Origin of the sequence: Pseudomonas sp. FSL R10-1350, assembly GCF_009600525.1 — a bacterium.
Taxonomy (GTDB): Bacteria; Pseudomonadota; Gammaproteobacteria; order Pseudomonadales; family Pseudomonadaceae; genus Aquipseudomonas; species Aquipseudomonas helleri.
In genome coordinates this window covers 1-57,671 of record NZ_WIVR01000001.1, presented here as the reverse complement: position 1 = coordinate 57,671, position 57,671 = coordinate 1, and the positions used below count along the sequence as shown (strand labels likewise).

The following is a 57,671-nucleotide window of genomic DNA, read 5'->3' as shown; positions in this document are numbered from 1 at the left end:
GCTCTCGGGGCATTTGCTGGCGACGGTGGTGGTTGCGGCCGGGGTTGGCGGGTTGGTGGCGAGTCACCCGATGATCTTGCGGGCCATGACCATTGCCGGTTCCGGGTATTTGCTCTGGTTGGGCATCAGCATGATTCGTCACCCCTCGACGCCCGAGTCAGGCAGCGTGCAAGTGGCCGATTCCGGGTTGCGCTGGGCCTGGAAGGGGCTGTGTGTCAGCGGCTTGAACCCCAAGGTGTTTCTGCTGTTTTTAGCGTTGTTGCCGCAGTTCACCGACCCGCTGTCCGTGTGGCCGATACCCGCGCAAATTGTCGCCTTGGGCGCACTGCACGCGTTCAGCTGTGGCGTGGTGTACCTGATGGTCGGTTTCGGCGCCAAGGCCGTATTGCAGACCCGCCCCAGCGCGGCGCAAAACGTCAGCCGCGTGTCGGGCGCGATCATGATCGTGATTGCCGTGGTGTTGCTGGCTGAGCAAGTGCTGCATTAAAAGCGTCTAAGCTCCTTCAACAACCTTAGGGAGGGACGCAACGTGACGACTGACACCACACCGCACGCGGTGGTTGAATTCTGGAAGCAGGCTGGCCCCACGCATTGGTTTGCCAAGGACGAGGCCTTCGACAAGCGCTTTCGTGAGACCTTCTACACCGCGCACTTTCAGGCCGCCAGGCGCGAGCTGGAGCATTGGGCCACACAGCCAGAAGGCGCGCTGGCGTTGCTGCTGTTGCTGGACCAATACCCGCGCAATGCCTTCCGTGGCACCGCGCACATGTTCGCCACCGACCCGCTGGCGCGTTTTTACGCCCGCAAGGTGATTGAGGCGCAGCTGGATCAACAGATCGAAACGGCGTTGCGCGGGTTTTGTTACTTGCCGTTTGAGCATTCCGAAGACGCCGATGACCAGCGCCTGTCGTTGGAACTGCATGAAAAACTCAACCCCCAAGACATCCGTTGGGCCAAGGAACACGCCGATATCATTGAGCGGTTCGGGCGTTTTCCTCATCGTAACGACGTCTTGGGGCGTGTCTCGACCGAAGAGGAACGCGCGTTCCTCGCCGCGGGCGGTTTTGCTGGCTGACGCGATGTGCACGTGTCTCGCGATCTTTTTGAAAGATCAAAAGATCGCGAGGCAAGCTCGCTCCTACAGAGATCAGAGATCAGAAATCAGCTTTGAGCGACATAACAAAATTGCGCGGTTCGCCATAGAAATTGCCGAAGCCTTCGGTGCCGACGGTCACGTAGTAGCGCTTGTCGAACAGGTTGTTGCCGTTCAGTGCCACCGACCAGGTGTCGTCGATGCGATAGCTCACGCGGCCGTTCCACACGGCGTAGCCTGACTGGGTCATGTCATTGCCGCTGATGGGCGAGACGCGGTAGTTGCTGCTCTGGGCATTGACCCCGGCACCCACACTGACGCGGTCCAGCGCGCCGCTCAGGCCGTAGTCGGCCCACACTCGCAGCAAGTGGCGCGGCACGTAAGAGTTATAGGGCACGCCATTTTGCGCGGCGTCGGCGTCCTCCAGCACTTTGGTCTGGGTGTAGGTATAGCCGGCCAGCAGTTGCAGACGATCAATGACTTCGCCGCTCACTTCGGCTTCAAAACCTTGGGCGCGCACTTTGCCGGAGTTCTGCGAGCAACTGCTGTCGGGGCACAGCGGATCATCTTGGGCGGCATCTTTTTGAATCGTACGGAACAGGTTGAAGGCGCTGTTCAGACGTCCGTCAAACCATTCGCCCTTGATGCCCACTTCGTAACTCTGGCCAACCAGTGGCTTGAGCGTGGCGCCGCTCAAGGTTCTGTAGTTGCCTTGCGGGGTGAATATGTCGGTGTAGCTGGCGTAGGCGGTCAGGTTGTCATTGAGGTCGAACAACACAGCGGCAAACGGGGTGACTTGCCCGGTTTCTTTGGCTTGGGTATGCACCGGGGTGCCTTCACCGCGCCAGTACGACACGGAGTCGCTGTTGGAGGAGTACCAGCTCACCCGGCTGCCCACTACGAATGTCAGCGGTTCGGCCAGTTTCAGGCGGGCGATGGAGTAGGCGCCGTACTGCTTGATACGCATGTCCATCGGGCCGCCACGGGAGGCATTGGCCAAGTAGTAGCTGTCGTCGGGCTGCGGCAGGTGGTGGTTGGGGTTGAACGCGTCTTGCCGATCCGGGAGCACCGCCACAGCGAAGAAGTCATCCTTTCGGGAGCGACTGGCATTGGCCCCGACCGTGAGTTCGTGCTGCTGGCCAAAGGCATCGAAGGTGCCGTTAAGGTAGGCGTCAAAACCGTAGTCGACCTGGTCATAGTCATAGGTGCTGCCAATGACCAGCGTGCTCGATTGGGTCGCGCCCACCGGTACCGAGCCGCTGGGGAAGGCGTATTCCATGTCCTGGGTGTTTTTGGAGTAGACCCCGGCAACCTTCACGGCCCAATCGTCATTGAGTTGATGCTTTAAATCGCCAAACCAGGTGGTGCGTTTGCTGCGCTGATGGTTCCACGCCGGATTCAGGCACGTGGAGCGCTTGAGCTTCAGGTCACTGCCATCGGCATAGCGCGGCAAGCCGCCCCAGCAGGGGGTGGCGTCGACGTCTTCATAAGCCAGGCCGATGCCCAGCGTGGTGTCGGGGCTCAGGTCGACATCCAGCGCACCGTAGTAGATTTGGTCTTTGCGCTGCCCGACGTCGTAAAAGTACTGGCGCGTTTGCTCGGTGATCACCGCCCGGCCGCGCACGCTGCCGGTGTCGTTCAGCGGGCCGCCCGTGTCGATCTGCCCGCGGTAGTTGTCCCATGTTCCGGCTGACAGCGACAGTTGGGTGTGCGGGGTGTATTCGCCGCGCTTGCGCACAAAGTTCACCCCGCCCGAGGTGCCGCCCGCGCCTTTCATCATCCCGGCGGCGCCGCGCAGCACTTCTACCCGGTCGTAGATCGCCATGTCGCTGTTGAAGCTGTCGGCCTGCACGTAGCTGCTGCCAATGTCCAACGGCACGCCGTCGTACTGGTATTGGCCGGTCATGCGAAAGCCACGGGAGTAGAAGTACTTGCCGCCCATGGGCGAGTCGTACACGGTGATGCCCGGGGTTTTTTCCATCACCTGCTCGATAGTGTTGAGGTTCTGGTCATCGAGCATTTTGCGGGTCATGACGGTGATGGACTGCGGGGTTTCCTTGAGGCTGTGCGCGCCCTTGCCGATGGTCACGGCACGCGCGCTGTAGGAGCCTGAACCTTCAGTGGTGGCATCCAGGCTGCGCTCGGTAATGCTGGTGACGCCCAGTTGCAATGCCTGCGCATCGTGTGGTGCCGGTTCGACGCTGAAGCTGCCTTGCGCGGTGATGCGCAATTGCAGGCCGCTGCCGCGCAGGGCTACTTCCATGGCGTGCTCTGGCGACATCTGGCCGATCACCGCAGGTGCCTGTTTGCCCTGTACCAGCCCCGGCTCCAGCGAAACGATGTGCCCGCTTTGGCTGGCGATGGCGTTCAACGTCGTGGCCAGCGGACCGGCAGGCACATTGAAATTGACCTCTTGGGCTTGCACCCAGGCAGGGTTGGCCAGGGCGGCAAGGGCTACAGCGGCGTAACGGGTGTGGGGCCACGGGTTGAGCACAGCATTCTCCTGATCGTGTGGAAGTCTCAGGAGATAGGTGGGCTGAGAATTAAAAACCGGACACGGATGCGAGCAATTATCAAAAATATTTTTGCGCCGTGGCTCAGGCCGGCCGGATCAGCGTCAGCCACGGGCTGTAGCGGTCCACGCGAATAGGCAGGGTTTCGGCCAACGCGGTGTAGGCCCGGTCGGGGTCATTCAGCGGGTAAACACCTTGTACACGCAGGCCGCGCACTTCAGGGGCGACACGCACCAGCCCGCGGGTGTATGGGCGCAGCGCATCGACCACCTGCGCCAGGGAGTCATCCAGTACGTTCAGCCGACCGTTCAACCATTCGGCGCGGTAATGCTGATCGCCCGCTTGCGGCACGATCTGCCGGGGGTAGAGCAGGGCAGACTGGCCTTCTTGCAGGGCCAGGGTGGTGCCGTTGAACAACCGGGTTTCAACCGCATGCTCAAGGACCACGATGCGGCTGGCCGCTGATTCTTGCGAGACCAGAAAGCGCGTGCCCAAGGCTTGTACCTCGCCCTCGGCGGTGCGCACGCGAAGCGGACGACGCGCATCGGGCGCTACCTGAATCACCAACTCGCCACGGCGTAAAATCACCAGCCGTTGCTGGCTGTTGAAGTGCAGGTCAACCGCGCTGTTGGCATTGAGGCTAAGGCGGCTGCCATCGGCCAGGTTAAAGTCATCGCGCTCACCCACCCCGGTCGACAAATCGGCCAGCAACGACTCACCCAACGGGCTGCTGGCGCCCAGCCATAACCCACCGCCGAGCAGGCCCAAACCGGTCAGCGTGCGCAAAGCGTCCCGCCGTGTGGTGCTCGGTTGCAGCAGCACTAACCGTGCTTCACCCGCCTGGCCGGGCAGTCGCCGGTCCAGCGCGCGAACGGTATTGAACGAGCCACCGAGGCGCTTTTGCAGGGTGTCCCACGCATGCTCATGCGCCGGGTCTGCGGCCAGCCATGCGTTGAAACGCTCCAGCAAGGCGGCGTCTGGCGTGTCAGCGCGCAGCTTCACCATCCAGTCAATGCTCTGTTCGCTGACCGGGTCCAGGCGTAACTCGCTCATAGCGCTGCCTCGCACAGATAACACTGGCGCAATGCCTGTTTCATGTAGCGGCTGACGGTGCGTTCCGACAGGCCGAGTTTTCGCGCAATCGCCACATAACTCAGGCCGTCCAGCTGGCTGTACAAAAAGGTGGCTTTGACCACCAGGGGCAAACCATCGATGGCCCGGTCGATGGCCACCAGCGCCTCAATCAACTGCAACTGTTCCTCGGGGGAGGGCACCACGGTTTCCGGGAGCAAGGCCAGGCGTTCCAGATAGGCACTTTCCAATTTGCCGCGCCGGTGCCGATCGAAAATCAAACGTCGCGCAATCGTCGATAAATAAGCCCGCGGCTGCTCGATGCTGTCCGGGTCGACCCGTGCGGCGAGCATTTGGCAAAACGTGTCGGCTGCCGTGTCCTCGGCATCCGCAGGGTTACGCACGCGCCGACGAATATGCTGCAGCAACCAACGGTGGTGATCGCTGAAAAAAAAGCCCAGCTTGCGAGTCGAGAGAGGTTGCACCGGTCGATTTCCAGAAGGTGAGTGCGAATCGTTCTCAAGTCTAGCGGCGATATGATGGCAACTGCAATCACCGCCGAGCGAAACACATGATCTGGGTCTCGTGACGGGTTTTAGGCCTGGGCTATAGTTGCGCCTGCCTGAACACCTCGACCTGATGTGGAGTCACCTATGACGTACCGAGCCTTGCTGACCTTGCTTGTGACCCTGAATGCCGGACTGTTCAGCCTGGGGGCTGCGGCGGCGGGCGATGCAGAGGCGGGTGGCAAGTTATTCACCAAGACCTGCGGCGGGTGCCACAGCATCGGGGAAAACGCCCGCAGCGGTTTTGGGCCGCATTTAAATGGTGTGATCGGGCGCCAGGCCGGGAGTTTGCCGGGTTACCAGTTTTCGGAAGCGATGAAAAATTCAGGCGTGGTCTGGACCCCCGAGACACTCGCGGCGTACATCTAAGCCCCGAAAAAAGTGGTGAAGGGCACGCGCATGATTTTCTGGGGCATCAGCGATCCGGAGAAGATCGCCAACCTGCTGGCCTATATCGAAACCTTCAAAGACCAGTAATCACAGGATGTCTTGCAAATAATCCTTGAGGGTCAGCAGCGGCGCGTTCAGTTGCTCCAGGCTGTGCGCCTGTTGGACCCCAAGCGCCAGCTTCTGCAATTCGCGACCCATGGGCGAGTCCGCACCACCTATGGCGTCCATGGCCAGGTCGATGCATTCATCGATTTTGGCCTTGATTGCTTCTAGGTCGCCCTTGCGCACCAGAAAGGCAAAGACGTCGCGCTGATAGTCACCCATGACCATGTCGTCGCGCAGAATCGGGCTCTGGCCCTCAGCTTCGTAGGCGAGCTTGAGCGAGAAAAGGGCGACGGTCTCCAGCGGGCGTTCCATGGGGCGGGGTCCTTGATCAGCGTTTGAGTGTTCCAGGGCGGCGACGATCATAAGAGAACCCGGCCTGTTTTTCCAATGGGGCCAGTAGAGGCAGGGTTTTACTAAACGTGAAGTGTCGGGAAGTTGTGGCTAAATGTTATATCGCCGTTGATGGGGCGTTTTTTATAAGTAGTTGATTGATACGCAACTTATTAGTCAGGTTGCCATCGCTGGAAGCGTTGGTTTCGCAAAGTCAATAAGTAACGATAAGTTCTGAAATACTTCCGGTTTGCTAACAGTTCGTAAATATAGCAATTCTCTCTGCCGACCTGTTTTCTAAACGCAACACTACCCAAGAGAGATATAAACCTATGTTTAAGAAAATCGGAGTTACAACTCTTTTGTTTCTGACGTTGTCTGGGCAGGCTTTTGCCGCTGACAAGGCAATCACTTCGACTCAGGCAACCTCTCTGGCGCAAAGTGCAGTGAGTATTGGTTTGAAACAGGGCTATAACGTGGCGGTAACGGTAGTCGATGCCAACGGCGTTATTTTGGCCACCGTGCGTGCTGACCAAGCGTTACCGCACACCCCAAAGACCTCCTTTAAAAAAGCTTTTACCGCTTTCGCTGCTAAAGAGAACACAAGTGATCTTATCGCCACTATTCATAAAGGTGATCCAGCTTATATGAATAAGTTTGTACTTTCGACGCTAAGTAATGGCCAGGACAATATTATTTTTCTGCGCGGCGGTGTATTGATTAAACATAACGACGCCATCGTGGGGGCTATTGGTGTAGGCGGGGCGCCTGGAGGTCAGTTGGATGACAATATTGCGTTTGAAGCCTTAAAAGACTTCAGCCTGTAACGCCTGTTAAGGCAGACACTGCATTGCGGTGTCTGCCATCAGCAACGGACTGCCTGAGGCTAAAACGTGTACTTGGTCGTCAACATCACGTTACGCGGCGGGCCATAAGAGCCGCTGCGGAAGTTCTCGTCCAGCGAGCTGATGTACTTTTTGTCGAACACGTTGTTGAGGGTGGCCGTGGCCGACCACTGTGGTGTGAGTTGATAGCGCGCCATCAGGTTGGCAACGGCGTAGTCGCTTTGCTTGACCTTGGCCGGGGTGGTGAGTTGCCAGCTGTCCACGGTCATATGGATTGCACTTTGCCAGTTGACCCCGCCGCCGATGGTCACGCGGTCCAGTTCGCCGGGCAGGCGGTAGGTGGTCCAGACCTTCAGCATGTCGGCCGGGATGATGGTTTTGACGCGCTCGTTATCAGCGTCTTTGACAACGCTGTGGCTATAGCTGGCGTTGAGATTCCAGTCGGGCAGCAGTTCACCGCTGACTTCCATATCAATGCCACGGGTTTTGGTCTTTTTCGCGACATACGCAGTCAGGTTGTCGTTGCCGATCACCAGCCCGTCGGCGATGGCGTCGTTGTCCAGGTCAACTTCGAACAGCGCAATGGCGGTGTTCAAGCGGCCGTCATAGTAATCACTCTTGAGACCGATTTCGTAGTTGTCGCCTTTACGCGGGTCCAGCAAGTTGCCGCTGGTGTTGCGGTAGGGTTGCGGCTTGAAGATGCTGGTGTAGCTGGCGTAGACCGAGTGGTTGGGGGTCAGGTCATAGACCACTCCGGCGTACGGCGTGACCTTGCCGTTGACCCGCAAGGTGTCATCGGTGTTGAAGCGTTGCATGTTCGCGACGTTGTAATGCAGAAAGGCATCGTAGCGATAGTTGCTCACGCGTGTGCCAAGGATGACAGAGAGGTCATCGGTGGGTTTGAGCCGGGTGGCCAGGTACACACCGTTCTGCCATTGGTTGATGTTGTCGTCTTCGCGGTTGAAGTTGTAAGAGGCGTTGGGCGCGTAGTTATCCCAGTTGTAAATATTCACCGGCTTGCCGCTGACGCCATTGTCGCTGGTGCCGTTGGCCAGCAGGTTGCCGAAGCCGTTACGGCGGTTTTCGTAGCTCTGATAGTTAAACCCCACCACCAGTTCGTGCTCGCGCCCCAGCCATTGGTAAGGGCCGGACAGCATCACATCCAGACCTTTTTGCTCTTGGGTATTGTCGCCCTTGGTCGCGGTGTAACTCAGGCCGCTGCCGGTCTGCGGGTTGAGAAAGCCCGTGGTGGTGCCGACGATGATCGAGTCGTACTCGCGGGTGCCGTACAGGGAGTTGGCAGAGACCTTCAGCGTCCAGTCATGGGCCAGTTTTTGCTCGATCGAGGCGAAGGCATTCACCGACTCCTGGCGGTTGGTGCTGTCGCGGCTGGCCGGGTTTTCGCTGCGCGACAGGTGCAGTTGGTTGCCCTTGTTGTCCACCATCGGCAGGCCGGTGGTAGAGAAACCGCGCGGGTCGTTGTAAAGGTATTCGGCCCCGACGGTCAGCAGCGTGCTGTCACTCAGGTCGGCTTCTGCCACGCCGTAGAGGATGGTTTTTTCCTGCTGCAGGTAATCGGTAAAGCTGTTGGCTTGCTGATAGGCCGCGACGGCGCGCCCGCGTACATTACCGGTCGGCGTCAGCGGGCCGGACACGTCCACTTCGGTGCGGTACAGGTCCCATGAACCGAGGCCGGCACTGACGTAACCCTGGAACGTCGAGGTAGGCTTTTTGCGCACCATATTGATGGTGCCGGAAGGGTCGCCAGTACCGGAGAGCAAACCGGACGCACCGCGCAGCACTTCGATGTGGTCATAAATCGCCATGTCCGACAGCGCTTGCGGTAATGCCTGGCTGAACGCGAACGAGGTGGTCGGCATGCCGTCATATTGATAGTTATCAATCGCCAACCCGCGTGAGAACACATACAGGCGATCACTGCCGGGGCTTTGCACGTTGATACCGGGCGTTTGCTCCAGCACCGAGCCGATGCTGCTGAGGTTTTGGTCGTCGATGCGCTGGCGGGTCATGACGCTGACAGACTGGGGCGTCTCTTTAAGGCTCAGGTTGAGCTTGGTGGCCGTAGTCGTGGAGCCGGTGGTGTAGGAACCGGTATTTTCGCTGACTTCACCCAGCGCTTGGCCGGTGATCGACGTGGCCCCCAGTTGCAACGAGCCATCTTTTGCAGCGGGCACCAGCACGTACGCCCCATTGGCCTGGCGCTGAGCCTGCAAGCCACTGCCTGCCAGCAAGCGCGCAAGGCCTTCATCAACACCATAGGTGCCGTTAAGGCCCGACGTGGTCATGCCTTGGGTTTGTTCGGCGTTAAACGACAGCGTCACATTCGCCGCCGTTGCAAACAGGCTCAGGGCGGTGCCCAGTGAGCCGGCATTGATCTGGTAGGCGTGGGTCTGGGTGTGTGCCGATATGTGGGGGGCGGCCAGGGCTGCGGCCGCAGAGGCACCGAGCGCCACCGCCAGGCGAATGGCCTGCGCGAGCGGCTTGGCGGCGCTAAGGGTAAATCGTGACATACGGGGTTCCTTCCGTTGGCAGGGGCAGAGGCGCAGCTGTGATCGCTGCTTTCTGTACATGGCCGAACGAAAATTGAAATCGGCAACCCTTAGTGGGAATTATTCGCAAAAAAATTTAAGCCGCTTCGACAGTGGCCCAATAACGCGTGATGAAACGCACCGTGACCGGCAGTGACTGGCTGAGGTTTTCAAGAATGGTGTCGGTGTTATCAATCCGAAACGCGCCACTGAGGCGCAAGTGCGCAATGCCGGGATCGCAACGCAATACGCCAGTACGGTAGCGGCTCAGTTCAGTGATGAAATCACCCAAACGCCAATCGATGACCGTCAGCATTCCCTGGCTCCAGGCACCAGCACCTGCCGGGGCCGCCGTGATGGCGCCGACCTCATTGGGTTCCAGGTGAGCCTGTTGGCCCGCATCCAGGCGCTGCACCCGTGACGGGTGATTCAAGGGCCGCAGCTCAACCGCCTGTTCCAATACGCACACCTCGGTAAAGCTTTGCTCGCAGCGCACGACAAAGCGCGTGCCCAAGGCGCGCACACTGCCCTGGGGCGACTCGACGATAAAGGGTCGAGTGTCGCTGGCGGTTTGCACCAGGATTTCGCCCCGGTGCAGGCGGATCAGGCGCGTTTGTTCACTGAAAACGATGTCCAGCGCGCTGTCGGTATTGATGTCTATCTGGCTTTCATCGCTTAAGCGCAGGTGCCGACGCTGCCCGGTGGCGGTGCGCTGATCGGCCAGCATTGCCCGGTAGGGCACGTGCTCCGTGGCCAGCCAGCCACTGCTGCCTGCGGCCAGCAACAAGCCCAGGGTTTTGAGCACCGCGCGGCGACGCGCCTTTACCCCGGCCAACGTCGTCAGTGTGACCTCTGCCGGCAACCCGGCCCATTGGCTTTGCAGTTTCTCCACGCGCGCCCAGGCCCGTGCATGCTGCGGGCTGGCCTGCAACCAGGCGGCCCATGCCTGTTGGTCCGCCTCATTGGGCGCGCTGCTGCTGAGCCGCACATACCAGGTGGCGGCGGCTTCGAGGGTGTGAAGATCGAGAGGCGGTGCCATCAGTCTTCCGTTAACAGCAAGCAGTGTGTCATGGCGCGGATCACGTGCTTTTTGACCGTGGTCACCGACACCCCCAAGCGTTTGCCGGTGGCCACATAACTCAGGCCTTCCAGTTGAACGCTGAGGAAAATCTGCCGCGTGCGCTCGCCCAGGCCGTCCAGCATGGAATCAATAGCCACCAGGGTTTCGAGAATCAGCAGGCGTTTTTCGGGCGAAATATCCATCGGCTCAGGGTGCAGGGCCAGCGCTTCGCAGTACGCCTGCTCCAGGGCACGCCGCCGGAACTTGTCGATCATCAGTGCACGGGCAATGGCGCTCAAGTAAGTGCGCGGCTCGCGGATCTGCTCGATATCACGGGACGCCAGCAAGCGTACAAACGTGTCCTGAGCCAAATCGGCTGCATCGCTGGCGTTACCCAGCCGCGCACGCAACCAGCTTTTGAGCCAGCCATTATGTTCGCTGTACAACAGGTGCAGGGCGCAATGGTCAGGAGCGGGCATAAGTGGCCAACCAATATCACTGATTGATAATGAGTCGCATTGTCTAGATCGCGCTGCAATTGTGCAAGATGGTTGAGTGGGAGAGGGCGCTTAGCGTGCGGGGTTACCGATGTGTGGCACAAAAAAACCGGCGCGGTGGCCGGTTTTCTGCGCAGGTAATCTTAAACCGCATCCCCTTCTTGAGCCTGCTGCAGCCCCAGTGTGAGGTCATCAATGACCGCCTTGGCCATCTCGCTGAGATAATGCGAAGCCCAGCGCATGGCTTCGTTGCCATCGTCCATGGCGCCGAGAAACGACAGTGTGTTGACGCAGTTCATCAGCAGAGAGGCGTGCTCCATCGCCTCAACGCCCGAAATACCGGGGTTGACGCTGAACAAGCGTTGATTTTGAGCATTGCACGTGCCGAACGTGGCAGCACCGGTGGTATGGAGCAAAGGAGAAGCAGGGCGTGTCATTGGGCGTAACTCCTATTGTTGAGGAGCTGCCACGGTTCGCCGCGAAACGAATGAGGGTGGCAGCTGTGCGCAGGTTCGCGGACCGGGACAATAGGAACCCGGCAGACCCGAAGGTCTCCCACGCACAGCCGCCATAAGACTAACGGGCACAAAAAAAGCGCCAGCAATCGAAATGGTGGCGCCTGTGCGCCTATTGTTGATCGGACCGCGACGTCCGGTCGCTGAATGGGCAGCGACGGAGGGAGAGTAACCCTCCCGGTTGAAAAGGGCAAACGTGGGGCACGTGCCATTTGCCTCGCGATCTTTTGATCTTGGAGAGCCGCTCGCAGCCTGCGTGCCTCGGCAGCGACTACAGGATGTGGAGGGTGCGAAAAAGCGTAGTGTGTGGTTTACGACTGCTTCGCAGCCGGACGTAGCCTCGCGGTGCTCGTCAACGACTACAGGGGGAGGGGTGCACGCCATTTGTAGGAGCGAGCTTGCTCGCGATCTTTTGATCTTGGAGAGCCGCTCGCAGCCTTCGTGCCTCGGCAGCGATTACAGGTTGTAGAGGGGGCGAAAAACGTAGTGTGTGGATTTGCGACTGCTTCGCAGCCGGACGTAGCCTCGCGGTGCTCGTCAACTGCTACGGGGGAGGGCGCGACGCAGTTTTGGTAGGAGCTGCCGAAGGCTGCGATCTTTTCTACAGGCGAAAAAAAAGACCTTGATAATCAAGGTCTTTCTTTAAGATGGTGCCCGAGGGAGACTCGAGTGTTCTATATAGAACGTGGCCTTTAGCGATATTTATAAGTTTGGGATACAGATAGGGATACACGATTGCGTGGGCTAGGCCGGTACGATGCCAGGATGGTCACTCCAGTCACAAACGCCACAGCTGAGATACGAGTCACCATCCGGAGCGAACTCGATATCGTAATATTTACGAATATCACGAGACTTACACACAGGGCATTGGTCGGTCCTATCCTGCTCTTCGCGTTTGAGAATCTGCATGAAATGACCAACGACTGTCTGGCACGTGTGTATGGCGATAGACGATGCGGTTCTGCTTGCGCTCTTGGTGTGAGTCAACCAGTTCGACAGTTGCCAAGCCTCCTTGGCCAAGTTTTTCAAATGCTGACGCAACTCCTTATTGCTACCGCCACCACAGAGATGATTCATCAGCAGATCGGTCCATGCGATGAAATTGGCATCTTGAGGGCGGTCAACGTCTTGGGGTATATCGCTCAACCTTCTGACGGCGCCCATTAGCGAGACCAACGCTTCGCGCAAAAGCATGCCTACAGCTTGAAAATCCTCAGCTTCAACTGCTGCGTCATGCCGAGCGTCCGCCTGGTCCATACGTCTAAACACTTCATCGAACGGTGTGGGGTCTGAGCAATCGATCCGGTCTGGACGACTACGCAATCGCATCATCAGGCCAATGTGGAAAGAGATGGTGTAGTCGAGTGTCGGGAAATGCTTTTGGGAGTACAGATTCGTGAGATTCGTAATGACCCACCACCGATCCTTATTTGTCGTTACGTCCCAGATTTCGTATGTGTCTCCCAGTACGATTTCCTTTTTGATGCGCTCGACGTGCTGAACAACTTCATCAGGAGCCTGTGTCTCAACATAGTTGGCGATATCTCGCTCCGCATGGAGGTCGCTTTCAACGCTATAACGCGAAAGCTCGTCTGCCGGAACGGGGTGAGAGTGGATGGTGCACTCTCCTTCAATCGGCAAATCCTGTTCATCATTCATCGTGCTTTCCTTTTCAGACATGCGTCTCGACAGCGCTGGATAGTCGAGTATGTCAGAGGACCAAGGCGGCTGAGGCACAAAAATGTGCTGGGGACCCTGAGAGTTTGCCGAGGGTACGGGGTCGGAAACCCGCGGGTTCTTGTTAGTTGGAGGCCCTCCCAGCTTACTGAAATTTCAGTCATTGAAATCGAAAGCATTTGGTTAAAAAAATATCATCGTTACTGCTTCGGTAACGATGGTCTTTTGTGTTGCTGATTCCGCACGCCCTGAGCCATCAACCTGTCAACCAATGTAAAAAGTCAGCCCCTACCAAGATCCCGCGAGTTTTATGCCCCGTGTCTTTCAGATCTGCACAGGGGCCCCGGCGCTTTTTCATGACCTTGTGCATTTGCACTGGTGAACCGTGTGCTCACCCGGTTCACCAGTTCACTAAGCTGGGCACTTGCCCGCTAACAAAGTTCGGCGGGTATCCGACCCCGTGGGGGGCATATTCCCTCAGGGGCCCCCCGCTCTCGCTGGAATATTCATCGCGGTGGGAGCTTTGATGATGGGGGGGGCGGGGGCAGATACCTAAAAAATGTCGTGTTACAGGTGTTACAGGTGTTTCTCGTGTAAAAGGCGCTCTCAAGTCTTTGAATTTGAAGGGTAAACTATGAGTAACACTGGTCGGGAGTAATCCCGATAGTCGGTGTGACAACGCGGATCGGTGTAACATATTGGTCGATAGTAGATAGGAACAAAGCTCAACTTTTGAGGGGGCTTCCGATCAGCGATATGCGCTCACCTCCAACGGCCGTTGTTAAGGTGTGACCGAGCGTCAAACCCTCACCGATGATAGGATGCGTTCCAAAATGGCGGCTCTGACTCCATCGAGCCTTGCTATGCGTATTTCACAAACGATCAAACAAACGGAAAAAACCTTGCCAGCTTCTTTTGAGTGCTTCGCTAGAGCAAACGGGAATGAATAAATTCGTCCAGTGGCGAGGCAAGGGGTATCCGTTCTCCACTGATGCCATCCTTGATAGCTTACTCGCCAACTTCATAAATTCGGGAGAGGCCCAGGAGGTCTCATTCCGAGAGCTCGTGCCATGGATGAAGGTCGGAGAGCGTGCGACGCACTACATTCATAGCTACCCAGCGAAGCTCTTGCCGCACATTGCGCATTTCTTCTTGGCGTCAGATCGGGTCTGCCCCCTAGCAGGTCGGGTGCTTGACCCTTTTTCAGGCACAGGAACAGTTGCGTTAGAGGCAATGCTATCCGGTCGTGAAGCGTTCTATGCTGATGCTAATCCATTAGCGCGTTTGATAACCTCAGCAAAGACGACCCTTGTTAGTGAAAAGGATCTTAACGAGGCGTTCAAACAGTGCCTTTCAGACTTCAAAAAAAGTCGTTCTCGGTCTCATCCTGAAATCGTAAATATCGAGCACTGGTACACTCCTGAAACCATCAAGCATCTTAGTCGACTTAAAGCAGCTATAGGCCATCAACCTAATGGCATAATTAAAGACTTCCTGCTGGTCACTTTTTCATCGATTACAAGAAAAAGCAGTTTGGCTGATCCACGGTTATCCGTCCCAGTAAAAATCAAAGACTATCCAGGTCGTAGGGATCGTAAGTCTACAAGCGTAGTTGATCTTTTCTCGGAACAGTTCGAATCTAACCTAAAACGCATGCGCGAATTGTCCGCCATGGACAGCGGCACGCATAGACCCTGTCTGGCGGGAAAAGATGCGCGCAGATTAGTTGTTGAGTCGGGACAACCCTTAGCTTCTAGCTCTATAGACCTAGTGATAACTTCTCCGCCGTATGCAGGAGCGCAGAAGTACATTAGGGCGACTAGTCTTAACTTAGGCTGGCTAGAATTCGCGAAGCCTTGCGAGCTTCGCGGTCTCGAAGACCAAAATATTGGTAGAGAGCATATACCAAAGCAGAAATACATGAGCTTTTCGAGTACTGGCATAATAGAAGCTGACAAAATCTTAAAAAACGTATACGAAGTAAACCCTCTGCGAGCATCTATCGCCTCCACCTATTTGATCGAGATGCGACAGGCTCTGACAGAAGTATTTAGAGTTTTGAAGCCAGGCGGACAACTTGTTTTGGTGATTGGGAATAATATTGTATGCGGACATGAGTTTATGTCTTCAGACTATTTGCTAGAGATTTGTGAAAGTTTGGGTATGGAACTAAGGCTGAAGCTGATCGACTCGATCAAATCAAGAGGTTTGATGACCAAGCGCAACAAAACCGCCAGCCTTATAACTCGTGAGTGGGTTTTGGTTTTGAGGAAGATTGTTTAATGGAACTAAAAGACATACTGAAGCGTAAAATTGAAGTTCTTTCTCAGCAAGCTTGGGACTCTCGCCTTACTTGGCCCGATGTTGAAGCTTGGCTAGAGAATTTTAATGGCCAGTTCAAAGATGAAAGCAATGAAAAGTTGCACGCGTTACACCTGCTTTCACAAGTTAACTATTTTGGGCTTGACTTGCTTAGGGAGATGCTAAGGTGTGTATACCAGACACTATACCGACACCCGATAACATCTCAAATACGTCGTGCTAATAACGATACTTTAGACTCCGGAATTATCGAGCCTCTTTTTTTTGAAGAGCGCCTCAAGACTCGATTTGTCGGGGTGGGCAATCCTTCAGAAAGCGGACCTCATCTTCTTTACTATTTCAGGCAGATAAATAATTTAGGAAAGGATTTGTTTATTGATAGTGGTGATATTTTCAAATTATCCCGTGACGATCAAGGACAGATTCAAATTTCGCAGCACGATAAAAGTATAAAACGGTATGTATTTATTGATGATTTGCTAGGGTCTGGCTCGCAAATTGAACAATATCTCTCGCACAAGCTTAAAGAGATCCGCCGCTTTCCAGGTGTCGAATGTCACTACTACGCTTTATTTGCTACGACTAAAGGTTTGAAGACGGCAAGAAAATCAGAATACTTTGGGGATAACGTTTCTTGCGTGTTTGAATTGGATGAAACATTTAAATGTTTTTCGCCGAATGCAAGGGCATTTGCTAACCTTCCCAGTGGTCTAGACAAGCAAAGTGCGCAAGATGTCGCTGCTGGATACGGCGCTAAGCTACTCGATAGCGATCATGTTTTAGGCTATAAAAATGGTCAGTTGCTACTCTCATTTTTGCACAACACCCCTGATAATTCTTTGCCAATTATGTGGTTCGATAATCCACTGTCGAACTCTTGGGTGCCGATTTTTAAACGTTTCGATAAAAAATACGGGGTGTGATCATGGAAAACAATACTAATCCATTTGATCTTATTCGGGCTGCTGACTATTCCGACCTCCAGATAAAAGATTTTTGGGTCGATTTTAAAGGGCAAGAACTACAGGCTTTGCTCGAACCAACCTCCATTACATCAATGCATATTCTCGGAGGTAAGGGGAGCGGTAAAACGCACCTGATGCGATATTGCTCCTACCCAGTGCAAAAACTTCGATTTCCCGATCATTCGACAAAAGGTCTCGTAAGCGAAGGCTATATCGGAATTTTCCTCCGTGCTAACACCCTAGATACGGGTAAGTTCTCCGGGAAAGGCCAGGACGGAGAAAAGTGGGGTGCGCTGTTTAATTATTATTTTGAGCTAAGATTGGTTGAGAACTTGATACTTACCTTGATAGATATATCAAGGTTCGATCAAAAATTAATGCTTGAGCTTAACTCCTTGGTCGGCGATGTGTTGCTGCTGCTGGACGAGCAGCCAACCCAAGAACCAGATACCCTAAATGGTCTTTTGGATTTTATAGTTTCGCTTCGGAAAGCTGTCGACCTGAGTGTAAATAACTGTGTATTCACTAGGTCGCTCAATGTGAATATACTGCTAAGTCCTGGATCTTTGCTCTTTGGCGTGCCGGCGCTCGTAACGAAACGAATAAAGATATTCGAGAAGCTTCGATTTATATATTTGGTAGATGAAGTTGAGAACTTAACCGTAGATCAGCAAAAATTTTTGAATACGCTAATTCGTCATTCAATGGATCCTTGCAGCTTTAGGCTTGGTGCTCGATTGTACGGCATCAAAACCCTTGCTAATTACGGTACTGATGAAGAAAACAAAGAAGGTTCAGAGTTTAAAGCGTTGTATTTGGATCAAATTCTGAGGTCTAAAGGAGAGGCGTTTAAAGAGTTTTCAAGGGAGTTGTGTGCCAAGCGTTTAGAGGACGGCGGTTTCGCGAATAAAACGGGTGAACAAAAACTTAAGGGGTTGCTGCAGAGTTTTTTTGAAGCGTATAGTTCAGATAATTACTATCGTAGTCACACTAAAGAATTAGTCGGAATGACCAAGTCGTTCGAACGCCCGTACTTTAAGAAGCTTCGTGATCAGCTTCATTCAAAAGGCACAAATAATGCAGTCGCAACTGCTTCTGACGCTAAAAGAATAATCTCTTTGCTCAGCATCTATGAGCATCCCTTAATTGAGAAAGTTAACATTTTCATGCTTTACCAAGACTGGTATCGCGGAAAAGACCTGATTAATTCAGCGGAATTAATTTCCGAAGAATGCAAAGATTTTCTTGCAGGTGAACCCGGTCGGCACAAAACTTTATATGGGCACTTCGCTATAGATTTGTTGGCTCAGTTATATCGAGATTACAAACAGTCACCGACTCCAATGTATGCTGGGTTCGACTCGTTCGTTAGGATGTCAGCCTGTGTCCCAAGAAATCTGTTGGTAATACTGCAAAATGTTTACAAGTGGGCATCGTTCAATGGTGATCGTCCATTCCGAGAGGGGCCTATTCCAATACTGACTCAAGCCGAAGCCGTAATACAAAGTGCCGGTTTTTTCTTTGACGAAGACGCTAGGCCAGGGGCGGACGTTCCGAACGTTCAGCGTGCAGTAGAGCGTTTGGCTGAATATCTCCGCGAGGTGCGCTTCTCCTCCAAACCAGTTGAGGTATCTCCATTAGCCTTCAGTTTGGATGTGTCTAAGCTGTCAGAAGCCGCCAAATACAATCTCAAACGAGCAGAAAATTGGTCATATATTTTCCGCCATCCTAAAGGCCGTCCCAACGCAAACTCCAAGCGCGTCGATGAAAAATATCAACTCAACCCTATGCTGTCGCCCAAATGGGATCTACCCGTATCAGTTCGCGGAGATGTTCGCTTGCCCCACGGGGTAGCGGAAGCCATATTCGGTACGCTTGACAGCTCAGGCTTTCAAAAGGAATTGAACGAGGCAACCTTAGGTATGAAGGCTCCTAGTTTTGGCAAGTCGAGAGCTCAGTTAAATCGTCCACATATGGAAGAGCTATCCACCAACAGTACTCTTTCATTGAATTTTGGTGACGATGATGCGATTTGATTACTTTTATAAAACTCGCTTACCCATAGACGGAAGCTGGCCGCTTGACGCCCAGTACGATGTATTCATTTCTGCATATAATTTGAGCGATCGAATTGGAGTCGTGTTCGATAAATGTCAAGCGCCGCTAAAACTATGGTTGATCTTTCCACAATACCAGTTTAACGAATCTGAGTACCCCGAAAGCGGAGAGGTGTTCTACTCGTCGCAGATGGAAGAATCTGAGTTTTTAAACGAGTTTTTTCAAAAGTACGCTGAGTCTCTGGCGGGCAAGCGACTGTGCATTGATATAACCGGATTTATGCGGCCGCACTTATTATTTCTGATCAAGTTACTACAATATTATGGTCTTCTGAAATTTGACGCAATTTATTCTGAACCTGTTCGATATCAGAAAAAAGACGATACCAATTTTTCTGCGGGTCCCGTAACGTTAGTTCGATCAATCGCCGGATTTGAAGGTGAGCCAAACAATGAAAGCTCAAACGACATTCTGCTCCTCGGTATTGGCTATGATCACGAACTACTTAAGCAAGTGGCTGAGCATAAAGACTTCGCAAATATAGTTACATTGTGGGGGTTTCCTTCTCTTAGAGCAGATATGTATCAGGAGAGTGTTGTTCGGGCTAGTAAGGCTCCAGAAGCAGCATTTCCGACTGGGAGAGGCAAGCAGCGATATTATGCTCCCGTCAACGATCCATTCTCTACCGCTGAGCGAATCCACGAAGTAGTGCAAGCGGAATCTTTAAAAAAGCCGATCACTAATTTGTATTTGAGCCCTCTTTCCACTAAGGCGCAAGCACTAGGCTTTGTTTTATATTATCTCTATGCAAAAAATAATGCTTCGAGCATAGTATTCCCTTTTGCTAATGGCTATGAACAAGAAACATCTATAGGTACCGCTGAAATATGGAAATATTCGATAGAACTACCAGCTTGGACGATTTAACATGAGTTAGCAGTGACAGTACGCTGTGGTTCCGATGAAAGTCACAGAGGCTGCCATCACTGGTTTTTTTAGAGAAGAGGGCGCTAATATTGGTAGCCCTGAGGGTGTCCGTGTCACTTCGAAAAAGGGCCCCCGTATGGGCCCCTTTTCAGGCGAAGCAGATTTACTTGTTAAGCCATCTTTCGACGACATTGGCTCCGTGTTTCGCTTTCCACTCTTTCAAGCTTTGTGATTCCCACCTTTGGTTGTAAGCGATCCATGAACCCCACATTTTAATGGTGGGGATCTATGGCTATCTTGGAACTTGCGGCGCGCAGTTCCACGGCAGCAAGGCCTCGAAGTCTTCTACGTTCGAGGCTTGTGGCAGGCGCTCAAGTGCGTGGCGCAGCCACGCATAGGGCTCTTGGCCGTTGGCTTTAGCCGTCTCGACCAAACTGTAAAGCTGAGCGCTGGCCATCGCGCCTTTGGGTGTGTCGCTGAACAGCCAGTTCTTACGTCCGATAACGAAGGGCCTGATCGCACGCTCTGCCGCATTGTTGTCGATCGGCAAGTAACCGGCTTCGGTGTAGCGCACCAGCTTGATCCAGTTGCTAGCCAAGTAGCTGATGGCTTTGCCCAGTGCATTATGCGCCGTCACTTGTGGCAGGGTTTTCTCCAGCCATGTTTGCAACTGCGCCAACATCGTCAGGCTGTTTTGCTGTCGGCATTCGTGACGATGTTCATCGCCGACTTCTTTTAAATCTCGCTCGATACCGTACAGCTTGTTAATCAGATTCAGGGCGATATCGGCACGCCCGGTTTTGCCTTTCGGCTGCACCTTTTGCGCCTCGACAAACTTGCGTCGCGCATGAGCCCAACAGCCTAAACGTTCGACACCGGATTGCGCGCCCAAGGCGTTATAACCAGCGTAATCATCGGCCATCAGGTAGCCGCGATAACCTTCGAGCAGGCGCGACGGAACCTCCTGCGCCCGGCTGGTCGAGTAGTCAAAAAGGATCACAGGCTGATTCGGCGGCCCGCCGGTTTGCACCCACATCCAGGATTGGCTGCTCGGTTCTCGATCAGGTTCTTTCAGCACTTGCACACGCGTTTCGTCGCAGTGGGTGACGCGACTTTCCAGCAGTCGATCCCGCATCAAGTTGAGCAAGGGTTGCAGGTGTTCGCCGCACTGGATAACCCAGCGCGCCAAGGTTTGCCGTGGAATATTGACGCCGTGGCGACCGAGTACTTTTTCGAAGCGATGCAGTAGCAGGCCATCGACGTATTTGGTCGTCAGCAACATCGCCAAAACGCTGGGGCTGGCCATACTCTTTTCGATCAGCTGCGCCGGCTTGTCGGCCGTGACCAGCGCGGTTTCACAGCCACGGCAGGCGTAGACCTTGCGCACATGTCTGATCACGCGGATTTGCATCGGCACGATCTCGAGCTGCTCACTGATTTCCTCGCCAATGCTGTGTTTACGGCAACCGCAGGCGCAGGTCAGCTCGTGATCGGGCAGTTCGTGAATGACTTCGATGCGCGGAAGATCGGCGGGCAGAGGCTTGCGTTTGCCCCGTCGCTTGGTCGGAGCGACGACCTCTTCTTCAACCGTTTCGTCGACAGATTCGGCCACGCTTTCAGCTTCGTTGAACAAGGCCATTTGCGGAGTCGTGGGACCGGCGGTCTGCTCTGACTTTCGCCCGAAAAGGCGCTGACGCAACAGCGCGTTTTCCTCTTCAAGATGAACGATCTTGCCCTTATCAGACTCGCGCTCACTCAGCATTTGCTCAAGCAGTTGCTTGAGCAAAACAGGGTCGTCAGGAAGGTCTTTGGGCATGAAAATCATGCCCTGGATTATACCGAATCAGGCGACGAATCGAGGCGTTAAAACTTGATGCGGACGGTTGCGCCACAAATCAAAACCGTCCAATAACCAGTTGAGTTCTTGAACCGTCAGCACGATGGCTTCATCCGAACAATCCGGCGATGTTTTGAAGCGCTCGGACTCCAGCCGCTTTAGCCAAAGGCAGAAGCCGTTGCGCTCCCAATACAAAATCTTCACTCGGTTTCGGGGCTTGTTGAGGAACACGAAAAGCACCGGGTCAAACACCGCGACCTTGATGTCCAGTTCGACCAGGGCGGCAAGGCCGTCGATGGATTTTCGGAAGTCGACGGGTTTGGGGTTCAGATAGACTTTTTCGATTTTTGCGTCGGGACGCATCATGAGGTGCGGGCTCCAGAAAGGAATCGGGAGCACAGCATCGGGGATCAGATGGCGGCTTTGAATGTGGGGTTTATGGATCGCTTACAAAGGATGAGCAGCGCTACAGGCCTTGAAAGTAGTGGAGCGGGTGAAATGAATCGAACCCTCGTTATCAGCTTGGGAAGCTCCGGGGCTGGCTCCCCGGTTTACTCGATGAGAAATTCATACCTCAGCAGTGGCGAAGATAACTTTTTCGGCCAAGAATCGAAGGATAGGAATATATTCTAAGATTACATTTTCCGAAGAGGATAAGGGCAGGAAACATTCTTCTCTGTTATATCTGTCGCTTGAATGAACCAGCGCATTCCGCAGCTGTTTAACTACCTTTGCAGTATTAGTAAGGGCGTGCCCTTTTTCATTCTTGATAAAGGCTTGTTCGCCAAAAATCTTAGTTTTGGTATCGGTGTAAATAGCATAACCTTTAGATTTTTCTAGTCCCCGGATATGCTCAATGAGATCGTCCTCGTCCACGTATTTCTTTAATACGGATTTGAGCATTTCGGTCTCATCAGATGAACTGTCGTTCTTCTTTAGCGTCGCAATGAGTTTGTTGACGTTTTGATAGCTGGCGTTAAACTCGGGAGAGTTAATCATCGATTTTATGCTGGTGTGAAGGATCTCATCTGAAACGCGAAGAAAGTTATACTCCAATATATGGTAGAAGGACAAAAACTGCTGGCTAGGGAAAACGCTACTTCTTGCTACCTTATAAAATTTCACCAAATCGTCATGATATACTGCCGCTGGAATGGTAGTGTCCGGTTCCTCTGGTTTCACTGGCGCCACAGAGCGCATCGAAGGCATTGTTTCTTTCAGTTCCCAGCATTCTCCAAGAGTAAGAGAAAGCTTGAACAAAGATGATTTAATGGCTCCCATGCCTCTGTCTCGAAGCAAGGCTTTATCGATTTTTTTGTTCGCCGCATATTCAGCGGTAACTGGGGAAATTAAAATTTCTTCAAAACGGTAGAGCGTGCTGATAGCGCCCGGCTTTGATTTTCGAGTTTTGGCCCGTCGCAGTAGTCTGCGTTTTACCATCGCAATAGGGTTAGGCTCGATCTTGGATCCCATGTAGGACAGAATGAATTCTGGAGAAGCAGTTGAGATAATAACGGTATTATCTTTGCTGTCGGAATACTCATGGTCTGGTCGAGCAGCGAAAGAAGGGTCAATTCTTACCAGTTCGACTTCGATTGTGGAGTTCGACATTAGCAATCTGCGTTCGCTATCGAATGTGTACTGCTTGGACTTGAAGTATGTATCGATCGACTTAACCCAATCCGAATCAAGCTCGGCACGGAATTTGAAGCCGTCTATAGTTAGCGTGATGTGAACTTCGTCAAGTTCTACGTCAATGCCAGCCTCAATGTATAACTGGGCGAGTTTATCCATACTCATGGCGTTTATCATCCATCAATGATTGCGCTGAACAATGCGTGGCGGGAATGCAGGTTGGCAAGCTGCCGGAAAGCAGCGGTCGCATTCGTAGGTCCCTCAGCCCAATCTAATTTTTTCAGCAAGGCATTACGCCAACTTTACGCCAGGCGAAAAAAAAGTCCTTGATAATCAAGGACTTTCCTCATTGTCTTGGTGCCCCGAGGGAGACTCGAACTCCCACTTCTTGCGAAAACGGATTTTGAATCCGCCGCGTCTACCAATTCCGCCATCAGGGCTCAATGGCGGCGAAGTATAGAGATGACATTTAGGTCGGTCAACAACTTATTGGTCTATTTTTACTAAGTCCGTTAAACTCCCCGGCCCTGCTAGACGAAACCTATCATGCGCGTTGCTGACTTTACTTTCGAGCTCCCTGATTCACTCATCGCACGCCATCCTTTGGCGGAGCGCCGTAACAGTCGCCTGCTGACCCTGGATGGGGAGAGTGGCGCACTGGCACATCGTCAATTCACTGATTTGCTTGAGCATTTGCGCCCAGGCGATTTGATGGTGTTTAACAATACCCGGGTGATTCCAGCCCGCTTGTTCGGCCAAAAGGCGTCGGGTGGCAAGCTGGAAATTCTGGTTGAGCGGGTGCTCGACAGTCATCGGGTGCTGGCGCATGTGCGCTCCAGCAAGTCGCCAAAACCAGGCTCAAAAATCCTCATTGATGGCGGCGGCGAAGCCGAGATGCTGGCCCGCCACGATGCGTTGTTTGAGTTGGGCTTTACCGATGAGGTGTTGCCGCTGCTCGATCGCGTCGGGCATATGCCGTTGCCGCCGTATATCGACCGCCCGGACGAAGGTGCCGACCGCGAGCGTTATCAAACGGTCTACGCTCAGCGCCTGGGTGCTGTGGCGGCGCCGACTGCGGGGCTGCACTTTGATGAGCCGCTGATGCAGGCCATCGCTGCCAAGGGCGTCGAAACGGCGTTTGTCACGCTGCACGTGGGCGCGGGTACGTTCCAGCCGGTGCGCGTTGAGCGCCTTGAAGACCATCACATGCACACTGAATGGCTCGAAGTCGGCCAGGATGTGGTTGACGCCGTGGCGGCGTGCCGTGCGCGTGGCGGGCGGGTGATTGCGGTGGGCACCACCAGTGTGCGCTCGCTGGAAAGCGCGGCGCGTGACGGTGTGCTGAAGCCGTTCAGTGGCGACACTGACATTTTCATCTTCCCGGGCCGCCCGTTTCATGTGGTCGATGCCCTGGTGACGAACTTCCATTTGCCGGAATCCACGCTGTTGATGCTGGTTTCGGCGTTCGCCGGTTATCCCGAAACCATGGCGGCCTATCAGGCTGCGGTTGAGCATGGGTACCGCTTCTTTAGTTACGGTGATGCGATGTTCATCACCCGCAATCCCGCGCCGACGGCTCCAGCCCCGGCCCCAGAGGATCAAGCATGAGCAACTGTCGTATGTCCTTCGAGCTGCTGGCCACTGATGGCAAGGCTCGTCGTGGTCGCCTGACCTTCCCCCGTGGTGTGGTTGAAACCCCGGCTTTCATGCCTGTGGGCACCTACGGCACGGTCAAAGGCATGCTGCCGCGTGACATTGAAGCCATCGGCGCGCAGATGATTCTGGGCAACACCTTCCACCTGTGGCTGCGCCCGGGCACTGAGGTGATCAAAAAGCACGGCGACTTGCACGATTTTATGAAGTGGCAAGGGCCGATCCTGACTGACTCCGGTGGTTTCCAGGTGTTCAGCCTGGGCGCCATGCGCAAGATCAAAGAAGAGGGCGTGACCTTTGCGTCCCCGGTTGACGGCGCCAAGGTGTTCATGGGGCCTGAAGAGTCGATGCAGGTTCAGCGTGATCTGGGCTCTGACGTAGTGATGATTTTCGACGAGTGCACCCCGTACCCGGCCGATGAAGACGTGGCTCGAGTGTCCATGGAGCTGTCGCTGCGTTGGGCGCAGCGCTCGAAAATCGCCCATGGCGATAACACTGCAGCTTTGTTCGGTATCGTTCAAGGCGGCATGCACCAGAACCTGCGTGAGCGTTCGCTCGAAGGCCTGAACAAAATCGGCTTTGACGGCCTGGCCATCGGCGGTCTGTCGGTGGGCGAGCCCAAGCACGAGATGATCAAGGTGCTGGATTACCTGCCCGCGATGATGCCTGCTGACAAACCTCGTTACCTTATGGGGGTTGGCAAGCCAGAAGATCTGGTGGAGGGTGTGCGCCGCGGTGTGGACATGTTCGATTGCGTGATGCCAACCCGCAATGCCCGCAATGGGCATCTGTTTATCGACACGGGTGTTTTGAAGATCCGCAATGCGTTCCATCGCCATGATGATTCGCCGCTGGATCCGACCTGCGATTGCTATACCTGCCAGAACTTCTCCCGCGCTTATCTGCATCATCTGGACAAGTGCGGCGAAATGCTGGGTAGCATGCTCAATACCATCCACAATTTACGGCACTATCAGGTGCTCATGGCTGGTTTGCGCGAGGCTATTCAACAGGGTACATTGGCCACCTTTGTCGATGCCTTCTATGCCAAGCGCGGGCTTCCTGTGCCGCCTTTGGACTAAGTTTCGTACCTCTAAGAACCAACATTGCAACTGGAGTGCTTAATGAGCTTTTTCATCTCTTCCGCTTTCGCGGACGGTGCAGCACCTGCCGCTGCTGCCCCAATGGGCGGCGGCTTTGAATGGATTTTCCTGGTCGGCTTCCTGGTTATCTTTTACCTGATGATCTGGCGTCCACAAGCCAAGCGCGCCAAAGAGCAGAAGGCCCTGTTGGGTAACCTGCAAAAAGGTGATGAGATTGTGACCACTGGCGGTATCGCCGGCAAAATCACTAAAGTTTCCGACGCTTTTGTTGTCATCGAAGTGTCTGACACTGTAGAGCTGAAAATTCAGAAGGGCTCGGTTGCAGCCACGCTGCCTAAAGGCACGCTGAAAGCGATCTAAGTTTCAACTTTTAACAATCGACGGGGCGCGCAAGGCGCCCCGCGTTTTAAGCGGGCGGCGTGATTGATGCTGAACAAATACCCTCTGTGGAAATACATACTGATCCTGGCAGTGCTGGCGATCGGTTTTATTTATTCCGCTCCCAATCTGTACCCGGATGACCCGGCCATTCAGGTGTCGGGTGCGAGCACGGCATTGCAGGTGACTGAAGCTGATCTGGACCGCGCAAGCAAGGCGCTGACCGACGACGGTATCGTTGTCAAAGGCGCTTCCCTGGCCCAGAACGGCAAAACCGGTTTGCTGCGTCTGGCCAAGAAAGACGACCAGTTGCCAGCCAAGGATGTTGTGCGTAAAGCGTTGGGTGACGACTTCGTCGTAGCGCTCAACCTGGCGCAGACAACGCCTCAGTGGCTGCGTAGCCTGGGTGCTCACCCAATGAAATTGGGTCTGGACTTGTCGGGTGGTGTGCACTTCTTGCTGGAAGTGGACATGGACAAAGCCGTTGATGCGCGCATGAAAGTGTACGAAGGCGATGTCAAAAGCCTGCTGCGTAAAGAGAAAGTGCGTTACCGCAGCCTGCCGCAACTCAACGGTGCCATTCAGCTGGGTTTCAGCGATGAAGCAACCCGTGAGCAAGCGCGCGGCCTGATCCGCAAAAACTTCAATGACTTCGACGTAACGGCAGCGGACCTCAATGGCCAGCCGGTTCTGCGTCTGGCGATGACCCCGGCCAAGCTGGCGGAAATCCGTGAATACTCCATCAAGCAAAACCTGACAACCGTCCGTAACCGGGTTAACGAGTTGGGTGTTGCCGAGCCTCTGGTTCAGCGTCAGGGTGCCAACCGCATCGTGGTTGAACTGCCGGGCGTACAAGACACCGCCGAAGCCAAGCGTATTCTGGGCAAGACGGCCAACCTTGAGTTCCGTCTGGCCGCTGAGCCGGGCGCATCGAAAGCCACTTCCGAGACTTTCGAATTCCGCGAGGGCAATCGTCCTGCCGCCCAGATCGAGCGCAGCTTGATCATCACGGGTGACCAGGTGACTGATGCTCAGGCGGGCTTTGACGAGCACGGCCGTCCACAGGTGAACATCAAGCTTGATGGTCATGGTGGCGAACTGATGAGCCGTTCGACGCGCAGCAACGTCGGTCGCAGCATGGCGGTTATCTTCATCGAGCAACGCCCGGTGACGACCTACACCAAGCAAGTGGTTGACGGTGTTGAGAAGGACGTACCGGTTCAGTCGTTCAAAGAAGACAAAAAGATCATCAGCCTGGCGACCATTCAGTCGCCGCTGGGCAGTCAGTTCCGGATCACCGGTCTGAATGGTCAGGGTGAAGCGTCGGAACTTGCACTGCTGCTGCGTGCCGGTGGTCTGGCTGCACCGATGTACTTCGCTGAAGAACGCACCATTGGCCCGAGCCTGGGTGCGGACAACATTGCCAAAGGTGTTGATGCTTCGCTGTGGGGCATGCTGTTTGTGTCGATCTTCATCATCGCTATCTACCGTTTCTTCGGTGTGATCGCGACGGTGGCATTGGCGGGCAACATGGTCTTGCTGCTGGCCCTGATGTCGATTCTGGGTGCAACCCTGACCCTGCCGGGTATTGCCGGTATCGTTCTGACGATGGGTATGGCGGTCGACGCCAACGTACTGATCTTCTCGCGTATTCGGGAAGAACTGGCCACAGGCATGACACCGCAGCGGGCGATCAATGAAGGCTTCAATCGTGCATTCACGGCGATTGTCGACTCCAACCTGACAACCCTGTTGGTCGGCGGGATTCTGTTCGCCATGGGTACCGGGCCGGTTAAAGGCTTTGCGGTCACCATGTCGCTCGGTATCTTCACCTCTATGTTCACGGCCATTATGGTGACCCGAGCATTGGTCAACCTGATCTACGGCGGTCGGGACTTCAAGAAGTTGTGGATTTAAGGGGCTGCCATGTTACGTACTATCAACTTCATGGGCGTGCGCAACGTTGCGTTCGGCGTCACTGTGCTGCTTACCGTGCTGGCGCTGTTCAGCATGTTCCACAAGGGCATGAACTACGGCCTGGACTTCACCGGCGGTACGCTCATCGAGCTGACCTACGAGAAGCCGGCTGATCTGACCAAGGTGCGTGAGGAGCTGGCTACGGCCGGCTTCCATGACGCCGTGGTACAGAGCTTTGGTGCGACAACCGACCTGCTGGTGCGGATGCCCGGCGATGACCCGCTACTGGGCAACAAGGTAGCGGCGGCGCTGGGCGAGGCCGATTCGGCCAACCCTGCGGTCATCAAGCGCGTTGAGTTCGTCGGCCCGCAGGTCGGTGAAGAGCTGCGCGACCAGGGCGGCCTCGGCATGCTGATGGCGCTGGGCGGCATCATGCTGTACCTGGCCTTCCGCTTTCAGTGGAAGTTCGCGGTCGGTGCAATCGTTTCTCTGGTCCACGACGTGATCGTGACCATGGGTGTGCTGTCGTTCTTCCAGATCACCTTCGACCTGACGGTGCTGGCGGCGGTGCTGGCGATTATTGGTTACTCGCTCAACGACACCATCGTGGTATTCGACCGGGTTCGTGAGAACTTCCGGGTACTGCGCAAGGCGACGCTGGTTGAGAACATCAACATTTCGACCACGCAAACCCTGCTGCGTACCGTGGCGACCTCGGTGTCGACCTTGCTGGCCATTGCCGCTCTGTTGATCTTTGGTGGCGACAACCTGTGGGGCTTCTCGATTGCCCTGTTCGTGGGTGTGATGGCGGGTACTTACTCGTCGATCTACATCGCCAACGTAGTGTTGATCTGGCTCAAGCTCAGCGCCGAGGATTTGATTCCTCCAGCGGCGAGCGAGAAGGAAATCGACGACCGTCCATAACGTTCTGTTAATCCCGGTGGTCACCTAAAAGGCGCGAGTATTGAACTCGCGCCTTTTTTTATGCTCCAAGGCTGGGAGTGATGGATGTGGGAATATTCCCACGTGTGATGGTCTGGAGGTTCACGTGAACAAGTCTTTGCTGGTAGGTGCGGTGTTGGGGGCTGTCGGTGTCACTGCCGGTGGCGCTTTTGCCACTTACAGCTTGGTTAAAGGCCCTGAGTCTGCTCAGGTGTTGGCTGTTCAGCCGGTCTCGCAGCAAATTAAAACCCCGCGTGAGGTGTGTAAAGACGTGACTGTCACACGCCGTGCGCCGGTCAAGGATGAGCACCAAATCGTCGGCAGTGTGATTGGTGCGGTGGCGGGTGGCCTGTTGGGTAATCAGGTCGGCGGCGGCAGCGGCAAGAAAATTGCCACTGTGGCGGGTGCCTTGGGCGGTGGTTACGCCGGTAACCGGGTGCAGGAAGGAATGCAGGAGCGTGACACGTACACCACGACGCAGACGCGCTGTAACACCGTCAACGACATCAGTGAAAAGGTGGTCGGTTATGACGTGCGATACACGCTCAATGGCAAGGAAGGCAAAGTGCGTATGGATCACGAGCCGGGCAATGAAATTGCCGTGGATAAGCAGGGCAACTTGATTCTGAATTGATGCGCTGAAAACTGTAAGAGCGAGCTTGCCTCGCGATCTTTTGATCGTTTAACAGATCGCGAGGCAATCGAGCGTCGACCGGCCCCTCCTACAGTTAAAGCAGACCAAAAAAAAGCACCTCGAAAGGTGCTTTTTTTGTGCGCGAGGTTCGCTTAGCGTTTCAGCGAAGCCGGCAGGTGTGGCTGGATTGCAGTCAGCACAGCTTTGAAGCACTTGGTGTTGCCGGCAACGATGTGGCCTTTTTCAAGGAAATCGTGGCTGCCGGTGAAGTCGCTGACGAGGCCGCCAGCTTCCTGGATCAGCAGTGCGCCTGCTGCCATGTCCCACTCGGACAGGCCCGACTCCCAGAACGCGTCAAAACGACCAGCGGCCACGTAGGCCAGGTCCAGGCTGGCAGCGCCTGCGCGGCGGATGCCTGCAGTTTGGCCGACCAGGCTGCGGAACATGCCCAGGTAGTTGTCCAGGTTGTCCATTTGGTTGTCGCGGAACGGGAAGCCGGTACCCAGCAGGGCGCCTTCAAGGCTGGTGCGACCGCTTACGCGCAGACGGCGACCGTTCAGTTGGGCGCCACGACCACGGCTGGCAGTGAATTCTTCTTGGCGAACCGGGTCGAGAACAACGGCGTGCTCAAGGCGGCCACGGTATTTGCAGGCGATGCTGACAGCGAAATGAGGAACGCCGCGCAGGAAGTTGGTGGTGCCATCCAGTGGGTCGATGATCCAGAGGTAGTCTGCACCTTCGCCGCTGCCTGCGTGCAGGCCGGTTTCTTCACCGAGGATGCCGTGCGTCGGGTAAGCCTTGCGCAAGGCGTCGATGATTTTCTGTTCAGCAGCACGATCGACTTCAGAGACGTAATCCTTGGCGTCTTTTTCGTCAACCTTGATGGTATCCAGGCGCTCGATGGAGCGGAAAATCAATTCACTGGCGCTGCGGGCGGCGCGCAGCGCGATATTCAGCATGGGCTGCATGGACGTTTCACCTAGGTCGTTAAAGAAAGCCGGACATTCTAACAGAAAATTTTGGCAGATGAAGGTTTGCGTTTGCTTACGTAGCTTAAGGTGATGGGCTTAGGTAAGATTTGCTCCCTTTTACCGGTCTGTGAGCGCTCCCATTGCTGTCTAATATTCGTGTCGTTCTGGTCAATACCAGCCATCCCGGCAACATCGGCGGTGCTGCGCGAGCCATGAAAAACATGGGGTTGTCGCGTTTGGTGCTGGTCGAGCCAAGGGTCTTTCCGCATCACGAGGCCGATGCCCGGGCGTCCGGCGCGGGCGATATTCTAGAAAATGCGCAAGTCGTCGCCTCGTTGGAAGACGCGCTGGTGGGCTGCAATCTGGTGCTGGGCACCAGTGCCCGTGACCGCCGTATCCCTTGGCCGCTGCTGGATCCACGCGAATGTGGGCAAAAAGTCGTCGAAGAGGCGGGGCAGGGCGCTGAAATCGCGTTGGTCTTCGGTCGTGAAGACTCCGGCCTGACCAACGAAGAGCTGCAGCGCTGTCATTACCACGTGCACATCCCGTCCGACCCGGAGTTCAGTTCCCTGAACCTGGGCGCAGCGGTGCAGGTGTTGAGCTACGAGATCCGCATGGCCTGGCTGGCCGCGCAAGGTCAGCCGAGCAAGATTGAAAAAGAAGAAGTCGCCTCCACTAAAAGCACGGAGCTGGCGACCATGGATGAGCTGGAGCGCTTTTACGAGCACCTGGAGCAGACGTTGGTGGCTATCGAATTTCTCGACCCGGAAAAACCGCGTCATCTGATGGCGCGCCTGCGCAGACTGTACGGGCGCAGCTCGGTCAGTCGTGCAGAGATGAACATTTTGCGTGGCATTCTCACCGAAACCCAAAAAGCGGCCCGTGGCGAGCTGCTAAAGCGCAAGGATTAATGATGTTCGAGCGTCTGCGTGAAGATATTCAAAGCGTTTTCCATCGTGACCCGGCGGCGCGCAATGCTTTCGAAGTGTTGACGTGCTACCCGGGCATGCATGCGATCTGGATCCATCGCCTCTCGGGCATGTTGTGGGGCGCGGGCTGGAAGTGGCTTGCGCGCCTGGTGTCGAACTTTGGCCGCTGGCTGACCGGGATTGAAATTCATCCGGGTGCCAAGGTTGGTCGTCGTTTCTTTATCGACCACGGCATGGGCATTGTGATCGGTGAGACCGCTGAAATCGGTGATGACGTGACCTTGTACCAGGGCGTAACCCTGGGCGGCACCAGTTGGAACAAAGGCAAGCGCCACCCGACACTGGAAAGCGGTGTCGTGGTAGGCGCGGGCGCCAAGGTACTGGGCCCGTTTACCGTCGGTGCGGGGGCTAAAGTAGGCTCCAATGCGGTGGTGACCAAGGCGGTGCCTGCGGGCGCGACCGTGGTCGGCATTCCGGGTCGGATCATCGTCAAAAGTGATGATGAGGCCGAGGCGAAGCGCAAAGCCATGGCCGAGAAAATCGGTTTTGATGCCTATGGCGTAAGCGAAGACATGCCAGACCCTGTGGCGCGCGCCATTGCCCAGTTGCTGGACCACTTGCAGGCGGTTGACGGCAAGCTGGACGGCATGTGCGGGGCCTTGAAAGACTTGGGCAGCCCTTATTGCGCCAAAGAACTGCCAGAACTGCGCGAAGAAGACTTCGCCTGCGTCCAGGGCAAGGACGAAAGCAAGGCGGTGTAATTGGCCGGTGGGAGCGGGCTTGCTCGCGATAGCCTCTGCGCGGTTTGCCTGAAGCGCCGCGTCGAAGCCATTGCGGGCAAGCCCGCTCCCACATTGATTGTGTGTGGTCGTTGGATCTGCTCCATGTGCCATTACGCCGCAGACCCTGCTACAATGCCGCCGCTCTTTGCGGGTAATCCCGACTAAAGTACTAGGTCTAATAGTTGACTTAAACAGTCGGGAATAGCATACTCGCCTCCATTCCGAATTCCGTGGTACCTGTCCATGAGACTGACTACAAAAGGCCGATACGCCGTAACTGCAATGCTCGATTTAGCGTTGCACGCACAGCACGGGCCGGTGTCCCTGGCTGATATTTCCGAGCGCCAGGGCATCTCTCTTTCCTACCTTGAGCAACTGTTCGCCAAATTGCGCCGCAGCAGCTTGGTCTCCAGCGTGCGTGGCCCTGGCGGCGGCTATCAGCTGTCGCGCGACATGCAAGGTATTCAGGTTGCCCAGGTGATTGATGCAGTGAACGAATCGGTCGACGCCACGCGCTGCCAGGGCCTTGGCGATTGCCATGCCGGCGACACGTGCCTGACCCACCACCTGTGGTGCGATTTGAGCCTGCAAATCCACGAATTTCTCAGTGGTATCAGCTTGGCTGATCTTGTTACTCGCCGTGAGGTACAAGAAGTAGCCCAGCGTCAGGATCAGCGCCGCTGTAATGGCAAAGCGCCGCACCTGGATAAGATCGAAGCGTCCGCCGTCGAGTGATTGCATAAAAACGACGGTGCGCCAGCCAGCCTGATTTAGGAGATAGTCCATGAAATTGCCGATTTACCTTGATTACTCAGCCACCACCCCGGTTGATCCGCGCGTTGCCCAAAAAATGAGCGACTGCCTGCTGGTTGACGGGAACTTCGGTAACCCGGCTTCGCGCTCTCACGTCTTCGGCTGGAAAGCTGAAGAAGCGGTAGAAAACGCTCGCCGTCAGGTTGCTGATCTGGTTAACGCCGACCCGCGTGAAATTGTCTGGACCTCCGGTGCGACCGAAGCGAACAACCTGGCAATCAAAGGTGCAGCACACTTCTATGCCTCCAAGGGCAAGCACCTGATCACCGACAAAATTGAACACAAAGCCGTTCTCGACACCATGCGTCAGCTGGAGCGTGAAGGCTTTGAAGTGACTTACATCGAGCCAGGTGAAGATGGTCTGGTCACCCCGGCCATGGTTGAAGCCGCACTGCGTGAAGACACCATTCTGGTGTCGATCATGCACGTCAACAACGAAATCGGCACCATCAACGACATCGCAGCCATTGGCGAGCTGACTCGCTCGCGCGGCGTGTTGTTCCATGTGGACGCTGCCCAGTCGACCGGCAAGGTTGAAATCGACCTGGCCAAGCTGAAAGTGGACCTGATGTCCTTCTCGGCTCACAAAACCTACGGCCCTAAAGGCATCGGCGCACTGTACGTAAGCCGCAAGCCTCGCGTGCGTATCGAAGCTGCCATGCACGGCGGCGGTCACGAGCGCGGCATGCGTTCGGGCACCTTGGCCACCCACCAGATCGTGGGCATGGGTGAAGCGTTCCAGATCGCCAAAGAAGAAATGGCCGCCGAAAACGTCCGTATCAAAGCTTTGAGCGACCGTTTCTTCAAGCAGGTTGAACACCTTGAAGAGCTGTACGTTAACGGCAGCATGACCGCCCGCGTACCGCACAACCTGAACCTGAGCTTCAACTACGTTGAAGGCGAGTCGCTGATCATGGCGCTCAAGGATCTGGCGGTATCGTCCGGTTCGGCGTGCACCTCTGCTTCCCTTGAGCCGTCCTATGTATTGCGTGCCCTGGGCCGCAACGACGAACTGGCACACAGCTCGATCCGTTTCACCTTCGGTCGTTTCACCACTGAAGAAGAAATCGACTACGCCGCGCAGAAGGTTTGCGAGGCTGTTACCAAGCTGCGCGCCCTGTCGCCGCTGTGGGACATGTACAAAGACGGCATCGACATTTCGAAAATCGAATGGGCGGCGCACTAATAACTTAAGTCGCCGCAAGCAGACGCTGCAGAGCGCAGCGAATAGCAGTTTTACAGCGTCTGAAGAGCGACTCTGATGAGTGAGGATTAGTACCATGGCTTACAGCGAAAAGGTCATTGACCACTACGAAAACCCGCGCAACGTCGGCAAGATGGACGCGGAAGACCCAGATGTCGGTACCGGCATGGTGGGTGCACCGGCCTGCGGCGACGTTATGCGTCTGCAGATCAAGGTGAACGAGCAGGGCATCATTGAAGATGCCAAGTTCAAGACCTATGGTTGCGGTTCGGCAATTGCTTCCAGCTCCCTGGCAACCGAGTGGATGAAGGGCAAAACTCTGGATGAAGCAGAGACCATCAAGAACACTCAGCTGGCTGAAGAACTGGCCTTGCCACCTGTAAAAATTCACTGCTCGGTACTCGCTGAAGACGCCATCAAGGCCGCCGTTCGCGACTACAAGCAGAAGAAAGGTTTGATCTGACCCGAATGGCCTGTGCCTGAAAGGGCAAGGGCCGGTGATGATACTGGCGAGAGGTAAGGAGTCACGATGGCTATCAGCATGACAGAGGCGGCGGCCAAGCATATTCGCCGCTCCCTTGATGGGCGCGGCAAAGGTGAGGGGATTCGTCTGGGTGTTCGCACCACGGGCTGTTCCGGTCTTGCCTATGTGCTGGAGTTTGTCGATGAAGTGGGCGCAGACGATCAAGTCTTCGAAACCCATGGCGAAAAAGTGATCATTGATCCTAAAAGCCTGACCTACCTTGACGGCACCGAGCTGGATTTCGTCAAGGAAGGGCTCAACGAAGGCTTCAAGTTCAATAACCCCAACGTGCGCGGCGAATGTGGCTGCGGCGAGAGCTTCAACATCTGAGGCCAGTCGTGGGTACTCCTTGTCATTTTGCTTTGTTTGAACTGCAGCCGAGCTTCAATCTGGACCTCGATCAGTTGGCCACGCGTTATCGTGAGTTGGCGCGTGGTGTGCACCCGGACCGTTTTGCTGATGCTTCCGAGCGTGAGCAGCGTCTGGCGCTGGAGCAATCCGCCAGCCTCAATGAGGCGTATCAGACACTCAAAAGCCCCTCTAAACGTGCGCGTTACTTGCTCGCGATGAGTGGTGGCGACATGCCCCTTGAAGTCACGGTGCATGACCCCGAGTTTCTGATGCAGCAGATGCAATGGCGCGAAGAGCTTGAAGACCTTCAAGACGATGCCGATATTGCGGGGGTTGCCGCATTCAAGCGTCGTCTTAAAGCCGCTCAGAACCAATTGAACGAAAGCTTCGCTGCCTGTTGGGATGATGCTGCACAGCGTGAACAGGCTGAACGCCTGATGCGCCGCATGCAGTTCCTCGACAAGCTCACCTACGAAGTGCGCCAGTTAGAAGAGCGCCTCGACGATTAACCCAGTGCCGCCACGGTTGCACGCCTGATATACAGATAAGTCCTGATCACAATGGCCCTACTGCAGATCGCCGAACCCGGCCAAAGTCCTCAACCGCACCAGCGTCGTCTGGCTGTGGGTATCGACTTGGGTACTACCAATTCGCTGGTCGCTGCATTGCGCAGTGGTCTTTCCGAGCCGCTGGCTGATGCCGAAGGTCGAATCATCCTGCCTTCTGCGGTGCGTTATCACGCAGACCGCGTCGAGGTAGGTGAATCCGCACGCCTGGCGGCCTCCAGTGACCCTTACAACACCGTGTTGTCAGTCAAGCGTTTGATGGGTCGTGGTCTGTCCGACGTCAAGCAATTGGGCGAGCAACTGCCTTACCGCTTTGTCGGCGGTGAGTCGCACATGCCGTTCATTGACACCGTGCAAGGCCCGAAAAGCCCGGTAGAGGTGTCTGCGGACATCTTGAAGGTGTTGCGCGAGCGTGCTGAAAAGACCTTGGGCGGTGAATTGGTCGGGGCGGTGATTACCGTTCCCGCCTATTTTGACGATGCTCAACGTCAGGCCACCAAAGATGCTGCGCGTCTGGCCGGGCTGAATGTGTTGCGACTGCTCAACGAGCCGACGGCTGCGGCAGTGGCTTACGGTCTGGACCAGCAGGCAGAAGGCGTTGTTGCGATCTATGACCTGGGTGGCGGTACGTTCGATATCTCGATCCTGCGTTTGACCGGAGGTGTGTTTGAAGTTCTGGCCACGGGGGGCGACAGCGCCCTGGGCGGCGACGACTTTGACCACGCCATTGCGAGCTGGATCGTCGAGCAGGCCGGTTTGTCGGCGGACCTAGATCCGGGTGCTCAGCGCCAGTTGTTGCAAATTGCCTGTGCGGCCAAAGAGGCGCTGACCGATGCGTCCTCGGTGCCTGTCAGCTATGGCGATTGGCAGGCAGTGCTGACCCGTGACGCCTTCAATGCACTGATCGAGCCGATGGTTGCGCGCAGCCTCAAAGCCTGCCGCCGTGCCGTGCGTGACGCCAATATTGAGCTTGAAGATGTTCAGGCGGTGGTGATGGTCGGTGGTTCGACCCGCGTGCCGCGTGTTCGTGAAGCGGTGGCTGAGATGTTTGGTCGTGAGCCGCTGACGGACATCGATCCGGACCAAGTGGTTGCCATCGGAGCTGCGATTCAGGCAGATACCCTGGCGGGCAATAAACGCGATGGTGGCGAGTTGCTGCTGCTTGACGTGATTCCCTTGTCGCTGGGTCTGGAGACCATGGGCGGCCTGATGGAAAAAGTCATTCCGCGTAACACCACGATCCCGGTGGCCCGCGCGCAAGACTTCACTACCTACAAAGATGGCCAGACGGCCATGATGGTGCATGTGCTGCAAGGCGAGCGCGAGCTGATCAGCGATTGCCGCTCACTGGCGCGCTTTGAACTGCGCGGTATTCCGCCGATGGTGGCGGGTGCTGCGAAAATCCGCGTGACCTTCCAGGTCGACGCTGATGGCTTGCTCAGTGTCTCGGCCCGTGAATTGGGCTCGGGTGTTGAGGCCAGCATTCAGGTCAAGCCGTCGTACGGGCTGACCGATGGCGAAATCGCCAAAATGCTCAAAGATTCGTTCCAGTACGCCGGTGACGACAAGGTCGCCCGTGTCCTGCGCGAGCAGCAAGTCGATGCCCGGCGCCTGATCGAAGCCGTGCAAGCTGCCCTTGAGGTCGACGGCGAGCGTTTGCTGGATGCCGAAGAACGCATGGTCATCGAACTGCAAATGCAGGAATTATCCGAATTATTAGAAGGCACCGATGGCTATGCTATCGAGCAACAGACCAAGCGTCTGTCGCAAGTGACCGATGCTTTTGCTGCCCGCCGTATGGATTTGACCGTCAAAGCCGCTCTGGCGGGGCGCAACCTGAATGAGATTGAGGAATAACAATGCCGCAGGTCATTTTTCTGCCCCATGAGAAGTTCTGTCCGGATGGCCTGGTTGTAGAGGCTGAGCCCGGCACTTCGATCCTTGAGTTGGCGCATGAGCACCACATCGAGATGGAAAGCGCCTGTGGCGGCGTCTGTGCCTGCACCACGTGTCATTGCATCATTCGCGAAGGTTTCGACTCGCTCGAAGAAGCCGATGAGCTCGAAGAAGACTATCTGGACAAAGCCTGGGGTCTGGAAGCGCACTCGCGTCTGGCGTGCCAGGCGCTTGTCGGTGAAGAAGACCTGACCGTCGAAATCCCGAAATACTCACTCAACCATGCTGCCGAAGCGCCGCACTGATAGCGCTGCACGTCTGTAGTCGCTGACGAGGCACGAGGCTGCGATCGGGCGAAACTCGCCGATACATGGCCTCGCCAATTGCTTAAAGGAATTGTCATGAGTCTGAAATGGGTTGATGTACAAGAAATTGCTATACAGCTGGCTGAGGCTCACCCGGATGTCAATCCGCTGACGGTGAACTTCGTCAAGCTGCGTAACCTGGTTATGGCGTTGCCGGAGTTCGACGACATCCCGGATCGCGGCGGGGAGAAAGTCCTCGAAGCCATTCAGGGTTTGTGGATCGAAGAGGCTGACTAAGCCCGCAACGTTCGTAATTATGCAATACCCAAGAACCCGCGTATAATTCGCGGGTTTAATTTTTCGCTTAAATCACTGTTTCTGGAGTTACACCATGGCTGTTCAACGTACTTTCTCCATCATCAAGCCTGACGCCGTTGCTAAAAACGTTATCGGCAAGATCGTTACCCGTTTCGAAGACGCTGGCCTGAAGGTTGTAGCTTCCAAACTGAAGCAACTGTCCAAAGCAGAAGCTGAAGGCTTCTACGCTGAGCACAGCGAGCGCGGCTTCTTCGCCGACCTGGTTGCTTTCATGATCTCCGGTCCAGTTGTTGTTCAGGTTCTGGAAGGCGAAAACGCTATCGCTCTGAACCGTGAGCTGATGGGCGCTACCAACCCTAAAGAAGCCGCTGCTGGCACCATCCGTGCTGACTTCGCTGAATCCATCGACGCTAACGCTGTTCACGGTTCCGACTCGGAAGCAGCCGCTGCACGCGAAATCGCTTACTTTTTCGCAGCTACTGAAGTAACCACTCGCTAAGCATTGGCTTGTGAGTGAGGGTGAAGACATGATTGCAACGACTGGCAAAACTAACCTGTTGGGTCTGACTCAGCCGGAAATGGAGAAATTCTTCGACTCAATCGGGGAGAAGCGTTTCCGTGCCGGTCAGGTCATGAAGTGGATTCACCACTTTGGCGTCGATGATTTCGACGCCATGACTAACGTCAGCAAAGCCTTGCGCGACAAGCTCAAGGCTATTGCTGAGGTTCGTGGACCTGAAGTCGTCAGCGAGGACATCTCCAGCGATGGCACCCGTAAGTGGGTGGTGCGCGTTGAGTCCGGCAGCTGCGTCGAGACCGTTTATATTCCCCAGGGCAAACGCGGCACGTTGTGCGTTTCGTCCCAGGCAGGCTGTGCCCTGGATTGCAGTTTCTGCTCCACCGGCAAGCAAGGTTTCAATAGCAACCTCACCGTGGCCGAAGTGATTGGTCAGGTGTGGATTGCCAACAAATCTTTTGGCAGCGTCCCGGCAACCATCGACCGTGCCATCACCAACGTGGTGATGATGGGCATGGGTGAGCCGCTGCTGAACTTCGACAACGTGATCGCCGCCATGCATCTGATGATGGATGACCTGGGCTATGGCATCTCCAAGCGCCGGGTGACCCTGTCCACCTCGGGCGTGGTGCCCATGATCGATGAGCTGTCCAAGCACATCGACGTGTCCCTGGCGTTGTCGCTGCACGCACCAAACGACGAACTGCGCAGTCAGTTGGTGCCGATCAACAAGAAATACCCGCTCAAAATGCTGCTTGAGTCCTGCCGCAACTACATGTCGAGCCTGGGCGAAAAGCGTGTTCTGACCGTTGAATACACCCTGCTCAAAGGCGTCAATGACCACGTCGATCATGCGGTGCAAATGATCGAACTGCTCAAGGACACGCCGTGCAAGATCAACCTGATCCCGTTTAACCCGTTCCCGCATTCGGGCTATGAGCGTCCAAGCAACAACGCCATTCGTCGTTTCCAGGAACTGCTCCAGCAAGCGGGTTACAACGTGACCGTGCGCACCACCCGTGGTGAAGATATCGATGCGGCTTGCGGGCAGTTGGTGGGTCAGGTCAATGACCGCACCCGCCGTAGCTCGCGCCTGATCGCCGCTCGCGAACTCAATGCTGAGACTGATCTGGCGCAAAACGCTGCGGCTCAGCCCTGAGAGAGGAAACCTATGATCTTGCGCGCTGCGCTCCCTGTCCTCATGGTCGGCCTCTTGGCTGGCTGTGTCTCATCGGGTGATTCAAACCCGTTGAGTAGCGACAAGGGGCGTGAAGAAGCGCGTCAGGCCTATGTTCAGCTAGGGCTTGGTTATCTCCAGCAGGGGATGGCCGAACAAGCCAAAGTCCCCCTCAGCAAAGCCCTCGAACTCAACAAGACGGACCCGGACACCAACGCCGCACTGGCCTTGGTGTTTCAGTACGAAATGGAGCCTGCGCTTGCAGAGCGAGCGTTCCAGACCGCGTTAAGCGGACGGCCGACTGACACGCGAATCATCAACAACTACGGCAGCTTCCTGTTTGAGCAACAGCGCTATCAGGACGCTTACAGCCAGTTTCTAAAAGCCTCGGCAGACAGCCTGTACCCTGAGCGTTCGCGTGTTTACGAGAACCTTGGGGTCACTTCGCTCATGCTGGGGCAGCGTGATGTGGGGCGCCAGCAGCTTGAAAAAGCCTTGCGCCTGAACCGTCAGCAACCCCGTGCACTGCTCGAAATGGCTGAGATGTCTTACGAAGACAGGCATTATGTGCCAGCACGTGACTATTACGATCGTTTTAGCCTGCTTAGCGGGCAAAATGCACGTAGTCTATTGCTCGGTGCGCGACTGGCGAGTGTTTTCGATGAGCGCACCTCCACAGCCAACTATGGCCAGCAACTACAACGACTCTATCCCGGCACGCCGGAATATCAGCAATACCTGTCGGAGCAATGATGAAAGCGGCGCAACCCGAAGTTCTAGCAGCGACTCGTGTCAATCCCGGTGAGACCTTGCGTCTGGCCCGTGAAAACAATGGATGGACCCTGGCTGAAGTCGCCCTGAAACTCAATCTCACGGCCAGTTCCTTGAGCAACCTTGAGACGGGAGCGTTCGACAAACTGCCGGGCCATACCTTTGCCCGCGGTTACATCCGCGCCTATGCCAAATTGCTTGGTATGGATCAGGCCAGCCTGGTGCATGAGTTCGACGTGTACACCGGCACCGATGCCAATGGCAGCAATGTGCACAGCCTGGGGCGTATTGAAGAGCCCGTGCGCGTGTCACATACCATTTTGCGCATCATTAGTTTGTTACTGCTCATTGCCGTCCTGGGCGGTGGTTTTTTCTGGTGGCAGGATCAAACGTCCATGCGCGCCAAGGACCTGATTGGTCTGGCTCCCGAGCACGTAGAAGTTGAAGGCGCCGATGGCACCACCCAGATCCACCCGCTCGATGAGCCGGAAGACCAGGCGGTGGCACAAGCCAATGTAGAAGGCGAAGCCGCGCCGCAACCGTCGGCAGAGCAAGCTGCCAGCACTGACCTGCCATTGCCTGCTACCGGGGCTGCTTCAACGCCAGCAGCGCCAGCCACTTCAGTGGCCCCTGTGCAGCCAGCGGCTCCAGCCGCTGCCACGCCCGTTGCTCCGGCTGCCGTACCCGCTACCCCACAAGCCGCCAGCACCGCGCCCGTTGCGGGTGCCGGTAAGGTCAATATCAACTATGTCGCTGATTGCTGGTCTCAAGTCACTGATGGCAACGGCAAAGTGCTGTTCAGTGGTCTTAAACGCAAGGGCGACACGCTTGATGTGACCGGCAAGCCGCCTTTCAGCGTCCGCCTGGGCTATGCCCGCGGCGCGCAGGTGACCTACAACGGTCAGGTTGTGGATGTGGCTCCTTTCACCAGTGGCGAGACCGCTCGCCTGAAGTTAGGTCAATAAGTCATGCACGGCGAATCACCAATTAAACGTCGCGAATCGCGCAAAATCTGGGTTGGCTCGGTACCGGTAGGCGGCGATGCCCCTATTGCTGTACAGAGCATGACCAACAGCGACACCAATGATGTGGCTGCAACAGTGGCGCAAATTAACCGCCTGGAAGCTGCGGGCGTCGATATCGTCCGGGTTTCTGTGCCGGACATGGACGCCGCTGAAGCGTTTGGCCGTATCAAGCAGTTGGTCAAAGTGCCGTTGGTCGCCGATATTCACTTCGACTATCGCATCGCACTGCGCGTGGCGGAGCTGGGCGTGGATTGCCTGCGGATCAATCCGGGCAACATCGGTCGCGAAGACCGCGTGCGTGCGGTGGTCGATGCCGCCCGCGATCGTGGTATTCCGATCCGTATTGGCGTTAACGCCGGCTCGCTCGAAAAAGACCTGCAAAAAAAATATGGCGAGCCGACACCGGCCGCATTGGTTGAGTCGGCCCTGCGTCACGTAGAGCATCTGGAACGCCTGAATTTCAAGGACTTCAAGGTCAGCGTAAAGGCCTCCGACGTGTTCATGGCCGTTGAAGCCTACCGCCTGCTGGCCAAAGAAATCGTCCAGCCACTGCACTTGGGCATCACCGAAGCCGGTGGTTTACGCTCGGGCACAGTGAAATCTGCCGTGGGCCTAGGTATGCTGCTCGCCGAGGGGATTGGCGATACTATTCGCATCTCGTTGGCAGCAGACCCGGTCGAGGAAGTAAAAGTCGGCTACGACATCCTCAAGTCCCTGCATTTACGTTCACGTGGCATAAATTTCATCGCGTGCCCAAGCTGTTCCCGGCAGAATTTCGACGTGGTGAAAACCATGAACGAACTGGAAGTACGGCTTGAAGACTTGCTTGTGCCGCTGGATGTGGCGGTGATCGGTTGTGTGGTCAACGGTCCCGGCGAAGCCAAAGAGGCTCACGTAGGGTTGACCGGCGGTACGCCCAACCTGATTTACATCGACGGCAAGCCGTCGCAAAAATTGACGAATGAAAACCTGGTGGACCAGCTTGAAAAGCTGATCCGGCAGAAGGCGGCCGACAAGGTCGAAGCTGACGCAGCCGTTATCGCGCGCGGCTAACCAAACGGATTAAGGATTTTTTGTGAGCAAGTCTCTGCAAGCCATTCGTGGCATGAATGACATCCTGCCCGAGCAGACGCCGCTGTGGCGCTACTTCGAAGGCACGGTTGCGCGTTTGCTGGATAACTACGGTTACAAGCAAATCCGTATGCCGATCGTCGAGTTCACCGAGCTGTTCAAGCGCTCGATTGGTGAAGTCACTGACATCGTCGAAAAAGAGATGTACACCTTCGAAGACCGCAACGGCGATTCGCTGACCTTGCGCCCCGAAGGGACGGCTGCCTGCGTACGTGCTGTGCTTGAGCACGGCATCACCGGCGGCGGTCAAGTGCAAAAACTCTGGTACATCGGCCCGATGTTCCGCCACGAGCGTCCACAAAAAGGCCGTTATCGCCAGTTCCATCAGATTGGGGTTGAAGTGTTCAACCTGGATGGTCCAGACATCGACGCCGAGCTGATCGTGCTGACCTGGCGCCTGTGGGGCGAGCTGGGGATCCGTGATGCGGTCAAGCTTGAGCTCAACAGCCTGGGCACCAGCGAAGCCCGTGGGCGCTACCGTGCCGCACTGGTTGATTACTTGTCCTCGCGCCTGAGCGAGCTTGACGAAGACAGCCAGCGCCGTCTGAAAACCAACCCGCTGCGGGTGCTCGACACCAAAAACGCCGACACCCAAGCGGTGCTGGTCGACGCGCCGAAACTGGTCGATTACCTCGACGAAGAATCCCGTGTGCACTTTGAGGGCCTCAAGGCTCGCCTGGATGCTGCCGGTATTCCGTACGTGATCAATCCCAAGCTTGTGCGTGGCCTCGATTACTACAGCAAAACCGTGTTTGAGTGGGTCACCGACAAGCTCGGTGCCCAGGGCACGGTGTGTGCCGGCGGTCGCTATGACGGTCTGGTTGAACAAATGGGTGGCAAGCCAACACCGGGTGTTGGCTTCGCCATGGGTATCGAGCGTCTGATTCTACTGCTCGAAACCCTGGAACAAATCCCTGAAGAAATTGCGCGTCAGGTGGATGTTTACCTGTGCGCTTTCGGTGAGGCCGCTGAACTGGCTGCCTTGGCCTTGAGCGAACGCGTTCGTGACCAGTTGCCAAACCTGCGCCTGCAAATCAATGCCGGTGCTGGCAGCTTCAAGAGCCAGTTCAAAAAGGCTGACAAGAGCGGTGCGCTGTTTGCACTGATTCTGGGTGAAGACGAATTGGCCCATCAGGTGGTAGGTGTCAAACCCCTGCGTGGCCAGGGCGAACAACAAACTATTGCCTGGGATGCTCTTTCCGAGCACTTGGCCACCTGCATCGTGCAGGGTTGAAGCTGGTTAACAGCCGATTTATCGAATAAGGAGTGTTGGGGTGTCGAGTAACGATGATGATCAGCTGGGCGAGTTGAAAGACTGGTGGCAGCGCAACGGCAAACCCCTGGTCACTGGCGGCTTGCTGGCGCTGGTGGTGGTGTTCGGCTGGCAGGCTTGGCACAAATATCAGACGAACCAGTCGCAGGGTGCGTCGATTCTCTACCAACAATTGCTTGAAACCGCACTGACGCCTACCGGGCAGCCAGATGCGGGTCGTGTGGCCGAGTTGGCCAACAAGTTGAACAGCGAGTACGGCGGTTCTGCCTACGCACAGTTTGGCGGTCTTTTTGTGGCCAAAGTGGCCGTAGACACCGGCAAGCTGGATGACGCGGCCACCGAACTCAAGGCCATTGTCGACAAACCGGCAAACCCGACCCTGGCTGAAGTGGCGCGTCAGCGTCTGGCTCAGGTGTTGGCAGCACAAGGCAAGGCAGACGAGGCCTTGAAACTGCTGGACGGCGACTCGGACAAAGCATTCCTGGCCAGCCGTGAAGAACTCAAAGGCGACCTGCTGGTACAGCAAGGCCGTACCGATGACGCACGCGCTGCCTACGAAAAAGCCAAGGCTGCACTGTCTGATGAGGCAGCGGTAGGTGGCTTACAAATCAAGCTCGATGACCTGGCCAAAGGGGATGCGTGAAGTGATGCGTTGGAAACATGCGGCATTGCTGGCTCTGGTCGTTTTGGCCGCGGGTTGCAGCAGCAACAGCAAAAAAGAACTTCCGCCAGCTGAGCTGACGGACTTCAAAGAAGAAGTCGTTCTGCAAAAGCAGTGGGACCGTTCGATCGGTGACGGCCAGGGTAAAACCTACAACATGCTGACGCCAGCGGTTGAAGGTAATACCATCTACGCCGCTGACGTGAACGGTATCGTGATGTCGCTCGACCGCATGAACGGCGACGTTCAGTGGAAGAAAGACCTCGAGCTGCCTGTTTCCGGCGCAGTGGGTGTTGGCTATGGCCTGCTCATGCTCGGCACTCTGCAGGGTGATGTGATTGCCCTCGACGCCAGCACCGGCGAAGAAAAGTGGCGCGCTCGCGTTAACAGCGAAGTGCTTGCACCGCCTGCCAACAACGGTGACGTTGTGGTGGTTCAGACCCAGGACGACCACCTGATTGGCCTGGATGCGTCCACCGGCAATCAGCGCTGGATCTACGACAGCACGCCGGGTGTTCTGACCCTGCGTGGTACGGGCGCACCGCTGGTGACCAATCATCTGGCAATTGCAGGTCTTTCGACCGGTAAAGTCGTTGCTCTGGATACCCAAAACGGCGTGCCGGTATGGGAAAGCCGTGTGGCTGTACCACAAGGCCGTTCGGAACTGGAGCGCATCGTCGATATTGACGGTGGTCTGCTGTTGTCCGGTGGCACCTTGTACGTCGCCAGCTATCAGGGCCGCATGGCGGCACTGGAACTGGAAAGCGGCCGTGTGCTGTGGCAGCGTGATGCTTCCAGCTACGCGGGTGTCGCCCAAGGTTTTGGCAACGTCTACATCAGCATGGCTTCCGGCACCGTAGAAGGCGTTGACGAACGTTCGACCACCGTCCTGTGGAGCAACGATGCACTGGCCCGCCGTCAATTGTCGGCACCAGAAGTCTTCTCCAGCTATGTCGCCGTTGGTGACTTCGAAGGCTATCTGCACCTGTTGAGCCAGGTTGATGGCCGCTTTGTTGGCCGTACCCGCATTGACAGCGACGGTCTTCGGGCGCGTCCGCTGGTGGTCGGTGACATGATTTACGTGTTTGGTAACAGCGGCAAACTGGAAGCCCTGACCATTCGCTAAGGCGTCTATGCTTGAGACTCTAGAGTCTCAAGCAGCCTTGCTCTTGCAAGGTTTGCGGCACATTTGTGCTGTTCCGAACTCTGGCCGCTGCCTTGCAGCGGCTTTTGTATTTTCTGAAATAACGAAGTGGAGAGCCGCATGGTTCCCGTAATCGCCCTGGTGGGCCGACCCAATGTCGGCAAGTCCACCTTGTTCAACCGCCTGACCAGGACTCGTGACGCCATCGTCGGCGACTTGTCCGGTCTAACCCGTGATCGCCAATACGGTGAGGCCAAGTGGCAAGGGCGTTCCTACATTTTGGTCGACACCGGCGGTATCTCCGGTGACGAGCACGGTATGGACGAAAAAATGGCCGAGCAGTCGCTGCTGGCCATCGAAGAAGCTGATGTCGTTCTGTTCCTGGTAGATGCCAAAGCGGGTTTCACTGCCGCTGACCAGATGATCGGCGAGCACCTTCGCAAACGTAACAAGCGCTCTTATGTCGTCGCCAACAAGGTCGACAACATCGACCCGGACATGGCGCGTGCCGAGTTCGCACCCTTGGGCATGGGCGACGCGATCCCGATCGCTGGCGCACATGGCCGTGGCATCTCGCAGTTGCTGGAAATTGCCCTGGGTGATTTCCCGCGTGACTCTGAAGAGCCAGAAGAAGGCGAAGAAGAAGTCGTTCTCGAAGGCGAGGAAGCCAAGCGCATTCCTGGCCCAAGCGAAAAAGACGGTATCAAAATCGCCATCATCGGTCGCCCTAACGTCGGTAAATCGACGCTGGTCAATCGCATGCTCGGTGAAGACCGCGTTATCGTCTATGACCAGCCCGGCACCACACGCGACAGTATCTACATCCCGTTTGAACGTAATGACGAGAAGTACACGCTGATCGACACCGCAGGTGTGCGCAAGCGCGGCAAGATCCACGAAGAAGTTGAAAAATTCTCCGTGGTCAAAACCCTGCAAGCGATCAAAGACGCCAACGTGGTGATCTTTGTCATGGACGCCCGTGAAGGCGTGGTTGACCACGACCTGAACCTGCTGGGCTTTGCCCTGGAAGCCGGTCGTGCACTGGTGATCGCCGTCAACAAGTGGGACGGCATGACCCCAAGCGAACGCGAGTTCGTGAAGGTCGAACTGACCCGTCGCTTGTTCTTCGTTGACTTCGCTGACATCCACTTCATCTCGGCATTGCACGGCACTGGCGTGGGTAACCTGTACCAATCGGTGCAGAACTCCTTCAAGTCGGCTGTAACGCGCTGGCCGACCAACCGTCTGACCCAGATCCTTGAAGACGCGGTCAGCGAGCACGCGCCACCGATGGTTAACAGCCGCCGGATCAAGCTGCGTTACGCCCACTTGGGTGGTGCTAACCCGCCGATCATCGTGATCCACGGTAACCAGGTTGAGAAGGTTCCGAAGTCTTACGTGCGTTACCTCGAGAACACCTACCGTCGTGTCTTGAAGCTGGTCGGTACACCGATCCGCATCGAGTTCAAAGGTGGCGAGAACCCGTACGAAGCCAACAAGAACTCCTTGACCGACCGCCAGGTCAACAAGAAGCGCCGCATGATGTCGCACCACAAAAAAGCCGACAAAAAGCGTAGAGACAAGCGCTAACGCGCTGAAGAGGGTTCCTTGGGGGAATGCTGCTTGTAGGAGCGAGCTTGTCTCGCGATCTTTTGAACGTTTGAAAGATCGCGAGGCGAGCTCGCTCCTACCGTTCAGATTGCAGGTGGCTGCACTGACGGGCATCACACCTTTAGGAGCCCTTTTTCGTGTCTGGCGTTTGGGCTATTCTCGCTAGGTCCTGTGCCGTAGTCAGAGCCGGGAACTCATCAGGGAACGGCCATGATTATCAGCAAGTTGCCGAATGTCGGCACCACCATCTTCACGCGCATGTCGCAACTCGCGGCTGAAACCGGCGCGCTCAACTTGTCTCAGGGTTTTCCTGACTTTGATGGCCCGCAAGCGTTGCGCGATGCCGTCGGCCAACACATCGCCAGTGGCCACAACCAATATTCGCCTATGACCGGCTTGCCTGCCTTGCGTACACAAGTGGCGGCCAAAATTGCCCGCAGTTATGGCGTGCACGTGGATGCCGATACCGAGGTGACCATCACCCCGGGCGCTACCCAAGCCATCTTCTGTGCCATCCAGGCGGTGATTCACGCCGGCGACGAAGTCATTGTGTTCGACCCGTGCTACGACAGCTATGAACCTTCGGTCGAGTTGGCCGGCGGTCGTTGCGTGCATGTGCAGTTGGGGCTCGACGACTTCTCCATCGATTGGCAAAAACTCACCGACGCGCTGACGCCGCGCACCCGCATGATCATCCTCAACACCCCGCACAACCCCAGCGGCGCGTTGATCAGCCGTGCAGAACTGGACCAGTTGGCGGCCTTGATTGCCGATCGCGACATCTACCTGATCAGCGATGAGGTGTACGAGCATCTGGTGTACGACGGCGTGCCTCACGTCAGTGTTTTGTCACACCCCGAGCTGTACCATCGTGCTTTCGTTGTCAGCTCGTTCGGCAAGACCTACCACGTGACGGGCTGGAAAACCGGTTATGTGGTGGCGCCGCCCGCGTTGACCGCCGAGTTGCGCAAGGTGCACCAATACGTGAGTTTTTGCGGTGTGACACCGTTGCAGTACGCATTGGCCGACTATATGGCGGCCAGCCCCGAGCACGTTGAAGAACTGCCCGGGTTTTACCAGGCCAAGCGTGATCTGTTCTGTGATCTGTTAAAGCCATCGCGTTTTACCTTCACGCCGGTAGCAGGTACGTACTTCCAGTTGGTCGACTACGCTCACATTCGTCCGGACCTCAATGACGTCGACATGGCCGTATGGCTGACCCGTGAACACGGTGTGGCGACCATTCCGGTGTCGGTGTTCTACCAGACCCCGCCCGAAGGGCAGCGGCTGGTCCGTCTGTGTTTTGCCAAACGCGAGGAGACGCTGCGCGAAGCAGCAGAGAAACTATGCGTGATCTAAGTGGTTTACCCGATTTAACCCTGGCGCTGGTGCAAACCACCTTGGCGTGGCACGACCGTCAGGCCAATTTCGAGCACTTCGAGGAGTTGCTTGAGCAGGCCCGTGGCGCAGACCTGGTGGTGTTGCCAGAAATGTTCACCACCGGTTTCAGCATGGAGTCCGAGACCCTCGCCGAGCCAGAGGGCGGGCCGGCCACAAAGTGGTTACGAGCCCAGGCGGCAAAACTCAATGCGGTGGTGACTGGCAGTGTCATCGTCCAGGCGGCAGACGGCAGCCACCGCAATCGCCTGCTGTGGGCGCGGCCTGATGGTGAAGTGCTGCACTACGACAAACGCCATTTGTTCCGGATGGCTGGTGAGCACGAGCACTTTACGCCGGGCGAGCGGCAGGTTCAGTTTGAGGTCAAAGGCTGGCGTATCCGCCCGTTGATTTGCTACGACTTGCGCTTCCCGGTGTGGAGCAGCGACCCCCATGACACAGACTTGCTGCTCTACACGGCCAACTGGCCGGGTGCGCGCCGTTTGCACTGGAACCGCCTGTTACCGGCCCGAGCGATTGAAAACCTCTGCTACGTCGGCGCGGTAAACCGCGTTGGGACCGATGGCAAAGGGTTGGTCTACAGCGGCGACAGCCAGATCCTCGACTTCCAGGGCGAAACCTTGCTCAGCGCGGGCGAGGCCGACGGCGTGTTCCAGGTCAGCCTGAGCGCGAGCGAATTGGGCGCTTATCGTGAACGCTTCCCGGCGTACATGGATGCTGACAACTTCGACCTGAAGTACTGATACACCTCGCGATCTTTTAAAAGATCAAAAGATCGCGAGGCAAGCTCGCTCCTACAGGGGGGATTGCGTACGCCCGTAGCAGTTGACGAGCTTTGCGAGGCTACGTCCGGCTGTAGTCGCTGACGAGGCACGAAGGCTGCGAAAGATCAAAAGATCGCGAGGCAAGCTCGCTCCTACAAAAGCGTCAACAAAAAAGGCCCTGAGGTTCGCACCTCAGGGCCTTTTTGCGTTTCAGCAGACGTTTAGGCAGCTTTAGCGTCGGCTTCGCTCAGTGAGCGGTTCAGGGCGCTGAACAGGGCCTTGAAGCTGGCGGTGGTGATGTTTTCATCAATGCCCACACCGTGCACAGCACGCTCACCATTCACCCGCAGCTCGATATAAGCAGCGGCCTTGGCGTTGGTGCCAGCACCGATGGCATGCTCGTTGTAGTCCATGATTTCAGCTTTGACCGGCAGGCCGGCAACCAGGGCTTCCAGGGCGCCATTGCCTTTGCCGTTCCAACGCAGGTTGGTCTCACCAGCGCCTTTGGCCGACACTTCAACCTCAACCGCGCTGTGGCCGTTTTCTTCCTGCAGGCGATGACTAACCAGCGCGTACGGGGTGTTGGCTTGCAGATACTCGCTGTGCAACAAGCTGTGGATCTGCTGCGCGGTCATTTCAAGGCCAAGACGGTCGGTCTCACGCTGAACCACCTGGCTGAACTCGATCTGCATGCGGCGTGGCAAGCTGATGCCGTATTCCTGCTCCAGCAGGTAAGCAATCCCGCCTTTACCGGACTGGCTGTTCACCCGAATCACGGCCTCATAGCTACGGCCAATGTCTGCCGGGTCGATCGGCAAGTACGGGACTTCCCACAGGGCGTCGGGCTTCTGCTGGGCGAAACCTTTGCGGATGGCGTCCTGGTGCGAGCCCGAGAACGCAGTGTGGACCAAGTCGCCCACATACGGATGGCGAGGGTGAACCGGGATCTGGTTGCACTCTTCAACGACTTTACGCACGCCGTCAATGTCAGAGAAGTCCAGCTGCGGGTCGAGGCCTTGGGTGTACATGTTCAGGGCTACGGTCACCAGGTCAACGTTGCCGGTGCGCTCGCCGTTACCGAACAGGCAGCCTTCGACGCGGTCTGCACCGGCCATCAAGCCCAACTCAGTGGCGGCAACACCAGTGCCACGGTCGTTGTGGGTGTGCAGGCTGATGATCACGCTGTCACGGCGGTTGATGTGGCGACCGAACCATTCAATCTGGTCGGCATAGATGTTCGGGGTGGCGCACTCAACGGTGGCAGGCAAGTTGAGGATCACTTTGTGCTCAGGCGTCGGGTTCCAGACCTCGATCACCGCGTCACACACTTCCTTGGCGAACTCCAGCTCAGTGGCGCTGAAAGTCTCTGGGGAGTATTCGAAGGTCCACTGGGTTTCTGGCTGTTGAGCGGCGTATTTGACGAACAGCTTGGCCGCGCTGACGGCGATTTCTTTGATGCCGTCCTTGTCCTGGTTGAACACGATGCGGCGGAACGACGGCGAGGTCGCGTTGTACAAGTGCACGATGGCTTTTTTCGCGCCGCGCAGCGATTCGAATGTCCGTGCGATCAGGTCTTCACGGCCTTGGGTCAACACCTGAATAGTGGTGTCGTCCGGGATGTGGCCGTCTTCGATCAACGTACGCACGAAGTCAAAGTCGGTCTGCGAAGCAGCCGGGAACGACGCCTCAATTTCTTTTACGCCAACGCTGACCAGGGTCTTCCAAAAGCGCAGTTTTTTCACTGCATCCATCGGCTCGATCAGCGACTGGTTGCCGTCGCGCAGGTCAGAGCTGCACCAGATCGGCGCTTGGGTGATGGTTTTCGATGGCCAGGTACGGTCAGGTAAATCAATGACCGGAAAGGCGCGATATTTGGAAGAGGGGTCTTTGAGCATGGTCATCAGGCAATCCTTTAATGTGCGGGCCGTATAGAGACAAGTGGCTCGCTGAAGAAATACAAAGCAGGGGGGACGAGGCAGCGCGTTTCAGCTTTGCAGTCGTGCACTGACGAGGCAGAGGCTTCGGTGCTGGCGTAATTGAATGAGGGTATGAGGTGTTTTCATAGGCTCAACCCTAACCATTGCGAAAGACGTTGGCAAGCGGCCTGAAAAACATTAGGAGAATTGCGCGTTTAAAGCAAAAAATCGAATTTATATGGCGTCTTATAGGATTGACAGTGAAAAAAATTGTTCATATAAGGCGTATGGCATTCATCTTGTGCTGCAAAAGTATTTCGCTGATTACCGAAACCCGGCCAGCTAACGAACTGGCCGGTTACTGCCCTACGTCCTGCAAATAAAGCCCTGTGTGAGGCCGTAGGGCGGTGTGTTCTGGACGCCTCCCACAAAGGTCATGAGTTTGCCCTCGGCCTGTGCATTGGTGAGCGCCAGGGACAAGGGGGACAACGGGTTCTTATTGATCATAAGGGTGACCGCATCCTCCAGCTCGATGACAAGCGCCAGCTCCGCTCCGACCGCTCTGTGCAACTGCATGAAGTTGATGGTTTGCGCGCCTGTTCGCTTGAACACCAACTCACTGACCCCGGGGATGTCCGCATAAATGGTGTAGCCGAGCCGCTGAAGCAGGCTACGCATGACTTCATTGAGTCCAGCGGCATTGCTCAGTTTTAATAAATCGCCGGCTTTCAATGAAAAGTCGATCCGGTCAAACCAGGTCGGTGAAGCGCGTGTTCGAACCAGCAACGTTTTAGGGCGAATTCCCAAGGCTGGCGTCAAGAGGGCCAAGGGATCACGCAATGCTCCCGAGCCATGTGGCAGATGGCCGGAAAACCAGCCATACAACGTTTCGGTCAACGTGCGCATACGGGTTTGTGTGAGCAACCAAGTGGTGCTGTCGGACAACATAAATAGACGCTTGGCCACTACCTGTGCAGAGTCTGGCGTCAGGCCCGGCAGAGACTTGAGGACGTATTGCCAGATCGGCTTTTGCAGCAGCGGCTCCTTGATCGCCCACGCTCCTCCCTCAAATTCGGCCAGGCGCGGTTGCAAGTACTTGTTTTTCAAGATCAGCTTTTCCAGTTGCTCATAGGTCGAGATCACCTGACCAGGCTTTTTCAAGTACACCTGTATATCCAGTGGCAGGTTGCCCTGAGGCAAAATGTCGAACCACTTGCTGTCTTTTTTAATCACTCGAAGATTAGAGCCGCTGCCTATTTCAGAAATGGGCGGATTCAGGCTGACCGAGGTATAAGTTTCGCCGGGAACGGTTCGGGCCCAGTTTTGCCACTCGTTACTGCTGACAGTGCCTGGTGCGTTAGTGCCGCTGGAGGGAACCGGTTGAGTCGGTTTAGGTTGTACCGGCTCATCATCCACAATGGGCCGCTTGCGCTTGTTGCTTAACGGGACGGCGCTCGAAGTGCCGGGCTCAGGGGTGAGGGCTTGTGCTGGGGCACCATCTAGCCCTGGCTTGAGGTAGTGCTGGGCCCACCGGGGCAGCTCTCTATGCTCGACCAGGAACTCGGCCAGATAAAGTTCCATCTTGTCTCGGCGAGGTGCAGGAAAGTTGTATTGGTCGAGCAGCTTTTTGGCCTCATCCAGGGTAAAGCGTGGGAAAGCCTCACGTACCTTGAAAGTGGCCAGCGAATATGTCCCGCCCCCCAGCACGCTCAACTCCGGTGTGCCGATACGCCACAGACCATCCGTGCCCTGACGAATCGCAGAGCGGTACCAAGCGCGCGGGCGACGCATATCCATTACTCGCCAAGTCAGGCGGTCCGCGTCATACACCACCTGAAACCAATGCTTTTGCTGCTGGATAAAGTATTGGGAGAAACCGCCGTGTTTCGGCGTCCTTTCGTAGATGCCTGCATAGGCGCCGTCTGTGCGCTTTGTCAGCCCTTCGACGCCCTGTTTGTAGGCCAATTTCGGATGCAAGGCTAACGTTCCTTTCGTGGGTAATTTGGCGAGAGCGGTCCCGATGTCCACCCCGGCATCCACCCAGCGCTCAATCATGCCGACAAAATGCCCAATCGCTTCACTCTGATTGCCGCGTTTCAGCGCATCAAAGCCATGCCACATCTCGATCAAACTGCGTCCCAGGGCAATCATGGCCGTGACCTTAAATGGCAGGATAATCGTGACGAGGTCCACCGCTGTTTCTATGCCGCTCCACACGGCCAGACGGTTGCTTTCTGTGGTCGACAGGCTCAAGGCATCTGCGCTGGCCAAGGCATGCTCGATCTCGGCCAAACAGGTTTTCTCAATGAAGTCGCCGGTAATCGCGGTGTCCCGAACATCGGCTGCTCTGAGCCCTTCAGTCACCCGTTGCTGGACTCGGGCTTGAGCGCCTTCGCTGACGCGTCCAATCAGATAGCCGGCCATTTCAGGGGCATTGAGGAATTTATTCGCCATGTGCGCGCGATTTTCAAACTCGCGAAACCGCTTGCCGTCAGGTGCTTCAGGGGTATAGACAACCAGGGCGCTGACGGACGACAGCGGTTGCGGTGTGATGAGGTTCAATTCCAAAGGGTCAGGCGCATAAGCCCCTGAAGGCGGTGCCAGGATAATCAGCACCCCGCGTACTGTGGCCTCACTGATCAGCAATTGATGAACCTTCAGGCGATGCCCTTCAACCATGGCGGGAATTTCAGGGGCATCAACCTCGTTCAGAACGGCCTCAACCCAGCGATAACCGCGGTCCAGGCGATCTGGCGAGAAGTCACCGGAAATCTTCGCTTCAAGTGCATCAACGCGCATCTGGGCGATCAGCAATTGAGCGGCAGTATCGCGACGAGAGAGGGCTTGGGGGGACTCGATGAACCGGTCCCGCAAGAAGGCCTCATAGCTATCGCCAATATTCACCGTGCGAACGATGTGCTTGATTTGTGCAGCGCTCAACGCGTCCATTCGTGGTCCATCGGCGCTGCCCGTTGAGACGGTGGCGGTTAATGCGTAGTCAATGTCCAGGCTACCGACGTTCTCCAGGGCCAGTTGCGACAGTGTTCGGGACGTACTGACCAGCTTGATGGACGGGCCGGTACGCGACAGGCTGTTCACCGCCGTGTAGGACGAGGAGGCATAGGCACTGATCGGGATAATGGGGCCTGAACCGCGCTCGGCCACCGTTGTGGTGATAAAGACGGTGTCCGGGTCAACGATCAGGCCATATTCTGCCTGGATGTAGTTCTGCAACTGATCGTGGGCGTAGCGCAGCAAAAACGCTCTGTCGCCATATTGATGGGCTGAGGGCTCGCCATTGTCGTTGGCAATGAAACTGAGGGTTCGGTAATGCGCAGCCGCCTCAAACCAGGCCTGACGGTCAGCATCGTTGGCTTTAAGCAGCCATTGGCGGGTCTTTTTTCCTAAAAACTTGGCGATACGTGCATTGAGGGCGCTCGCCTGTTTGAAGCGTGGAGCGTAGTCCAGCACATACTCCAGGTGTTCACTCAATTGGGCGGGCGAAACCGTTTTGGCTAACGACAGCGCGTGTTCCAGATTGGCTTGACGCTGATCGTCATGCACCTTGAGCCAATACTCAAACACTGAGCCGTGAATCTCCTTAAACGTGAATTCAAGAGAAGTTTCAGCCTTTTCAGACAGCGCCTGAACCCGCATCAGATCAGTGGGGGACAAGAGCTCCAGTAATGATTCGAATTCAGCGATTTCCGTGTGACGGCGGTTAAGTTCGACCTCTAATGTCTGCAGCGAAGCAAAGCCCTGCAAACCACCTGAAGGGGTGTACAACACAGCCTCACCGGCATTGGCTTTGGCGTTGATCTCAACTTCTGTCGTTTTGTCAGAAAGGCGAGTCATGCCTGATGCGTCAAGGGTTGCGGAGCCGTCGCGCGCGGTAATGACCCAGGCACCCGCGAAGGCAATCGGTGGCTCTTTTGACAGGTCCTTAAGTATCAGGGCATAAACCGCCGGGCGCGAACTGACCGGGAGCGCAGCTCGGGTGCTCAGCGACGGGTAACGCACCACATTATTGATCAGTTGCACCTGGCCCGGTGTCAGCGTGGCATCGTGGGACAGCAGTTCGGTTTCAGCCTTGAGCACGTCTTTGAGCTTGTCGAGCAGCCAGGATTTGCGCGATTGAGTGCCGGTTTGGCTGCTTTTATCCTGCCAAAACTGCGCTGTGTGGGTCTTGCAGTCACTGGCAAAAAAACGTCGCGCGCGGGATATAAAGCTCTGCAAGTCGCCCACTTTCACAGTGACGGGCGATGAATCATCCACAACCTTAAGCGTGGCCTTCAGCAGGTTGAATTCCGGCGCATGGCCGTCACACAGCGCCTGTAGCAGGATATCCAGCACACTGGAGAGCTGCGTATCACCCTCTTCACTGATCAGCAATTGCTCAGGATCAAGCGTCTGCGTGGCGTGGGTAAACGTCGCCTTCAGCTCGCTGTGTATAAATGAGTGGAGGGTGGGTTGCTCAGCCAGCAGGGTCTGGATCTGAGTGTCGATTTGCACCCATTTTTTGACACGGTCTTGCTCGTCCTGGGCGCTGACCGCAATCAGGTCGGCGCTCAAGTCTTGGGATAAATGAAATACATCACTCATGGGTTACACCTCACAGAGAAAGTTGTGAGGAGTATCTGCCCCGGCTTGACTGCGCCTGACATACATAACTAGTGCGGGGAGGTTTGCTCACGAGCAGTGACCCAACCCCGCGTATTCGCTAAGGCTGAAAGGCCCCGATAAAGATCGCCGGGTCTACCCGGGCGTCGTTCAGACTGACGTTCCAGTGCATATGTGGCCCGGTGGCGCGACCGGTTGAGCCGACTTTGCCGACCACATCGCCGCGCGCCAGTTGCTGGCCGAGCTTGGCGTCGATTTTCGACATGTGGCAGAACATGCTGATAAAGCCCTGCCCGTGATCGACAAACACGGTGTTGCCATTAAAAAAGTAGTTGCCGATCAGGATGACTTTACCGGCGGCCGGGGTTTTGATCGGTGTACCTGCGGGCACGGCAAAGTCCAGGCCCGCATGCGGGTTGCGCTCTTCTCCATTGAAGAAGCGGCGCACGCCAAACTTGCTCGACAGCGGGCCGTTGACGGGCTTGTCCAGCAGCAAGTTGCTGGGCGTGTTCGGGCTGAAGGTGCGGTACGCTTTGATCTGCACCGCCAGCTCGTTGTCGATGCGTTTGAGGTCGTCCGGGTTGGGGTTGACCTGGCGCTGGTTTTTCAGGGTGATGTGCTGCTCGGGGTACTTCTTGTTGCCCACGCTGAAGTTCAGGTTTCGGCCGTTGGCATTCAGTGTTTGCGTACCCGGCTTCACGGTCAGCGGGATGCCGACAATGGCGCGCCAGGTGTCTTGCTCTTTGACCACCAGCACCGGCTTGCCGTCGTATTTGGCCTCTGGGCGTTGCGCGCCGGTGCCCAGGTCGATCACTGCCACGCCACCCGGTACCGGCTTGTTGAGCAGTCGGGTGATGTAGCTGTCGGCGGCCGAGGCATTGAAAGCAAGGCACAGCAATAAAGCAGCAGTTAAAAAGCGTGGCATCAGCTCAATCCAGTAAAGAAAGGGTCACGGGTGTCAGGTGGTTGTCTTCAACCCGCACCTGCAATTCGCCTTCGCCCAGTCGTGCCTTCAGGCGCTGGCCATTGTGGGTCTGTTCGGCGCTGCGAATGGCATTGCCGCGCTCATCGAGCAAAATGCTGTAGCCGCGACCCAAGGTGGCTAGCGGGCTGACCACGTGCAGGGTTTGCATCTGGCTGTGCAGCGTCAGACGACGGGCCTTGAGACCTTCGCGCATCGCCCGTGGCAGGCGTTCAGCAAGGCTGTCCAGGCGCTGGCGGAGTAAGGCTAGCTGACGACCCGGATGTTGCGCTGACAGGCGTGTTTCGAGACGTATCAAGCGCTCACGGCGGGTATTGAGGCTGCGCTCAAACGCGCGGCGCATGCGCATGTCCAGGTCGTCGAGGCGCTGTGCCTGCTGGCGCAGTCGTTCACCCGGATGGCGCAAGCGCCGGGCCAGCCCGTCGAGACGCAGGCGGT

At 56.1% G+C, this 57,671-nt stretch carries 51 protein-coding genes, 1 tRNA gene and 1 pseudogene (1 of these 53 running past the window's edge); 35 read left to right on the top strand and 18 right to left on the bottom strand.

The annotated features are described in order from the left end of the window. Together GHO25_RS00265 and GHO25_RS00260 are read left to right on the top strand one after the other, a co-directional pair. On the top strand, nt 1–487 hold the 3' portion of the coding sequence (locus GHO25_RS00265) for a LysE family translocator (RefSeq protein ID WP_048367118.1). Its footprint begins 131 nt before the window's first position; the window shows 487 of its 618 coding nt (coding positions 132–618); the start codon falls outside the window, past its left edge; it ends in the stop codon at nt 485–487. Nucleotides 488–529: 42 nt separating this feature from the next. Beyond that, nucleotides 530–1,075: a DUF924 family protein gene (locus GHO25_RS00260; RefSeq protein WP_178109928.1), complete on the top strand. Its 546-nt coding sequence runs from the start codon at nt 530–532 to the stop codon at nt 1,073–1,075. A 79-nt stretch (nt 1,076–1,154) separates the two neighbouring features. Here GHO25_RS00260 and GHO25_RS00255 read toward each other — a convergent pair whose 3' ends face one another. The 3 genes from GHO25_RS00255 to GHO25_RS00245 all read right to left on the bottom strand — a co-directional run bounded on the left by GHO25_RS00255 (nt 1,155) and on the right by GHO25_RS00245 (nt 5,162). Further along, on the bottom strand, nt 1,155–3,587 hold the full coding sequence (locus GHO25_RS00255) for a TonB-dependent receptor (RefSeq protein WP_178109927.1): 2,433 nt from the start codon (nt 3,585–3,587) through the stop codon (nt 1,155–1,157). Between the two features lie 103 nt (nt 3,588–3,690). Next, nucleotides 3,691–4,659, bottom strand: coding sequence for a FecR domain-containing protein (locus tag GHO25_RS00250; RefSeq protein WP_153389552.1), 969 nt, complete (start codon nt 4,657–4,659; stop codon nt 3,691–3,693). Then, entirely contained in the window at nt 4,656–5,162 is a 507-nt protein-coding gene (locus GHO25_RS00245) for a sigma-70 family RNA polymerase sigma factor (RefSeq protein WP_178109926.1), read from the bottom strand. The genes GHO25_RS00250 and GHO25_RS00245 overlap by 4 nt, the downstream gene beginning before the upstream one ends. A gap of 168 nt (nt 5,163–5,330) precedes the next feature. On the opposite strand from GHO25_RS00245, the pseudogene GHO25_RS00240 reads away from it, so the two are divergent. Beyond that, nucleotides 5,331–5,720, top strand: a pseudogene (locus GHO25_RS00240) (cytochrome c family protein). On the opposite strand, the gene GHO25_RS00235 reads toward GHO25_RS00240, so the two are convergent. Further along, nucleotides 5,721–6,050 (bottom strand): hypothetical protein, encoded by a 330-nt coding sequence (locus tag GHO25_RS00235; RefSeq protein ID WP_048367111.1) that lies wholly within the window; start codon nt 6,048–6,050, stop codon nt 5,721–5,723. Between the two features lie 350 nt (nt 6,051–6,400). Here GHO25_RS00235 and GHO25_RS00230 point away from each other — a divergent pair, with 350 nt between their 5' ends. After that, nucleotides 6,401–6,895 carry a heme-binding protein gene (locus GHO25_RS00230; RefSeq protein ID WP_153389551.1) on the top strand — a complete coding sequence of 165 codons (495 nt, stop codon included), beginning with the start codon at nt 6,401–6,403 and terminating at the stop codon, nt 6,893–6,895. Between the two features lie 59 nt (nt 6,896–6,954). On the opposite strand, the gene GHO25_RS00225 is transcribed toward GHO25_RS00230, so the two are convergent. From GHO25_RS00225 to GHO25_RS00205, 5 genes are all read right to left on the bottom strand, one after another. Continuing rightward, on the bottom strand, nt 6,955–9,444 hold the full coding sequence (locus tag GHO25_RS00225; RefSeq protein WP_153389550.1) for a TonB-dependent receptor: 2,490 nt from the start codon (nt 9,442–9,444) through the stop codon (nt 6,955–6,957). A 115-nt stretch (nt 9,445–9,559) separates the two neighbouring features. Beyond that, nucleotides 9,560–10,501 carry a FecR domain-containing protein gene (locus tag GHO25_RS00220; protein ID WP_153389549.1) on the bottom strand — a complete coding sequence of 314 codons (942 nt, stop codon included), beginning with the start codon at nt 10,499–10,501 and terminating at the stop codon, nt 9,560–9,562. Continuing rightward, nucleotides 10,501–11,001 (bottom strand): sigma-70 family RNA polymerase sigma factor, encoded by a 501-nt coding sequence (locus tag GHO25_RS00215; protein WP_123751394.1) that lies wholly within the window; start codon nt 10,999–11,001, stop codon nt 10,501–10,503. Before GHO25_RS00215 ends, GHO25_RS00220 begins: the two co-directional genes overlap by 1 nt. 161 nt (nt 11,002–11,162) lie before the next feature. Beyond that, nucleotides 11,163–11,456, bottom strand: coding sequence for a DUF3077 domain-containing protein (locus GHO25_RS00210; protein WP_153336024.1), 294 nt, complete (start codon nt 11,454–11,456; stop codon nt 11,163–11,165). Between the two features lie 822 nt (nt 11,457–12,278). Further along, nucleotides 12,279–13,196: a gamma-glutamylcyclotransferase gene (locus tag GHO25_RS00205; RefSeq protein WP_153389548.1), complete on the bottom strand. Its 918-nt coding sequence runs from the start codon at nt 13,194–13,196 to the stop codon at nt 12,279–12,281. Nucleotides 13,197–14,156: 960 nt separating this feature from the next. Between GHO25_RS00205 and GHO25_RS00200 the strand changes: the two genes are divergently transcribed. The 4 genes from GHO25_RS00200 to GHO25_RS00185 are packed head-to-tail and all read left to right on the top strand — an operon-like array spanning nt 14,157 to nt 19,486. Further along, nucleotides 14,157–15,497, top strand: coding sequence for a hypothetical protein (locus tag GHO25_RS00200; RefSeq protein WP_153389547.1), 1,341 nt, complete (start codon nt 14,157–14,159; stop codon nt 15,495–15,497). Continuing rightward, the gene (locus GHO25_RS00195) at nt 15,497–16,459 is read left to right on the top strand and encodes a hypothetical protein (protein WP_153389546.1); all 963 of its coding nucleotides are present in this window, start codon (nt 15,497–15,499) and stop codon (nt 16,457–16,459) included. Before GHO25_RS00200 ends, GHO25_RS00195 begins: the two co-directional genes overlap by 1 nt. Nucleotides 16,460–16,461: 2 nt before the next feature. Next, the gene (locus GHO25_RS00190) at nt 16,462–18,537 is read left to right on the top strand and encodes a hypothetical protein (RefSeq protein ID WP_153389545.1); all 2,076 of its coding nucleotides are present in this window, start codon (nt 16,462–16,464) and stop codon (nt 18,535–18,537) included. Then, nucleotides 18,527–19,486: a hypothetical protein gene (locus GHO25_RS00185; RefSeq protein WP_153389544.1), complete on the top strand. Its 960-nt coding sequence runs from the start codon at nt 18,527–18,529 to the stop codon at nt 19,484–19,486. The genes GHO25_RS00190 and GHO25_RS00185 overlap by 11 nt, the downstream gene beginning before the upstream one ends. 292 nt (nt 19,487–19,778) lie before the next feature. Here the strand turns inward: GHO25_RS00185 and GHO25_RS00180 are convergent, their stop codons facing one another. From GHO25_RS00180 to GHO25_RS00165, 4 genes are all read right to left on the bottom strand, one after another. Further along, a complete protein-coding gene (locus GHO25_RS00180; protein WP_153389543.1) occupies nt 19,779–21,311 on the bottom strand; it encodes an IS66 family transposase in 1,533 nt (510 codons plus the stop codon). A gap of 18 nt (nt 21,312–21,329) precedes the next feature. Then, a complete protein-coding gene (gene tnpB / locus GHO25_RS00175; RefSeq protein WP_256677126.1) occupies nt 21,330–21,689 on the bottom strand; it encodes an IS66 family insertion sequence element accessory protein TnpB in 360 nt (119 codons plus the stop codon). A gap of 201 nt (nt 21,690–21,890) precedes the next feature. Next, nucleotides 21,891–23,123, bottom strand: coding sequence for a hypothetical protein (locus GHO25_RS00170; protein ID WP_153389542.1), 1,233 nt, complete (start codon nt 23,121–23,123; stop codon nt 21,891–21,893). Between the two features lie 190 nt (nt 23,124–23,313). Continuing rightward, a tRNA-Leu gene (locus tag GHO25_RS00165) sits at nt 23,314–23,398 on the bottom strand. Nucleotides 23,399–23,504: 106 nt separating this feature from the next. Here GHO25_RS00165 and queA point away from each other — a divergent pair. The 6 genes from queA (at nt 23,505) to GHO25_RS00135 (ending at nt 29,585) form a co-directional block, all read left to right on the top strand. Further along, nucleotides 23,505–24,566 (top strand): tRNA preQ1(34) S-adenosylmethionine ribosyltransferase-isomerase QueA, encoded by a 1,062-nt coding sequence (queA, locus tag GHO25_RS00160; RefSeq protein WP_153328866.1) that lies wholly within the window; start codon nt 23,505–23,507, stop codon nt 24,564–24,566. Nucleotides 24,567–24,577: 11 nt separating this feature from the next. Further along, entirely contained in the window at nt 24,578–25,693 is a 1,116-nt protein-coding gene (gene tgt, locus GHO25_RS00155; protein ID WP_082148614.1) for a tRNA guanosine(34) transglycosylase Tgt, read from the top strand. A gap of 42 nt (nt 25,694–25,735) precedes the next feature. After that, nucleotides 25,736–26,074 carry a preprotein translocase subunit YajC gene (gene yajC, locus GHO25_RS00150; RefSeq protein WP_048367104.1) on the top strand — a complete coding sequence of 113 codons (339 nt, stop codon included), beginning with the start codon at nt 25,736–25,738 and terminating at the stop codon, nt 26,072–26,074. Between the two features lie 66 nt (nt 26,075–26,140). Further along, the gene (secD, locus tag GHO25_RS00145) at nt 26,141–28,009 is read left to right on the top strand and encodes a protein translocase subunit SecD (protein ID WP_048367103.1); all 1,869 of its coding nucleotides are present in this window, start codon (nt 26,141–26,143) and stop codon (nt 28,007–28,009) included. Nucleotides 28,010–28,018: 9 nt separating this feature from the next. After that, nucleotides 28,019–28,933, top strand: a complete 915-nt coding sequence (secF, locus tag GHO25_RS00140) for a protein translocase subunit SecF (RefSeq protein WP_123751398.1) — start codon at nt 28,019–28,021, stop codon at nt 28,931–28,933. Nucleotides 28,934–29,057: 124 nt separating this feature from the next. Beyond that, nucleotides 29,058–29,585, top strand: coding sequence for a glycine zipper 2TM domain-containing protein (locus GHO25_RS00135; protein ID WP_048367100.1), 528 nt, complete (start codon nt 29,058–29,060; stop codon nt 29,583–29,585). 152 nt (nt 29,586–29,737) lie between these two features. Here the strand turns inward: GHO25_RS00135 and suhB are convergent, their stop codons facing one another. Beyond that, on the bottom strand, nt 29,738–30,553 hold the full coding sequence (gene suhB / locus GHO25_RS00130; RefSeq protein ID WP_047273836.1) for an inositol-phosphate phosphatase: 816 nt from the start codon (nt 30,551–30,553) through the stop codon (nt 29,738–29,740). A gap of 143 nt (nt 30,554–30,696) precedes the next feature. Here suhB and trmJ point away from each other — a divergent pair, with 143 nt between their 5' ends. The 21 genes from trmJ (at nt 30,697) to GHO25_RS00025 (ending at nt 49,694) form a co-directional block, all read left to right on the top strand. Next, the gene (gene trmJ / locus GHO25_RS00125) at nt 30,697–31,467 is read left to right on the top strand and encodes a tRNA (cytosine(32)/uridine(32)-2'-O)-methyltransferase TrmJ (RefSeq protein WP_048367099.1); all 771 of its coding nucleotides are present in this window, start codon (nt 30,697–30,699) and stop codon (nt 31,465–31,467) included. A gap of 2 nt (nt 31,468–31,469) precedes the next feature. Continuing rightward, nucleotides 31,470–32,246: a serine O-acetyltransferase gene (cysE, locus tag GHO25_RS00120; protein ID WP_153389541.1), complete on the top strand. Its 777-nt coding sequence runs from the start codon at nt 31,470–31,472 to the stop codon at nt 32,244–32,246. 264 nt (nt 32,247–32,510) lie between these two features. Beyond that, the gene (gene iscR, locus GHO25_RS00115; protein WP_047273839.1) at nt 32,511–33,002 is read left to right on the top strand and encodes a Fe-S cluster assembly transcriptional regulator IscR; all 492 of its coding nucleotides are present in this window, start codon (nt 32,511–32,513) and stop codon (nt 33,000–33,002) included. Between the two features lie 49 nt (nt 33,003–33,051). Beyond that, complete coding sequence (locus GHO25_RS00110) at nt 33,052–34,266, top strand: IscS subfamily cysteine desulfurase (RefSeq protein WP_048367095.1); 1,215 nt, start codon at nt 33,052–33,054, stop codon at nt 34,264–34,266. Between the two features lie 94 nt (nt 34,267–34,360). Then, on the top strand, nt 34,361–34,747 hold the full coding sequence (gene iscU, locus GHO25_RS00105; protein WP_003443374.1) for a Fe-S cluster assembly scaffold IscU: 387 nt from the start codon (nt 34,361–34,363) through the stop codon (nt 34,745–34,747). A gap of 66 nt (nt 34,748–34,813) precedes the next feature. Continuing rightward, nucleotides 34,814–35,137: an iron-sulfur cluster assembly protein IscA gene (gene iscA / locus GHO25_RS00100; RefSeq protein ID WP_048367093.1), complete on the top strand. Its 324-nt coding sequence runs from the start codon at nt 34,814–34,816 to the stop codon at nt 35,135–35,137. A gap of 8 nt (nt 35,138–35,145) precedes the next feature. After that, on the top strand, nt 35,146–35,667 hold the full coding sequence (gene hscB / locus GHO25_RS00095) for a co-chaperone HscB (RefSeq protein ID WP_048385872.1): 522 nt from the start codon (nt 35,146–35,148) through the stop codon (nt 35,665–35,667). A gap of 51 nt (nt 35,668–35,718) precedes the next feature. Further along, complete coding sequence (gene hscA / locus GHO25_RS00090; protein ID WP_153389540.1) at nt 35,719–37,581, top strand: Fe-S protein assembly chaperone HscA; 1,863 nt, start codon at nt 35,719–35,721, stop codon at nt 37,579–37,581. Nucleotides 37,582–37,583: 2 nt separating this feature from the next. Beyond that, complete coding sequence (fdx, locus tag GHO25_RS00085; protein WP_048367090.1) at nt 37,584–37,925, top strand: ISC system 2Fe-2S type ferredoxin; 342 nt, start codon at nt 37,584–37,586, stop codon at nt 37,923–37,925. Nucleotides 37,926–38,021: 96 nt separating this feature from the next. Then, nucleotides 38,022–38,222 carry a Fe-S cluster assembly protein IscX gene (gene iscX, locus GHO25_RS00080; RefSeq protein ID WP_153389539.1) on the top strand — a complete coding sequence of 67 codons (201 nt, stop codon included), beginning with the start codon at nt 38,022–38,024 and terminating at the stop codon, nt 38,220–38,222. 94 nt (nt 38,223–38,316) lie between these two features. Continuing rightward, entirely contained in the window at nt 38,317–38,742 is a 426-nt protein-coding gene (gene ndk, locus GHO25_RS00075) for a nucleoside-diphosphate kinase (RefSeq protein WP_048367087.1), read from the top strand. 28 nt (nt 38,743–38,770) lie between these two features. After that, nucleotides 38,771–39,919: a 23S rRNA (adenine(2503)-C(2))-methyltransferase RlmN gene (gene rlmN / locus GHO25_RS00070; RefSeq protein WP_048367086.1), complete on the top strand. Its 1,149-nt coding sequence runs from the start codon at nt 38,771–38,773 to the stop codon at nt 39,917–39,919. 12 nt (nt 39,920–39,931) lie between these two features. Next, nucleotides 39,932–40,690 carry a type IV pilus biogenesis/stability protein PilW gene (gene pilW / locus GHO25_RS00065; protein ID WP_048367085.1) on the top strand — a complete coding sequence of 253 codons (759 nt, stop codon included), beginning with the start codon at nt 39,932–39,934 and terminating at the stop codon, nt 40,688–40,690. Next, nucleotides 40,690–41,673, top strand: coding sequence for a RodZ family helix-turn-helix domain-containing protein (locus GHO25_RS00060; protein WP_048367084.1), 984 nt, complete (start codon nt 40,690–40,692; stop codon nt 41,671–41,673). The genes pilW and GHO25_RS00060 overlap by 1 nt, the downstream gene beginning before the upstream one ends. A gap of 3 nt (nt 41,674–41,676) precedes the next feature. Further along, nucleotides 41,677–42,786: a flavodoxin-dependent (E)-4-hydroxy-3-methylbut-2-enyl-diphosphate synthase gene (gene ispG / locus GHO25_RS00055; RefSeq protein ID WP_019408672.1), complete on the top strand. Its 1,110-nt coding sequence runs from the start codon at nt 41,677–41,679 to the stop codon at nt 42,784–42,786. A gap of 22 nt (nt 42,787–42,808) precedes the next feature. Further along, a complete protein-coding gene (hisS, locus tag GHO25_RS00050; protein ID WP_048367083.1) occupies nt 42,809–44,098 on the top strand; it encodes a histidine--tRNA ligase in 1,290 nt (429 codons plus the stop codon). Nucleotides 44,099–44,138: 40 nt separating this feature from the next. After that, entirely contained in the window at nt 44,139–44,780 is a 642-nt protein-coding gene (locus tag GHO25_RS00045; RefSeq protein WP_048367082.1) for a tetratricopeptide repeat protein, read from the top strand. Continuing rightward, on the top strand, nt 44,773–45,924 hold the full coding sequence (gene bamB, locus GHO25_RS00040) for an outer membrane protein assembly factor BamB (RefSeq protein WP_048367080.1): 1,152 nt from the start codon (nt 44,773–44,775) through the stop codon (nt 45,922–45,924). Before GHO25_RS00045 ends, bamB begins: the two co-directional genes overlap by 8 nt. Nucleotides 45,925–46,062: 138 nt before the next feature. After that, nucleotides 46,063–47,532 (top strand): ribosome biogenesis GTPase Der, encoded by a 1,470-nt coding sequence (gene der, locus GHO25_RS00035; RefSeq protein ID WP_048367078.1) that lies wholly within the window; start codon nt 46,063–46,065, stop codon nt 47,530–47,532. 231 nt (nt 47,533–47,763) lie between these two features. Beyond that, on the top strand, nt 47,764–48,912 hold the full coding sequence (locus GHO25_RS00030; RefSeq protein WP_123751405.1) for a pyridoxal phosphate-dependent aminotransferase: 1,149 nt from the start codon (nt 47,764–47,766) through the stop codon (nt 48,910–48,912). Then, nucleotides 48,900–49,694, top strand: a complete 795-nt coding sequence (locus GHO25_RS00025) for an amidohydrolase (RefSeq protein WP_048386024.1) — start codon at nt 48,900–48,902, stop codon at nt 49,692–49,694. The genes GHO25_RS00030 and GHO25_RS00025 overlap by 13 nt, the downstream gene beginning before the upstream one ends. Before the next feature lie 242 nt (nt 49,695–49,936). On the opposite strand, the gene leuA is transcribed toward GHO25_RS00025, so the two are convergent. From leuA to GHO25_RS00005, 4 genes are all read right to left on the bottom strand, one after another. Then, complete coding sequence (gene leuA / locus GHO25_RS00020) at nt 49,937–51,616, bottom strand: 2-isopropylmalate synthase (protein WP_048367074.1); 1,680 nt, start codon at nt 51,614–51,616, stop codon at nt 49,937–49,939. A gap of 381 nt (nt 51,617–51,997) precedes the next feature. After that, entirely contained in the window at nt 51,998–56,233 is a 4,236-nt protein-coding gene (locus tag GHO25_RS00015) for a dermonecrotic toxin domain-containing protein (protein WP_153389538.1), read from the bottom strand. 118 nt (nt 56,234–56,351) lie between these two features. Continuing rightward, nucleotides 56,352–57,176, bottom strand: a complete 825-nt coding sequence (locus tag GHO25_RS00010) for a peptidoglycan DD-metalloendopeptidase family protein (RefSeq protein WP_048367070.1) — start codon at nt 57,174–57,176, stop codon at nt 56,352–56,354. Nucleotides 57,177–57,180: 4 nt separating this feature from the next. Next, nucleotides 57,181–57,671 (bottom strand): exodeoxyribonuclease VII large subunit (locus GHO25_RS00005; protein WP_306108761.1); only part of this gene is annotated, 491 nt, incomplete at its 5' end.

What these genes read in the sequence shown, in the direction of transcription:
- GHO25_RS00250 (WP_153389552.1), bottom strand. Translation starts at nt 4,659, where the DNA reads ATGAGCGAGTTACGCCTGGACCCGGTCAGCGAACAGAGCATTGACTGG.
- GHO25_RS00235 (WP_048367111.1), bottom strand. Translation starts at nt 6,050, where the DNA reads ATGGAACGCCCGCTGGAGACCGTCGCCCTTTTCTCGCTCAAGCTCGCC.
- GHO25_RS00230 (WP_153389551.1), top strand. Translation starts at nt 6,401, where the DNA reads ATGTTTAAGAAAATCGGAGTTACAACTCTTTTGTTTCTGACGTTGTCT.
- GHO25_RS00225 (WP_153389550.1), bottom strand. Translation starts at nt 9,444, where the DNA reads ATGTCACGATTTACCCTTAGCGCCGCCAAGCCGCTCGCGCAGGCCATT.
- GHO25_RS00220 (WP_153389549.1), bottom strand. Translation starts at nt 10,501, where the DNA reads ATGGCACCGCCTCTCGATCTTCACACCCTCGAAGCCGCCGCCACCTGG.
- GHO25_RS00215 (WP_123751394.1), bottom strand. Translation starts at nt 11,001, where the DNA reads ATGCCCGCTCCTGACCATTGCGCCCTGCACCTGTTGTACAGCGAACAT.
- GHO25_RS00210 (WP_153336024.1), bottom strand. Translation starts at nt 11,456, where the DNA reads ATGACACGCCCTGCTTCTCCTTTGCTCCATACCACCGGTGCTGCCACG.
- GHO25_RS00205 (WP_153389548.1), bottom strand. Translation starts at nt 13,196, where the DNA reads ATGAATGATGAACAGGATTTGCCGATTGAAGGAGAGTGCACCATCCAC.
- GHO25_RS00200 (WP_153389547.1), top strand. Translation starts at nt 14,157, where the DNA reads ATGAATAAATTCGTCCAGTGGCGAGGCAAGGGGTATCCGTTCTCCACT.
- GHO25_RS00195 (WP_153389546.1), top strand. Translation starts at nt 15,497, where the DNA reads ATGGAACTAAAAGACATACTGAAGCGTAAAATTGAAGTTCTTTCTCAG.
- GHO25_RS00190 (WP_153389545.1), top strand. Translation starts at nt 16,462, where the DNA reads ATGGAAAACAATACTAATCCATTTGATCTTATTCGGGCTGCTGACTAT.
- GHO25_RS00185 (WP_153389544.1), top strand. Translation starts at nt 18,527, where the DNA reads ATGCGATTTGATTACTTTTATAAAACTCGCTTACCCATAGACGGAAGC.
- GHO25_RS00180 (WP_153389543.1), bottom strand. Translation starts at nt 21,311, where the DNA reads ATGATTTTCATGCCCAAAGACCTTCCTGACGACCCTGTTTTGCTCAAG.
- tnpB (WP_256677126.1), bottom strand. Translation starts at nt 21,689, where the DNA reads ATGATGCGTCCCGACGCAAAAATCGAAAAAGTCTATCTGAACCCCAAA.
- GHO25_RS00170 (WP_153389542.1), bottom strand. Translation starts at nt 23,123, where the DNA reads ATGAGTATGGATAAACTCGCCCAGTTATACATTGAGGCTGGCATTGAC.
- queA (WP_153328866.1), top strand. Translation starts at nt 23,505, where the DNA reads ATGCGCGTTGCTGACTTTACTTTCGAGCTCCCTGATTCACTCATCGCA.
- tgt (WP_082148614.1), top strand. Translation starts at nt 24,578, where the DNA reads ATGTCCTTCGAGCTGCTGGCCACTGATGGCAAGGCTCGTCGTGGTCGC.
- yajC (WP_048367104.1), top strand. Translation starts at nt 25,736, where the DNA reads ATGAGCTTTTTCATCTCTTCCGCTTTCGCGGACGGTGCAGCACCTGCC.
- secD (WP_048367103.1), top strand. Translation starts at nt 26,141, where the DNA reads ATGCTGAACAAATACCCTCTGTGGAAATACATACTGATCCTGGCAGTG.
- secF (WP_123751398.1), top strand. Translation starts at nt 28,019, where the DNA reads ATGTTACGTACTATCAACTTCATGGGCGTGCGCAACGTTGCGTTCGGC.
- suhB (WP_047273836.1), bottom strand. Translation starts at nt 30,553, where the DNA reads ATGCAGCCCATGCTGAATATCGCGCTGCGCGCCGCCCGCAGCGCCAGT.
- cysE (WP_153389541.1), top strand. Translation starts at nt 31,470, where the DNA reads ATGTTCGAGCGTCTGCGTGAAGATATTCAAAGCGTTTTCCATCGTGAC.
- iscR (WP_047273839.1), top strand. Translation starts at nt 32,511, where the DNA reads ATGAGACTGACTACAAAAGGCCGATACGCCGTAACTGCAATGCTCGAT.
- GHO25_RS00110 (WP_048367095.1), top strand. Translation starts at nt 33,052, where the DNA reads ATGAAATTGCCGATTTACCTTGATTACTCAGCCACCACCCCGGTTGAT.
- iscU (WP_003443374.1), top strand. Translation starts at nt 34,361, where the DNA reads ATGGCTTACAGCGAAAAGGTCATTGACCACTACGAAAACCCGCGCAAC.
- iscA (WP_048367093.1), top strand. Translation starts at nt 34,814, where the DNA reads ATGGCTATCAGCATGACAGAGGCGGCGGCCAAGCATATTCGCCGCTCC.
- hscA (WP_153389540.1), top strand. Translation starts at nt 35,719, where the DNA reads ATGGCCCTACTGCAGATCGCCGAACCCGGCCAAAGTCCTCAACCGCAC.
- fdx (WP_048367090.1), top strand. Translation starts at nt 37,584, where the DNA reads ATGCCGCAGGTCATTTTTCTGCCCCATGAGAAGTTCTGTCCGGATGGC.
- iscX (WP_153389539.1), top strand. Translation starts at nt 38,022, where the DNA reads ATGAGTCTGAAATGGGTTGATGTACAAGAAATTGCTATACAGCTGGCT.
- ndk (WP_048367087.1), top strand. Translation starts at nt 38,317, where the DNA reads ATGGCTGTTCAACGTACTTTCTCCATCATCAAGCCTGACGCCGTTGCT.
- rlmN (WP_048367086.1), top strand. Translation starts at nt 38,771, where the DNA reads ATGATTGCAACGACTGGCAAAACTAACCTGTTGGGTCTGACTCAGCCG.
- pilW (WP_048367085.1), top strand. Translation starts at nt 39,932, where the DNA reads ATGATCTTGCGCGCTGCGCTCCCTGTCCTCATGGTCGGCCTCTTGGCT.
- GHO25_RS00060 (WP_048367084.1), top strand. Translation starts at nt 40,690, where the DNA reads ATGAAAGCGGCGCAACCCGAAGTTCTAGCAGCGACTCGTGTCAATCCC.
- ispG (WP_019408672.1), top strand. Translation starts at nt 41,677, where the DNA reads ATGCACGGCGAATCACCAATTAAACGTCGCGAATCGCGCAAAATCTGG.
- bamB (WP_048367080.1), top strand. Translation starts at nt 44,773, where the DNA reads ATGCGTGAAGTGATGCGTTGGAAACATGCGGCATTGCTGGCTCTGGTC.
- der (WP_048367078.1), top strand. Translation starts at nt 46,063, where the DNA reads ATGGTTCCCGTAATCGCCCTGGTGGGCCGACCCAATGTCGGCAAGTCC.
- GHO25_RS00030 (WP_123751405.1), top strand. Translation starts at nt 47,764, where the DNA reads ATGATTATCAGCAAGTTGCCGAATGTCGGCACCACCATCTTCACGCGC.
- GHO25_RS00025 (WP_048386024.1), top strand. Translation starts at nt 48,900, where the DNA reads ATGCGTGATCTAAGTGGTTTACCCGATTTAACCCTGGCGCTGGTGCAA.
- leuA (WP_048367074.1), bottom strand. Translation starts at nt 51,616, where the DNA reads ATGACCATGCTCAAAGACCCCTCTTCCAAATATCGCGCCTTTCCGGTC.
- GHO25_RS00015 (WP_153389538.1), bottom strand. Translation starts at nt 56,233, where the DNA reads ATGAGTGATGTATTTCATTTATCCCAAGACTTGAGCGCCGACCTGATT.
- GHO25_RS00010 (WP_048367070.1), bottom strand. Translation starts at nt 57,176, where the DNA reads ATGCCACGCTTTTTAACTGCTGCTTTATTGCTGTGCCTTGCTTTCAAT.